We start from the raw sequence: 56098 nt of genomic DNA, 5'->3' as shown, positions 1-56098 counted from the left end.
TCCCTGGTCTGTTCCCGCGTCACCGACACCGGCGGCCGGGTCACCCTCGGCGGGCGCACCCTGACGACGACGGTGGACGGCGAGCGGCGGACGGCGGAGCTCACCACGGAGGCGGAGGTGCTCGCGGCGTACGACCGGCATTTCGGCATCGTGCTGGACCGCGAGCCGCAGCTGAGAAAGGCGATGTGACCGGCGGGGACGATCCGGTCGCCGTATGGCGATGAGTTCCGGGCGGTACGACAGTCCATAGAGGCAGACAGCGAAAGCGGACAGGGAAACCGGACAGGACCGCCGCGTACGCGACAGGAGAGCGCCATGCCCAGGATCACGCCCAGCCTCTGGTTCGACCAGCAGAGCGAGGAAGCAGCGAAGTTCTACGTGTCGGTCTTCCCGAACTCCAGGATCAGCAACATCTCGTACTACGGAGAGGCGGGTCCGCGCCCCGCCGGGACCGTCCTGACCGTGGAGTTCTCGCTCGACGGCCAGCCCTACACGGCGATCAACGGCGGGCCGGAGTTCACCTTCGACGAGGCCGTCTCCTTCCAGATCGACTGCGCCGACCAGGAAGAGGTCGACTACTACTGGACGAAGCTCTCCGCGGGCGGCGACGAGGGGCCCTGCGGGTGGCTCAAGGACAAGTTCGGGCTGTCCTGGCAGGTCGTGCCCACCGCGCTCGGCGAGCTCCTCGCCGACCCGGACGCGGAGCGGGCGCAGCGCGCCATGCGGGCGATGCTCGGCATGGGGAAGCTCGATGTGGCGGCGCTCCGCGCGGCGGCAGACGGCAAGGCGTAGCGGGTCGCGCGGCTACGCCCTCCTCGCCACCACGAGGCGCCAGTGCGGGCTGCCGTCGGGGCGCCGCCCGAACTCCTCCAGAGGCCGGAGCCGCACGTCGAAGCCCGCGTCGACGAGGTCCTCGCGCACTCCGCCGAGCGGGAAGGTCCGGTAGTACATGACGAACGGCGGACGCCACAGGAGGTTTCGCGCGCGCATCACTCCGTCGAAGCCGAGGAGCGCCCAGTACCAGGGGGAGGTGAGGGGCTGCGGGGCTCCGATCGGGAACGCGAAGAGGCCGCCGGGGCGCAGCGCCCGATGGACGCCGGCGAACAGGGCGGGCCGCTCGGAGGGCAGGAAGTGGCCGAACGCCCCGAAGCTGACGGCGAGGTCGAAGCCCCCGGAGAACGGCAGGGCGCGGGCGTCGGCCCGCACCCACTCGACCGCGGGCCCATCAAGCCCCGGTCCCGACCCCCTCCCCGGCCCCGGTCCCCGCCCCGACCCCGGGACCGCTTCCGCGGCGGCCGCCAGCATCCCCGCGCTGAAGTCCACGCCGGTGACCCGCGCGCGGCACAGGGGCAGCAGTGTCCGGACGCCGGCGCCGGTTCCGCAGCACACGTCGAGGCCCGCGTCGAAGGGGCCGAAGGGGCTCAGCGCATCGGCTGTCGCCCTCAGGAATCGGCCAGGCGTGCGGAAGGGCGTGTGGTCGAATTTCGGGGCGAGGAGGTCGTACCCGTGCTGGGTGGACGAGAACGCCTGAACGGCGAGTTCACGCAGCGTGGGACCCTGGGAGGAGAACATCGGCTCCAGGGTAGTCAGCGGGGTGGCCGCACGGGTCCATGGAGGGGCGGTGCCGTGGCCGGATACCGCCACGAGGTCTATCGGGGGGTGGCGAGGGTCCGGTAGAGGTGCACGTCTGCCCCAGACCCGTTCCCCGCTCCCGGAGGTACCTCATGGCCACAGACCGGCACAGGACAAGGACCGCATCGGGCAAGACCCGGTTCGACGACATCTACGACCAGCCGGACCCGCGTGCCTACTTCCGGACGCTGGCGCCCTACGAGTACGAGATCCCGCAGCACGCCCAGGCGGTCTTCCGCCGCACCCGTGACCTGCGCGCGCGGCTCGCCGGCGGCGAGGGCCCCGTGACGGTGCTCGACCTGTGCTGCTCGTACGGCATCAACGCGGCCCTGCTCAACCACGACCTCACGCTCGCGGACCTGTACGCGCACTACACCTCGGCGGAGGCCGCCGCGCTCACGCCGGAGGAACTCGTCGAGCGCGACAAGGAGTTCTACGCCTCGCGGCGGCGCTCCGACGCCACCCCGGTGATCGGTCTCGACCTGGCGGAGAACGCCACCCGCTACGCGCTGGACGCGGGTCTGCTCGACGAGGCGTATGCCGAGAACCTGGAGCGGCATCCGCCCAGCAGGCTGCTGAGCCAGGCGGTCGCCCGCACCGGTCTGATCACGGTCACCGGGGGCATCGGCTACATCTCGCACCGCACCTTCGACGCGCTGCTCGACTGTGCGCGGCTGCCGGTCTGGGTGAGCGCGTTCGTGCTGCGGACGGTGCCCTACGGCCGCATCGTCGAGACCCTGTCCGCGCACGGCCTCGACACCGTGACGGACTCGTCGCGCACCTACACGCAGCGGCTCTTCACCAGCCCCGAGGAGCGCAGGGACGCCGTCCGTCAAGTGATCCTCGCGGGCGAGGACCCCACCGGTCACGAGTCGGAGGGCCGCTATCACACGCGGTTGCACGAGTCGCGGCCGCGCACGGACTGACCTGTCGCCGACCCGGCCGCCGCGGTCGTGGAGGCGGAGGACCGGTGACCGGTTCCTCCGCCTCCCGGAGCGGGCCTCAGAGCGTCAGGGCGTAGCTGGTCCCCGGTCGGCCGTCGAGTCGGATGTCCGCGACAGGCACGAATCCGGTGCGGGTGAGCACGGCTCGCGAGCCGGGGTTGTCGAGCGTCGTCGCGGCTCGCAGCGCGGTCAGGCCGTACGCGGTGACGGCGAGGGTGCGGATCCGCCGGACGGCCCACGTGGCAAGGCCCTGGCCCGCGGCCTTCTCCGCGATGCGGTAGCCGAGTTCGGCGCTGCCGTCCGCGACGTCGACGAGATTGGCCCGCCCGAGGATCGCGCCCCCTCCGTCCACCAGCACGTGGAAGAAACAGTCCCCCGTGGCCTGTTCGGCCAGACGAGCCCCGAGCAGCGCGTCGAAGTCGCGGAAGAAGGCGTCCCCGCGGTCGGGAACCGTCGCGGCGAAGTAGGCGCGGTTCGCCTCCTCGAAGGCGAGCAGCGTGGAGGCGTGATCGGCGCGAAGGAGCTGCAGTTCGGGGGCGGTTGTGGGGGTGGACATGCGAGAACTTTACGCAGGGCGGTCGACGCCCGCACGACACGCAGGAGTGGCCGATGCCCCACGACACGCAGGGCGGTCGATACCGCACGACGGCGGTTCTCCGAGCGGAGGGCCGTCACGGTCGGTCGGCGTCCGGCCGCACCTGCTCGTACAGCGCCACCAGCACGCCGTGCACCGGCTGCCCGTCCGCGTCCTCCTCGGCCTCGTCGACCAACCGGGCGAGCGTCTCGGCGAGTTCCCGCGCCTTGTCGGGGCTGAGCCGCACATGGCGCAGGGACAGGGTGGTCTGCGGGGAGCGCCCCAGCTCCTGGGCCACGGCGCCGAGCATCGCGGCGGTCCCCTCGGTCCGCGGCTCGGCGACGGCCATGCGTTCGGCCACCCGCTGGTAGTACTGCTCGGTGCCGCCCCTGACCTTGCGGGTCTCGGCGACACGGACCAGCCCGGCGGTGCGCAGCACCTTCAGGTGGTGGGCCACGTTTCCCTTGGCCGTGCCGAGGCGCACCGCCAACCCGCTGATGGTGGCGGGTTCGTGCCCCAGCGAGAAGAGCAGGCGCTGCCGCAGGGGGTGTGCCAGCGCGGCGTGCTGTTCGGGCGACTCGATCTCGACGACCTGGCGCGGCGGGGGCTGTCCGGGCGATGGGCTTTGTGAGGACGGCGGGCTCTGTGAGGACGGCGGGCTCTGTGGGGGGTGCTCGGGCATGCGCCAAGTGTCTAATGTTCTTGACGCTTTAGGAAGAGGGCTGCTCTACTCGCCTGCCATGACCACCATCACGCAGCATCTCAGCGTCGCCCCCGTCGTCGAGGCGACCGCCCAACTCGTCGATGACCACTACGTGTTCCCTGATCTGGCCGGGCGTCTCGCCGCCCTGCTGCGCCTGCGCCTCGCCGACGGCGCGTACGACGTCGAGGACCCCGCCGACCTGGCCCGCCTGGTCACCACGGACCTCCAGTCCCTCAACGGTGACCTTCATCTGCGCCTGAAGCACCACGACCGGCCGGTGCCCGCCGAGCAGGGCGCGGCCGCCCTGGCCGCCATGCGTGAGAAGTTCGACGCCTCGCTGGGCGGCGCGCCCCGGGTGGAGCTGCTGGCGGGCGGGGTCGCACTTCTCGAACTGGCGCCGGCGCTGTTCCCGCTGCCGTGGTGCGCCGAGCCCCTGGGGGCCGCGCTCACTCTGGCCGCCCCGGCCGACGCCCTGATCCTCGATCTGCGCGCCAACACGGGCGGCGATCCGGACACGGTCGCGTTCGTATGCGGGCACCTCCTGGACCGGCGCACCCATCTGAACTCCATGTACTGGCGCGACGGTGAGCGCCTCGAACAGTCGTGGAGTCCCGCCCATGTGCCGGGCGCCCGCTTCGGCGGCGACAAGCCGCTCTACATACTGACGAGCGGGCGTACCTTCTCCGCCGGTGAGGAACTCGCCTACGACCTGCAGCAGTTGGGGCGGGCGGTCGTCGTCGGCGAGACGACCAGTGGTGGGGCGCATCCGCGCGAGGGCTGGACGGTGCACACACACCTGGAGGCGACCATCCCGGTGGGCAGGGCGGTCAACCCCGTGTCGGGCACCAACTGGGAGGGCACGGGCGTTCGCCCCGACGTGCCCTGCGCCGCCTCCGAGGCTCTCGACCGGGCGCACGCACTGGCGCTGGCGCGGCTCGACGGAGGGACCGCTGAGCCGCACACGGGCGCGGCCAACCCGGCGGGCGTACCGTTGAGTTGACCGCGTTCCGCGCTACGAGGCGTCGCGCACCGTTCCGGTGACCGTCGGGCCCGGCTGCGGCTCCCAGTTCTCGTCGTAGACGTAGAGCTGGGCCTTCAGGGACTCCTCCTGCTCCCTCACCCCGTCCTTGACGGTGGGCACCCGCACTTCGGCGCTCTTCTCACCAGCGGGTACGACGACGAACACGCCTTGTCCCTGTTCCTCCGTCACCTTGGACAGCGGCCGCTCCGGGCGGGGCTTCGCGCCGAACTCGCTGTCCAGCCAGCGCGGGTCCACGTCGAGGGTGGACAGTTCCGTGCCGCCGCCGACCGGCTGGAAGGAGAGGACGGCCATCATGTCCACGTCGACGGGCTCCGAGAGCGTCATCCGCCACGTCAGCGGCTTGCCCTCGGTGACCCGGTCCTTGACGGGTTCGAGCGTGATTTTCGGCATCGGGTCGTCGTTCCGCGCCGTCACCCCACCGCGGTAGGAGCCGACCACCGCGCCGTGCACCGCCTTGACCAACGCGTCGTGCCCGACGTCGTAGCCGTAGCGGGTGTCACCGCGCACCTCGACCGGCACGTCGACGCTGGAGCCCGGACGTACCGTCACCGTCCTGTGCGTGATCTCGTCCGTGCCGGTCTTGGGCACGGAGAACCTGACCTTGCCGCTTCCCTCACCCGAGACGCGCACCGGAACGCGGTACGTGCGCACTCCGGAGTCGCCTTCGTCGACGGTCAGCCGGCCGATGTCGACGCGCGGCAGCCGTTGTGCCTCGACCGCCGGGGTGCCGGGGCGCCAGCTCCAGGCGTCCATCAGCCACGCCTTGCCCGAGCGGCTGCGCGGGGTGAGTTCCAGGGTCTTCACGTGCTTGAGGTCCAGGGTGTCCCGGGCCGCCGCCGACAGCGGTACGCGCACCTCACGCCCCCAGTAGGAGGCGGTCCGGTCACTGCCGGGGAGCCCGTCGACGCTGACCCGGCCGAGCTTCGCCCGGTGGCCCGACGCGTCGACGAGGGAGACGTCGAGCCGCGTCCCTGTGGTGTTGGGCGGCACGATCAGGCGCAGCGCCACGTTCTTGGCGCCCGCCAGGGAGACGGGCCGCGCGGGGCTGACCCGCACCGGGTCCCCCGCCCTCGACCAGCGCATCGCCACCGCGTTCCGGCCGGGTTCCGGTGAGATCTCCCAGCGCGCGAAGTGCGGTGAGTTCCCAGCCGTCGCCGACGGCAGGCAGGCACTGGCCTCGTCGGCAGCGACCTGGTCGCACAGCCGCCCGCCCTTGACGGTGGTCGAGGCGCCGGGCAGCAGGGCCTGGGTGCGGTGCGCGCCGACGGCGTGGGTCAGCACCCGCGCGGGGTCCGCGGAGGGAGCGCGCCGGCCGGAACCGTCGAGGAGGGGGCGCACCCGGTCGTCGCCCGCGAGGAACAGCCGGGCCGAGGCGGCTATGTACGTGGCTCCGGCGGCCTGCTGCTGCGAGGCGGTCAGCCGGGTGCCGGTGCCCTTCGAGCACACCGGGTCGGATGTCTCGTCGGACGGGAAGTCGTCCTCGGCGGGTGCGGTCGCCTGCCCCGGGGTCCACTCACTGTTGAAGAAGTTGTGGTTGGCGCCGACCATGTACACCGCGCTGTGCAGGGCGGCGCCGCGGCTGACGCCGCGCGTTCCGTCGACGTAGAGCTCGCCCTGGAGGTCGGACACGTCTCCGTCGCAGCCCGGCAGGATCGTCGTGGAAGGCACGTCGGGGGCCGGGTTCTGGCCGAAGACGGTGGGGCCTATGAGCACGTTGCCGCGGATCTTCCAGCGGACCGGGCCGCGGTAGCCGTCCTGGTCGGCGGGCGGGCGGGTGAGGCTGTCCAGCGCGGCGCGGTTGACGCCCTCGCCGCCCCGGGAGTGTCCGACGAGGAGCACGCGGGACAGGTCGGCGGGCGCGACGGCGCGCACCGCGGCCGGGGCGGTGGACCGCTTCTCGGCCCAGTCCGCCCAGCGGGCGAGGTGCAGCCGCACCAACGAGGAGCGGGCCTGGGCGCCGCCGTCCTCGGCGACGTCGTCCTGGCCGTTGATGCCGTTGGCGGCGATGGACACGGTGACGTATCCCTGGGAGGCCAGGAGCTTCTGGGCGCGCTGGTAGCCCTTGTGGCTCGGCACCGGCTTCGTGCCTGACGTGCAGGGCCATCCCATGCCCTGTCCGTCTCCGGCGCCGTAGCAGGTGTAGTGGCGGCCGTGCAGGAACAGGGCCAGCGGCCGCTTGCCGGGGGCGTCGACGGGGCCGGTCACGCTGGCCTTCATCTCCACCGGCGCCGGGAACCCGGGCAGTTGTACCGACTTGAGCGTGTACGCGCCGGTGGCGGTGCGGTAGCGGCCCGGCTTCCCGGGGTCGACGCTGTTCGCGGGCGGGGGTGTCGCGGGCCGTGCGGAGGGGGCGCGGCGCGGGCCGCGCGACTCCGCTCCGGTCCCGGCCTCGTCCAGGCGGCGCCCGGCGGCCAGCACCTTCAGCTGCTTCGCGGGACCGATGCGCGCGCCGTGCAGCGGCAGCCGGAACGAGCGCCGGTCCTGTGCTGCCACGGGATGGCCGAGGAGCTTGTCCCCGGCATAGAACTCGACCCGCGCGTCACCCATGGGGACCGGGTCGGGCGAGGCCCACACCAACTGCTTCCCCGCGCCTTCCCCGGCCAGCCGCCAGCCTTCCGGCAGGCCCTTGCCGTCGTCTCCGGCCGACGCGGGCGCCGGGGGCGGCCCGGGCACTGGCGGGTCGGCGGACGGTGCGGCCTGCGCGGCGCCCGGCGACACCGCCGCCAGGGCGAGCACCGCCAATGCCGCGGTCGCCACTCGTGCGACACGTCTCAACGTGATTCTCCTCGTCATCACTCACTCCGGAGCACGCATCCGAACTCACGTGCCCCGCTTACGCTTTCGATGACGGGAATAAATGGCCAAGAGTTGCCTCGTGGGACGCACGGGCGGCAAGAGGCGGGCCCCCCGCCCGTGCGACCGCGCGCGCCTGCCAGGATGCGGTCATGCACATCTACGAAGAGCGGCTGAGCGTCCCCCGCTCCTGGTGGGGACTGGTGGTGCTGGGCGGAGTCGGGCTGGCCGTGGCGGCCATTCCCTTCGGCGTGCTCGCCGCGGTGATCGCGGCCACGGTCGGCATGGCGGTCTCCGCCACGCTCGTGCACCTGCACGGCAGCGTGCGCATCCTGGTGACGCCGGGCTCCCTCGTCGTCGGCAAGCGGACCATCCCCATCGAGGCGCTCGGCGCGACGGAGATCCTCGACGAACGGGAGGCCTTCGAGTGGCGCACGGTCAGGGCGAATCCGTACGCGCTGCTGCTCCTGCGGTCCTACGTCCCCACGGCGCTGCGCATCGAACTGCGGAACTCCTGGGGAGGCGCGCCGTACGTCTATGTGTCGACGCGGCAGCCGATGAACCTGGCGGCCGTGCTGGCGTTCTCCCGGGGCTGATCCGCCGGGCCGTCAGTCTCCGGAGGCGACGGCGTGCCCGCGCCCGCGCAGAGTCGTGGTGGCGATGTCCAGGAAGTCCCGCACGACACCGGTGCGGTCGGCCTCCGGTACCGCATGGCAGGTCTCGACGGGCAGCGCGTCGGTCACGCGCGGGTAGACGAGATTCGCAGGCGGTCGCGTAGTGCGGAGATCTGCTCCGGGTCGGTCATCTCCAGCGACTCGACGGGCACGGACACTGCTGCTCATGGACCCCGGCTGGGTGCGCACCGAACTCGGGGCCCCGACTCCGATCTCAGCGTGGAGGAGAGCATTCCGGGCGGGGCGGAGACAATCGAGCGCCACCGGATCGAGCGCGGCCTCCACTTCGTCGACCACCAGGGGAAGCCCGTGCCCTCGTAGGCGTATTGCGCTGGCCCCGTGAAGGCATGGGGCCGCAGGCTGGTCGTGTGATGGATCAAGAGACTGACTCCGTGCCCGGCTCGCCCACCCCGCTCACCTGGTACGCGCGGCCCGCCGCCCGCACGTGGACCTGCGCCCCTCCGACGCCGGACGCCCGCGCCTTCCACGCCTCCCTGCCCGGATACGCGCCGACCCCACTGCACGAACTCCCCGCGCTGGCCACGGCGTTCGGCGTGTCGAGGGTCTTCGTGAAGGACGAGTCGTCGCGACTCGGACTGCCCGCCTTCAAGGCGCTCGGCGCGTCCTGGGCGATCGACCGCATTCTGGCGCGCCACGCGAACAGCACACCCCAAGCCACCGGCGCGCGGCCTTTGCGGCTCGTCACGGCCACCGACGGCAATCACGGCCGGGCCGTGGCCCGTACGGCCGGACAACTCGGCCTGCGGGCGCACGTCTTCGTGCCCGACGGCGTGCACTGCGCGGCGGCCGCCGCCATCGAGGCCGAGGGCGCCGAGGTCACGGTGGTGGCCGGGTCGTACGACGTGGCCGTGCGCGCGGCGAAGGCGGCGGCCGGGGCGCCGGACACGGTGCTCGTCCAGGACATGGCGTGGGACGGGTACGAGGAGATTCCGTCACTGATCGTCGGGGGCTACGAGACCTTGTTCGCCGAGGTCGACGACCAACTGGACGCCGCAGGCGTGCGGTCGCCCTCCATGGTCGCCGTCCCCGTGGGGGTCGGGTCGCTCGCCCAGGCCGCCGTCACGCACTACCGCGGCGGACCGCCCGCGCAGTCCTCCCCCGACCCCACCCCTCCCGCCCCTCCCGCCCTGCTCTCCGTGGAGCCCGTCGGGGCCGCCTGCGTCCTGGAGAGCCTTCTCGCGGGACGACTCACCAGCGTGCCGACCGGCGTCACGGCCATGGCCGGGCTGAACTGCGGCACACCCTCCGCCCTGGCCTGGCCCGTACTGCGCGACGGCCTGGACGCGGCGGTCGCCGTCACGGACGCCGACGCCCTGTCGGCCATGCGCGGCCTGACAGACCTGGGCGTTCCGTCCGGTCCGTGCGGCGCCGCGTCATCGGCAGGTGTGCGCGCCGCCCTCACCGGCGCCGGAAGCGGAGAGCGCCGCGCCGCCCTGGGGATCGGACCCGAGGCCACGGTCGCCCTCATCAGCACCGAGGGAGCGGCCGCCAATCCGTGGCTTTAGACACCTAAATGCCATCGATTCGAAAGGTAATGCCGCCGTTCAACGACGATTTCCGGACGATGCAGATCGTCTAACACAGAACCAATTTTACATTTCCGCAGGTCAGACGGTGGTTCTCGGTTACACCAACACCATCCGTCCACATACTGGACACGTGAAACGGAACCGCTCCCACGCCCCCTGAGCTGCCCGAACGATCGTACGGTCACCGCTCACCGGAACGCCACATCCGGAAATCGACCATCCGGATGGCACTCACTCTCCGCACCGGCAAGACTCCTCAACGCAGTCACCAACCGCATCGATCGAAGGAGAGTCCACCATGCGTCGCACCCTCAAGGCCGTAGGATCAGCCGCCGCGGCGGCCGCCTGCGTCCTCGCCGCGACAGCAGGCACCGCGCACGCCGAGGCCCCGAAGACCCAGAGCCTCTACGCGCCGTCCGCCCTGGTGTTGACGGTCGGCCAGGGCGAGGACGCCGGCTCCGCCGCGGTGGAGCGCGCCGTGACACTCACCTGTGCGCCGCGTCCCGCGGGCACCCACCCCGCGGCGGCCGCCGCGTGCGCCGAACTCACCAAGGTGAACGGCCAGTTCGCCGCGCTCGTCACCACCGCTCCGGACGCCATCTGCACCAAGGAGTGGCGTCCGATGACCGTCAGCGTCAGCGGGGTCTGGAACGGCAAGCACGTCAACTGGTCCAGCACCTTCGCGAACCAGTGTGAGATGAAGGCTGGTCTCGGGGAGAGCGCCGCGCTTTCCTTCTGACGGGACCAGTCCCTGAACCACACTCAAGGGAGTCCCGGTGACCTTTCGTGGGGGAAGGCTGCCGGGACGCGGGGCGGCCCCCGGTGTCGGGTGACACCGGGGGCCGTAGTGTTTTCGTTTTCACCCGCGCGTCGCGAGGAGTACACGGTGAACCAGCCCGTCCCGTACGAAGGACTTCCCGGCGGCATCGGAGTCTCGCGGCTGCGCGTGTACGACTGGCCGGCCGCCGACCGTCTGCGCGGGGGAACTCCCCACCTCCACCTGACCTGTTCGGAGGGTTACGCGGTGACCGGCGGCACCGGCGCCGTGCAGACCCTGACCGCCGACGGCTTCCTGCGGACCCCGCTCGCACCCGGCGCCCTGGTGTGGTTCACGCCCGGCACCATCCACCGGCTGGTCAACGAGGGCGACTTGACCATCAACGTCCTCATGCAGAACTGCGGCCTGCCCGAGGCGGGGGACGCCGTCCTCACGCTGCCGCCGCCGCTGCTCGCCGACCCCGACACCTACCGTGCCGCCGTCGCCCTGCCCGCCGACGGGAGCGAGGCGGAGCTGGCAGCCGCGGCCCGGCGCCGCCGCGACCTTGCCGTCGAGGGGTTCACCGCGCTCCGGGAGGCCACGGAGGCCGGGGACCCGGAGCCGCTGGCCGCGTTCCACCGGGCAGCGGCCGCGCTGGTGCGGCCGCTGGCGGCACAGTGGCGGGAGCGCTGGCGGGCCGGGGCGGCCGCCGCGGCGGAGGCGACCGGGGCGCACCTCGACCGCCTGGAGCACGGTGACGCCGGATACCTGGCGCGCGCTGCCGTGCGGGCCGAACAGCCTTCGGTGCGCGGCAGGTTCGGGATGTGCGGGCGGCTCGACGTCTACGACGTGGCGTGAGCGCGCGCCGCCTCCCTCTCTTGGGCCAGCTCTTCCAGTCTCCGCAGGACTCTGGAGCGCAGCAGAGCGTACTCCTCGCGGCAGCGGCGGATCTCGGGTGGCCGCACGACGACGGCACCGGCCGTCACGATCTCCTCCGGTGCGAACTGTTCGCGCGTCAGGTCGATCTCGACGCCCTGGCCCAGACGGTTCCACCAGTGGTAGTCCGTGCGCACCCCGTCGACGCGCACCTCACCGCATATGAGCTCACCGCCCAGGAGATCGTGCAGCACCAACGCGGTGACGCCGCACTGGCCCCGGGCGGGGTTGTCCGGCGGCCAACTGTTCTTCGAGTCGGGCGGATACGTGTCCGCACCCCAACTCTCCCGCAGAGCCGCCTCGATGTCGCTGAGTCGCAGTGATGTCATGCGGTCACCCTCGCACCCGCCACTGACAGTCACCCCTCCTCTGACAATCACCCCTCCTCGTCGACCCCGTGGGCCGCCAGCACCTCGTGCGTGTCCGCGCCCGCGGCCCGCACCACGCCCCGGACCCGCGCCGGTGTGCGGGACAGGGACACGGGCGAGGCGAGCCCGCGGTAGTCGCCGTCCTCCACGACCAGGCCGCGGTGGCGCACCTGGGGTGCGGTCAGCGCCTCGGCGACGTCGTGCACGGGCGAGGCCGGGATGCCCCGTGCCGTGAGCAGCTCGGTGAGCTCCGCGCGGGGGCGGGCAGCGATGGCCTTCTCCAGGGCGGCGCGCAGCTCCTGCTGGTGGCGTACGCGGTCCGGGTTGGTGCGAAAGCGCGGGTCCTCAGCCAGGGCCGGGAGTTCCAGTACGTCCGCGAGGGCGGCGAACTGCCGGTCGTTGCCGACCGCGACGAACAGCGGCCCGTCGACTGCGGTAAAGGCGTCGTAGGGGGCGATGCTGGGGTGGGCGGAGCCGGTGCGGCGCGGCACGGTGCCGTCGGCGAGCCAGGACGCCGAGTGCGGGTGGAGCAGGCTGACCGCGGTGTCCAGGAGGGTGCAGTCGACGAGCTGGCCGAGCCCGGAGCAGTGACGTTCGTGGAGGGCCAGCAGGATGCCGGAGAAGGCCAGGATTCCGGTGACCTGGTCGACGACAGGGACACCGACGCGCAGCGGTGGCCCGTCCGCCTCGCCGTTGACGCTCATGAGGCCGCCGTAGGCCTGCAGCACCGCGTCGTAGCCGGGCTGTCCGCCGAGCGGCCCGTCGGTGCCGAAGCCGGTGACGCGGCAGTGGACGAGGGCGGGGAAGCGGCGCCGCAGCTCGTCGTCGGGGTAGCCCCACTTGGCGAGGGTGCCCGCCTTGAAGTTCTCGACCAGGACGTCGGTGCCGCGCAGCAGCGTGTCGAGGATCTCGCGTCCCCGGGGCCCGGACAGGTCGACGACGATGTTCTTCTTGCCGCGGTTGAGGTTCTGGTAGTAGGCGGAGGTGTCCGGTGCGACGAACGGCGGGCCCCAGCCGCGGGTCTCGTCGCCGGCCGGGGGTTCGACCTTGATGACGTCGGCCCCGTGGTCGGCGAGCATCTGTGCGCAGTAGGGCCCGGCGAGGACCCGGGACAGGTCGAGCACCTTGAGTCCGGCGAGGGCACCGTCGGAGGTGGCGGCCGCGGTGGGCGTGCCGGGCGACGGGTCCTGCTCCTCGGTCGGCGCGAAGTCCATGGATGCCTGCCTCAGTTCGTACCTGCGATGTCCGAGCCGGATACGCGTGAGGCTAGGAGTTGCAAGATCGGCCGGTCAAGAGCCGCTGGGCGGCCGGGGGGGGGCCGGGCCCTGAGCGCGTACAGGTGAGCTGGTGTATGCGTCAGCTCGTGGTGCGGCCGTGGTTCCGCAGGACGTTCCGGGCCCTGTCGAAGGCCGAGTCCCTCTTCTTGTCGAACTCCTCCTTCGTGAAGACCGGCACGGTGTAGTGCGGCGGAATGCCCGTGCCGTCGAAGGTGCTGCCCGCCCGGGTCAGGAACTCCTCGTTCGGCAGCCAGGCGGCCATGCCGTTGGGGAGCTTGCGCCGCATGACGTCCGAGAAGACGCCCTGTGTGGGCTGCCCGATCCGGACCGTCTTGCCGGGCCGGCCCATGAGGGCCTGGGTGAACGTCTCGCCCGCGCTGACGGTCGAGCCGCCGGTCAGTACGGCGACCGGTCCGGTGTAACGGGGCCCTTGGGAGGGCGTGACATACGCGGGCTGAGGGCGAGTGTGCCGGGTGGGGTCGGCGGGGTCGTTGCGGGCCCGCTTGGAGTAGGCGAGGTAGGGGGTGTCGGTGAGGCGCTCGGCGATGTGGATTCCCAGGGCGTCGGAGCCGCCGCCATTGATCCGCAGGTCGATGATCAGGCCCTTCAGGCGCCGGGTGCGCTCCCGGCTGAGGACCGTGTCCAATGCCCTGTCGAGCTCGGCCAGCTGGGCGGCGTAGGGGGCGCCGTCGCCCGCGTACCCGCCGAAGCCGGAGATCCGCACATAACCCTGCCCGCCGGGGAGGTCGGCGTAGGTGATCCGCCCGTTGGCGAAGTCCTGGAGGTTCCGGGCGTCGTCGAGGTCGCGCGCCACGATGAACTTCTTGACCTTGGTGTCCAGCTTTTCGGTGGGCAGGACGGTGCCGGGGCGAACCTTTGCGAAGACGCGGTCGCCGTCCTGCACGGCGACGTGGGCGTCACGGAGCGGCTTGACCATCTCGCTGAAGACGGCGTAGAGCTCGTCCCTGGTCGTCTTCGCATGCACCTGGGGCCGGTACTGGTCGCGCAGGGCGTGCCAGTCGACGCCCTTGGCGGAGAAGAAGGGGTAGTTCTCCTCGAAGGACTGCCAGAAGACGTCGAAGGCAGCGAGCGGGCCCTTGACGCCAGGACGCGTGCAGGCGTCGGGCAACTCCGGGATACGGTGCAGGTTCCGGTCGCCGACGGAGCCGTCCGCCCGCATGGACCCGCGGTCGCCGCCGCCTTGGGTGCGCACGGTGAGGACCGTGCCGTCGGGCATGGTGTAGGTGCCGGGGCCGGTCCGCCGTGCGGAGTCGCCCTCGACGCAGCTGACGGCGGTGGTCTGGTACTCCTGGAGGGTTCCGTTCCGGATGGACAGCACTGTGCCGTAGCCGTCCATGCGCCAGATTCCGTCGGTGGTCGGCTGGTGGGCGGTGGCGGCCGGCGCGGCTTGGCCGGCGAGGGCCAGTGCGACGGCGGTGGCCGTGACGATGCGCACGTTCTCGTCTTCTCTGTAGGGGACTTGCTCCGGGCAGGCCCACGGTCGCCGACACGGCGTACTCCCGGCCATCCGGCTGCCCGGTCGATCGAAGGTGGGGCCAGCCCCCCACTACCGGGGCGGACGTCTTCCGCGTCGGACCAGGCACAATGCACCCATGATCGCCTCGGAGTTCCGCACGGCCCGGCTCGGCTGGGTGCCGCTGCGTGTCGGGCACGCCGACGAGATGGCCGCCGTGCTCGGCGACCCGGCACTGCACCGGTTCATCGGCGGCGCCCCCGACGACGTCGACGCGCTGCGCGCCCGCTACCGGCGCATGCTCGCCGGCTCCCCCGATCCCGGCGTCTCCTGGTGCAACTGGGTGTTGCGGCTCCGTGAGGGGGACCGTCCGGGTCTGGTCGGGACGGTGCAGGCGACCGTCGCCTCGGACGGTCCTGCGGAGATCGCCTGGGTGGTCGGGACGCCTTGGCAGGGGCGTGGCTTCGCGTCGGAGGCCGCCCGTGGCCTGGTGGACTGGCTGGCGGGGCAGGGGGTGCGTACGGTCGTCGCGCATGTCCACCCCTCTCACGCGGCGTCCGCGGCCGTCGCGAGAGCGGCAGGACTCGCCGCCACGGACGAGGTCCAGGACGGCGAGATCCGCTGGGAGTTGAGACTGCGGGCCTGAGGCGGCCCGGTCAGTACGGCCGGTCGCCCGCGATCGCGACGCGCTCCGCGACCCGCCGGTGCGGGGCGTAGTCGTCGACGGCGTAGTGCTGGGTGGCGCGGTTGTCCCAGAAGGCGACGTCGCCCGCCTGCCAGTGGAACCGCACCTGGTACTCCGGCACGTGGGCCTGCCGCACGAGGTGGCCGAGCAGCCGGTCGCTCTCCTCGCGCTCCATGCCGACGATGTGCGTGGTGAAGGAGGTGTTGACGAAGAGCATCCGCCGCCCGGTCTCCGGGTGCGTGCGCACCACGGGGTGGGTGACGGGCGGGAACTCCTCCTGGAGCGGGGCGAGCTTCTCGGGGCCGTAGAAGCGGGCGAAGCCGGGGATGAAGTCGTGCACGGCGTGCGCGCCGTCGATGCGCGCCTTCACGGTGTCGGGCAGGTTGTCGTACGCGGCCGCCATGTCCGCCCACATCGTGTCGCCGCCGAACGGCGGCACCTCGCGCAGCTGCAACACCGCGCCAAGGGCCGGGCGTTCGCGGAAGGTGACGTCGGCGTGCCAGACGTTCTCGTACGTGGGTGTGGCGCTGCCGCCCTTGTCGAAGCGGACGACGTCGTCGGCGGAGCCGCGCGCGAGCAGCGGGTTGGTCTCCAGTTCGCCCCAGTTGAGGGCGAAGGCGCGCTGCTGCTCGGAGGTGATGCCCGCGCCGCGGAAGAAGAGCACCTTCCACTCCAGCAGAGCGCGGTTCAGCTCCTCGCGCAGGGCGGGTGTCAGCGGTCGCGCGAGGTCGACGCCGCGGATCTCGGCGCCGATGACGCGGCCCAGGGGCACGACGTCGAAGAGTTCGTAGGGGCGCTCCTGCCAGTCGTCGGGCAGGCGGCGCAGGGTGCGGCGGCCCTCGTACATGCCGTCGGCGGGAACACGTGCTTCGCGCAGGGCGGCGGTCACGGGGGTCTGCGGTGAGGCGGACGAGACAGTCATGGGGCTGATCCTTCGATGCGGAATCGGGCGGGCGTGCGGAGCGGACTCCGTACAGCTAGCGGCCCGATCGCTCGCACCCGCGCCGCCACGGGACGTTGAACGTCCGGGTGGCGGCGGTCAGGTGCTGGATCATGGTGGTCATTGTGGGACGCGGATCTCTCCAGGTCAACCGTTCCGTTACGGCTTGCGCAGCACTCCCCCGTACTCGTAGATCCCCTTGTTGGCGTCGGTGACGCCGAGGTAGGGCACGAGGTCGGGGTCGACCGGTGCAAGGTCCGGCTGGTCGGGGTCGGGGCGCCAGTCGACGAGGTTGACCACGCCGGGCGCCACGGGCTCGAGACCTTCGAGCAGCACGTCGACCTCGGCGGGCGTGCGGGTCTGCCAGGGGACACCGCCGCCGGCGATGTGTTCGGTCATCCGCGCGCCGCGCTCGGGGTCGTCGCAGACGACCTGCGAGAAGCTGACGAAGCTGCCGGGGGCCGCGCGGTCGATGATCGTGCGCAGGATGCGGTGCGGGTCGTCCGCGTCGACGAGGTGGTGCCCCACGGAGAGGAAGAGGACGGCGACCGGCTCGTCGAAGTCGATGAGGCGCACCACGTCCGGGTGGTCCAGGATGGCGTCCTGGTCCCGCATGTCCCCCATGATGACCGTGGTGGAGGAGTCGTCGGCGAGCAGCGCGCGGCCGTGCGCGAGGACGATCGGGTCGACGTCCACATAGACGACACGGGCATCGGGTGCGAAGCGCTGGGCGACCTGGTGGACGTTGTTGTCGGTGGGCAACCCGCAGCCCATGTCGATGAACTGGCGGACGCCCTCCTCGCGCGTCAGATGGCGCACCGCGCGGTAGAGGAACTGGCGGTTCTGCCGGCAGATGTCGACGACCTCGGGGAACGAGGGCACGGTGGAGAGGATGAACTTCCGGTCGATCTCATAGTTGTCCTTGCCGCCCAGCATCCAGCCGTAGCCGCGGGCCGACGTCGGGACGTCGTAGGGAATGGACGGCCCTGACACCGTCTCGGACTGGTTGTCACTCGCCACAGCGCGCTCTCCACCTCTCCCGCGGGATTCACGGAACGTGTTCCTGAGTCGCGACACTAGCCGTTGGTCCACGTTCGAGTGAACGAACTTCACAAACTTCAACGGCCTTGCGGGGAACGGTGGTTGCTGGGCCCTCCGGGGTGCACCCGCACAGTGGGACGGCCGTGGGAGCTGTGGTGTGTCTCACCCACTGACCCCCCGGGCCTCCGCATGCCGGATGATCGTGGCAGAGAGCCATCCGCACCACCGGATCCGTACCACCCAGAGAGGACCTCCCCATGGAAGACCGCTTCGACGTCGTCGTGCTCGGAGCAGGACCCGGCGGCTATGTGGCCGCCATCCGCGCCGCCCAGCTGGGCAAGCGGGTAGCGGTCGTCGAGGAGAAGTACTGGGGTGGTGTCTGCCTCAACGTCGGCTGCATCCCGACGAAGGCCCTGCTGCGCAACGCCGAGCTGGCCCACCTCTTCACGCACGAGCAGAAGACGTACGGCATCAAGGTCGACGGGCAGGTGTCCTTCGACTACGGCGAGGCGTTCAGCCGCAGCCGCACGGTCGCGGACGGCCGGGTCAAGGGCGTCCACTTCCTGATGAAGAAGAACGGCATCACCGAGTTCGACGGCCGGGGCACGTTCCTGGACGCCAACACGCTTCAGGTGGCGAAGTCCGACGGCACGACCGCCACGATCGGCTTCGACAACTGCATCATCGCCACCGGCGCCACGCCCCGGCTGCTGCCCGGCACGAGCCGCAGCGAGCGCGTGGTGACGTACGAGGAGCAGATCCTCGCCGACTCGCTGCCGGAGTCCATCGTGATCGCGGGCGCGGGTGCCATCGGCATCGAGTTCGCGTACGTCCTGCACAACTACGGCGTGAAGGTCACGATCGTCGAGTTCCTGGACCGCGTCGCGCCGCTGGAGGACGCCGACGTCTCCAAGGAGCTGGCGAAGCAGTACCGCAAGCTCGGCATCGACGTGCTGACCTCGACGCGTGTCGAGTCGATCGACGAGTCCGGCGAGAAGGTGCGGGTGACGGTCACCGGCAAGGACGGCAAGGAGCAGGTCCTGGAGGCCGACAAGGTCCTCCAGGCCATCGGTTTCGCGCCGAACGTCTCCGGCTTCGGCCTGGAGGCGACGGGGGTGGCGCTCACCGAGCGCGGTGCGATCGACGTCGACGGCCGCTGCCGCACGAACGTCCCGCACATCTACGCCATCGGTGACGTCACCGCGAAGCTGATGCTGGCGCACACGGCCGAGGCCATGGGTGTCGTGGCGGCGGAGACCCTTGCGGACGCCGAGACGATGGAACTCGACTACCCGATGATCCCGCGCGCCACGTACTCGCAGCCGCAGATCGCCAGCTTCGGCTGGACGGAGGCGCAGGCCAAGGAGAAGGGCTTCGACGTCAAGGTCGCGAAGTTCCCGTTCCAGGCCAACGGCAAGGCGCACGGCCTCGGCGACACCGTCGGCTTCGTGAAGATCATCAGCGACGCGAAGTACGGCGAGATCATCGGCGCCCACCTGATCGGCCCGGACGTCACCGAGCTGCTGCCCGAGCTCACCCTGGCCCAGCAGTGGGACCTCACCGTCCACGAGGTCGCGCGCAACGTCCACGCGCACCCGACCCTGGGCGAGGCCGTCAAGGAAGCGGTGCACGGCCTGGCCGGGCACATGATCAACTTCTGACGGGCCCGTCGGCGCCCCGGGCGCCCCGCCGCGACGCGAGTGACCGAAAGTGAGTCGTTCGAGTGGCGGGGCCGCCCGGTCCGGCCGATCCTGGGCGGAACACGACTGTTATGCCTCGGGGGCGAGGAGAGGCAGTAGCCGATGTTCTCTGGCCTGGGCCGATTCGTGGTGCGCCGCCCGTGGTGGATCATCCTGGCGTGGGTGGTGGCGGCCGGCGCCGTGATCTCGCTGGCGCCGAAGCTCACCTCCAGCAGCGACGAGGCGAGTTTCCTTCCCGATCACTACGAGTCCATTCGGGCCTCCGATGTGCAGGAGAAGGAATTCCCCAAGCAGCAGAACATCGGCGCCATCATCGTCTTCCAGCGCTCCGACGGCGAGAAGCTGACGGCCGCCGACTCCGCCGACGTGGTCCGCGTCTCCAAGGAGCTGCAGAGCCGGAAGATTCCGGAGGTGCAGGCCGTCGTGCCCGGCGAGGTCTCGCCCAACAAACAGGTGCAGACGTCCGTCGTCGCGATGCCGAAGATCACCGACCCCGAGGACACCTCGCAGCAGGACGCCGTGAAGGAGCTCCGGGACGACCTGAAGCCGGAGTTGAAGGGCACGGACCTCTCCGCCGGGATCACCGGCTCGGCGGCACAGGCGCTCGACGAGAGCGACGCGTCCGAGCGGGCGGGCCTGCTCGTCGGCGTCGGCACGATCGTGATCATCATCGTGCTGCTGCTTGTGATCTTCCGCAGCCCCATCATCGCGCTGCTGCCCGTCGTCCTCATCGGTCTGATCTCGCCGATGGCGACCGGCCTGATCGCCTCCGCCAACAAGGCCTTCGACATGAAGGCGGACTCCTCCATCCAGGAGCTCCTGACCGTCGTCCTGTTCGGCGTCGGCACGGACTACATCCTGTTCCTGCTCTTCCGCTACCGGGAGGCCCTGCGCGCGGGCGAGGACCCCAAGAGCGGCATGGTGCACGCCGTCGAGCGGGTCGGCGAGGCCATCACGTCGGCTGCGGGCGCCGTCATCGTCGCCTTCGCCGCGCTGACGCTCTCCTCGCTCGGCATGCTGCAGTCGATGGGCCCGGCGCTCGCCATCGCGGTGTTCGTGACCCTGCTCGCCGGTCTCACGCTCGTCCCCGCGGTGGTGTCCCTCCTCGGCACGAAGGTGTTCTGGCCGTCGAAGTCCTGGCAGAAGGAACCGCAGGGCACGGGGTTCGCCAGGCTCGGTGTGTCCATCGCCCGCAAGCCGGCCGTGTGGGCGCTGGTCTCCGCGCTGTTCATGGGGGCGCTCACGCTCGGCGCGCTCGGCTACAAGGCCAACTTCGACCTGGCCGGGTCGTCGCTGCCCAAGGACAAGGAGTCGATGGTCGCGCTGGACGACCTCCAGAAGGGGTTCCCCGCCGGCACCACCGACCCGACGTCCGTGTACCTCACCTCCACGACCGACGAGCCGGTGACGCAGGCGCAGGCAGGTGCCTTCCGCAAGCAGATCTCCGGCACCGAGGGCGTCGGCGAGGTCGCGGCGCCGCGCCTGAGCCCGGACCGTACGACGGCCTCGTACTCCGTGATCCTCGCGGACCCGCCGGCCTCCGACAAGGCGCTGGAGACCGTCAAGGACCGGCTGCGGCCCGCCGCCCACGAGTCCGCGCCGACCGGCACGAAGGCGCTCGTCGGCGGCATCACCGCGGTGTACGTCGACATCAACAGGGCGGTGGACCGCGACTATTCGGTGGTCTTCCCCGTGGCGGCGCTCGCCATCATGGTGATCCTCGGTCTGCTGCTGCGCAGCCTGGTGGCGCCCTGGTACCTGATGCTGTCCGTCGCGCTCGGCTTCGGCGCGACGCTCGGCGCGACTTCCTTGCTCTTCCAGCAGATCGGCAGCCAGCCAGGGCTGATGTTCATGCTGCCGGTGATCATGTACTTGTTCGTGGTCGCGCTCGGCACGGACTACAACATCCTCATGGTGTCGCGGCTGCGCGAGGAGGCCCGGGAGGGCCGCAGCCCGCACGACGCCGCGGGCACGGCGGTGCGCCACTCCGGGCCGACGATCGGCTCGGCGGGCGTCATCCTGGCGGGTACGTTCGCGACGCTCATGCTCGCGGGCAACTCGACGCTCTCCCAGATGGGCTTCTCGCTCTCCTTCGGCATCCTCATCGCCGCGTTCGTCATGGCTTTGATCTTCACTCCGGCGCTGACAGCGCTCATCGGGCACGCGGCCTGGTGGCCCGGCCACGGCGACGAGAAGCGGAACGGGCGCGGCGGGTCCGCGCCGCCGGATTCGGACGAGGAGCGCCTGGGGGGCGCGACGCGCAGCCGGTGAGACCGCCCGGGCGTCACGCGGCCGCCTCGGCCCGCACGATCCCGGTCAGCATCCCGCTCAGAGCCACGCACACCACGCCCGCACCGACGACGAGGCACATCCGGGCTACGCCGAATCCGGCGGCTCCCGCGGTGACGGCGGCGGCTCCGAGCGGGCCGAGCGAGTAGTGCGTCGTCCAGAACGCGGCCGTGACCCGCCCCAGCAGATGACCGGGGGTCACCTCCTGGCGCAGGGACATGGAGCAGATACCGGCGACACCCGTGGCGAGCAGCATGCCCGCCGAGAGTGCGCCGATCACCGGCACGCTGTCGGTGAGGCCGAGACAGGCGAGGGCGACTCCGCCGAGCGCGGTGGCTCCGATCCAACTGCGCCCGAACCCGAGGCCCTTGCGCACCTGGGTGACCACGAACGAGGCGAGGAAGGTGCCGACGGTACCCGCGCTCAGCACATAGCCCACCATGTCGTCCCCGTACCCGAGGTCCTTCTTGACGCGGAAGATGATGACGTCGGTCATGCCGTGCGTGAGGAAGATGACCAGGGACAGCAGTACGGTCAGCGGGCGCAGGACGGGGTGCGCCCACAGGAAGCGGATACCGGCGAGGAACTCCCCGCGCACGTCCCCGCCGGACGCCTTCTCCTCGTCGCCGCCGGGTGGCGGCGTCGGCCGCAGCTTGACGAGGAGGAGTCCGGCCGCGGACACGGCGAAAGTGGCGGCGTCGATCCCGATGGCGGCCACGGGCCCGAACGCCGCCGCGACGAAGCCCGCGAGGGTGGGCCCGCCGACCGTCGCCACGGCGTAGGAGCCGAAGAGGTGGGCGTTGGCCCGGATGATCTGGTCGGGCTCGACGATGGCGGGCACCACGGTCACGTACGTCACCTGGAAGAGCATCGCGAAGCCGCCGGTGAGCGGAACGACCGTGTAGATCAGCCACATCGGCGTCGCGAAGAGCCAGACCAGCGGGATCAGCGCGTACAGCAGACAGCGCGCCACGTCGGCGAGCATCAGGAGCGCGCGCCGGTCGAACCGGTCCGCGATCACACCGGCGAAGAGGCCCGTGACGATGGACGCGACGCCCGTCGCTCCCGTGACCAGGCCCATCTGGACGACGGAGCCGGTGCTGTGCAGCACGAGCAGCGGAATCGCCACGAACGAGAACGAGTCGCCGAGGGCGGAGAAGGTCTGGATGAGCAGGAAGACGCGGTAGTTGCGGTTGCTCCACAGGGAGGCCGGCGGGGTGCGGTCGGTCACCGCCGCTCACCGGCGCGTGCCGCGGCCAGTGCCGCGGCGGCCGCATCCCGGCCCGCCCGGTGGAACACCCGCTCGTTCGCGTCGACCGCGTGCACCCAGGCACGGTGCACCCGCACCGTCCGGGCCTCCCCCGCCAGCCCTTCGCGCACGCCCGCCTCCAGGGCGTCGGCGAGTCCGGCGTCGAGGATGTCCGTGCCGATGGGATTGTCGAAGGCGTACGTTCCCGGCTCGCGCCCCACGTCGAGGGTGACCCGCGCCCAGCCGCCGCAGCTGGTCTGGTTCCCGGCGGTGGCCGTCCGCCGGTACGGGAGGGCGCTCCACGCCGACTCGGCGGCCCGCGCGGCCAGTTCGTACTGTGTGCGCCAGTCGGAGTCGGGGAAGCTGAGGACGATCCTGTCGGCGCCTGCCCGCGCGAACTCGACGATCTTCTCGGCGGCCTGCTCCGGTGTCCCGTCGACCGCCATCGCGCCGGCGCGCCCGGCGCCGATGCCGTAGCGGCGCAGCACGGTCGCGGACGGCGGGTCGCGTCGCTCGCGGGTGCCGGCGGGGTCGAGCGTGGCCGGGACGGCGACGCTCACCATGGGGCTGACCTGGCGGCCCGCCTCGGCGCCGAGTTCGGCCAGGCGCGGCAGCGTCCGGGCGAGGTACGCGGGAGAGGCGAGGTTGGGGAACCAGTTGCCGTGCCGGACGGCGCGCCGCAGGTCCGCGTCCGACTCGCCGCCGATGAGGAAGGGCGGCCAGTTCACGCGCGGCCGCAGGGTCAGCTCGGTGCCGCCGACCTCCGTCGGATGGGCCACGAGCAGCTTTCTCAGTTGCTCCAGCGCACGGTCGGTGCGCTCGTCGCGCTCTTCGTACGGCACGCCGGTCGCCTCCCACACGGGTGAGTCGGCCAGGCCGCCGCGCCACTGCGCCCAGGCGCCTCCCCCCGTGTCGGCGCCCACCAACAGGCGCCCCTCGGAGAGGAATTGGAGGCTCTTGAGCTGCTGGGCGAGGTGGGCGACCTGGTGGACGGGGACCGTCAGGACTCCGTAGCCGACCTTGACGCGGGTGGTGACCGCGGCGGCCGTGGCGAGAGTGACCGTGGCGTCCAGTGTCGGGACACGCCCCGTCAGATGTCCGCTCGCCCACACGGACTCGAAGCCGAGCTCCTCCGCCCGGCGCGCCGCCGCGGCGAACTCCCCGGCCTGCCCCCGCGCTTCCGCGTCCAGCACCGGCAGGAACACCCCGATGTCGATGGCCACTGCCACTCCCCTCCCACGACCCGGCCATGAACGTTAGTGCAAGTTGCCTTTTCGTGGAAAGTGTGAGCACAGCCCGATCCCCTCCACGACCCTCATTGCTCACAGCTCGAACGAAAATGCAAGTGAAATCAATAAAGCCCGCAAAAGTCGGTAGCCTAGGAAAGGAAGAGAAATGTCAAGTCCGCCGCAGACCGTACTTGAATTTCTCTTACGCGTCCTCTACCAGCGCTTTCGGAGTGTTAGGGTTTCTTCTTGTCCCGAGCCGGGCCGCATTTGAACCGGCGCACCGCTCGGATTGCGCTGCGGCGTTCCGCCCCTTTGCAGGGGGTCACCGCCGCCCCTCACGCCGGAATGGATGAAGACCTTCCACGTCTGATTCCCGTTCCGGCGGAATGTGTCCACGCCTCGTTCTGGAGCTCTTTCATGTCTGCTGACAGCACGGCTGTCACCACTCCCTCACCGGCGGACACGGCCGGTGCCCCACCCGGCGGCCGGCATCTCGGCCTGGCCCTGTTCGTGATCGCCGCGGCCCAGCTGATGGTGGTGCTCGACGGCACCATCACCAACATCGCGCTGCCCAGCATCCAGACCGCGCTGGAGGTGTCCGACGCGAACCTGGCCTGGGTCGTCAACTCCTACGCGCTGGCCTTCGGCGGGCTGTTGCTGCTCGGCGGCCGGGCCGGTGACCTCTTCGGGCGACGGCGGATGTTCCAGGTGGGCATCGCCGTGTTCACCCTGGCATCGCTGCTCGGCGGGCTCGCCCCGAACGAGGGCCTGCTCATCGGCGCCCGCATACTCCAGGGCGTCGGCGCGGCGATCGCGGCGCCCAGTGCCCTCTCGCTGATCGCCACGACGTTCCCCGAGGGCAAGCCGCGCAACAAGGCGATGGGGGTCTACGCCGCGATGGCCGGCATCGGCGCCACCGTCGGCCTGCTGCTCGGCGGCGTCCTCACCGACGCCCTGGACTGGCGGTGGGTGTTCTTCGTGAACATTCCCATCGGCCTGGCCGTGCTCGCAGGGACCAGGACGCTCGTCGAGGCCGAACGCCACCCGGGCCGCCTCGACCTGCCGGGCACCGTCACCGGCACGGGCGGTCTGATCTCCCTCGTCTACGGCATCACGCGCGGCGGCGAGCACGGCTGGACCGACAGCCTGACGCTGTCCTGCTTCGCCGTCGCCGCCGTCCTGCTCAGCGCCTTCCTGCTCATCCAGAGCCGGAGCTCGCACCCGATGATGCCGCTGCGGCTCTTCAGGGACCGCAACCGGTCCGGGTCCTTCGCCACGATGCTGTTCATCGGCGCCGGCATGATGGCCACCTTCTACTTCCTCACCCTGTACATGCAGCTGATCCTCGGCTACAGCGCGGTCAAGACCGGCTTCGCCAACCTGCCGTTCAGCCTCGGCATGGGCATCGCGGCGGCCCTGAGCGCCAAGCTGGTCACGCGCCTGGCTCCCCGGGTGATCGCCGGGCCCGGCCTGCTGGTGGCGGCCTGTGGCATGTTCTGGTTCGCCACGCTCACCCCCGACTCGTCGTACACCGGGCATCTGATGCCGGCGATGTTCGTGACCGCGCTGGGTCTCGGGATGGGCTTCGTGCCGATGACGCTGGGCGCGGTCAGCGGCGTCGACCACCACGAGACGGGTATCGCGTCCGCGCTCCTGAACACCGCGCAGCAGATCGGCGGCGCCCTGGGCCTCGCCGTCCTGGCGACCATCTCCACCTCGGCGGCCGACGACCGGCTGCCCGAAGCGGCCGCCTCGTTCTACCGGGGCGTGGCCACGAAGGACCACGGCCTGGTGGCCGAGGCGGCCGACGCGCTGACCCACGGCTACACCATGGCCTTCGTGGGTGCGGGCGTCATGTTCCTGGCGGGCCTGGTCGTGACCGCTCTGGCCATCACCGCCCGGAAGCAGGAGACGGCCGAGGGCGCGGCGCCCGTGCACATGGGCTGAATCCGCGCCCGTAGGCGCTCAGTCGAGGGCTAGGGCTTCCAGTCGCCGAGCCAGTCGGCGGTCTCCTGGCTCGCCGCCTGGGCGTCCGTCAGGTGCGGGCGGTCTCCGCCGGGGCCGCCCGCACCCGGGCCGCTGTTCCTGTACTCGGCGAAACGGTCGTCCTTCCAGGAGAAGCCGCCCATGTCGGTCCAGGGGGCCGGCTTGATCGCGGCGCCGAGAGTGGTGTCGCGGACGGTGGTCTGCGGGTCGAGGGTCGCGTCACCGCCCGCGTGCCACGGCCGGCCGAGGTGGAAGCTCTTGGCGGACACGTCACCGTTCACCGTCGAGCGGGTGATGAGGAGGCCCTTGCGCCCGGCGGCGGTGCTGGGCGCGGTGACGTACCCGGCCGAGGTGCCGTTCCACCGCTTCTTCAAGGTGAGGACGGACTTGTCGATCACCGCGGTGGCGCGGCCGAAGACGAAGTCGGTGTTGCCGACGACGTAGGAATTGGTCATGTACACCCGGCCCGCCCTGTCCTTGGCGGCCGTGTCGAGGAGCAGGGTGTCCTGGTCGCCGCCGACGATGAGGGAGACGAGCCGGACCCGGTCGGCCGCGGTGCGCAGCGCCACCGCCTGATGTCCGTCCAGGCCCTGGTTGCCCGCCTCGTCAAAGTCGTTGGAGATGGTGAGGTTGCGGGCCGTGAAGTCGTCGGCCTCGGCTGCGAAGGTCGCGCTGCCGCTCGTGCCGTACTTCCCCGAGCCGTCCGGCTTCGGCGTCCCGGCTGCGTTGTTGAAGACGATGACAGTGTCCTTGCGGCCGGCGCCGGTGCCTTCGACCGTGACGTGCGGCTTGTTCGCGGGGACCTTGACCGTCTCGCGGTACGTGCCGGGGGCGATCCGGATCACGACGCGCGAGGAGTTGCCCGCGGGGACCGCGTCGACGGCCTTCTGCACGCTCGTGTACTGGCCGCTGCCGTCCTTGGCGACGGTGAGGGTGCGGTCGGCGCGCGGCCCGGCCGTCGTACCGATGGAACTCCGCGGCCCCGCCCCGGACTTGAGGAGCGCGGGCACGTCGGCCGCCTTGTCGAGCTTGTACTTGTAGTACGCCTTCGGGTCGAAGGCCGTGCCGCCGCTCTCGTTGCGGCCGCTGGTCTTGGAGAAGACGTTGCCGCGCTGGACGAGAGCGGCGGTGGCGTCCTTGATGACGGGGTTGTTGATGCCCTGGAAATAGCTGTTCTCCAGGACCATTTTCGTCCTGCCGCGCGAGTAATTGCCGTACGACGACGTGATGTCGGTGCCCGGGTCGTCCTGCAAGTAGTTGTTGTAGAGGTGGGCGTGGGCGACGTTGTCGGTCGAAGGGTTGCGCTGCTCGGTCTCGCGGAACCAGTTGTGGTGGATCGTGAGGTCGGCGGTGGCGTTCTCGGTCCAGCCGATGCCGAAGGTCTTGTTGTTGTCGCTGAGCCTGTTCCAGGACACGGTCACATTGGTGGTGTCCTTGCGGCTGTCGATCAGGCCGTCGGCCATGTGCCGCAGATCGTTGTGGTCGATCCACACGTGGTGCGCGCCGTCCATCTGGATCGCGTCCCAGTCGTGCTCCTTGTCGTTCCAGGTGCCGTGGTACGAGTCCCGGATCGTCAGGTTCCGGATGATCACGTTGTGGACGCCCTGGCCCAGGAAGAAGCCGCCGCCGACGATCTGACCCGAGGCGCCCGCGCCCACGATCGTCTTGTCGGAGGCGACCTTGATCTCCTTGCCCTTGGGGTCCATGGTGATCGCCGCCGCCACGACGATGACGTACGGCTCCGCGGCGGTCGCGTACTTCTCCAGGTCGGCGAGGGTCCGCACCGTGACGGTCCTGCCGCCCCGGCCGCCGTACGTCCCCTTCTGCCCCAGCGCGTGGACCGACGCGAAGCCGTCGGCGGTGTCGTCGGCCCAAGCGGGCACCGCGGCGGGCGCGGCCGCGGCCCGGGGCGCGGCCTCCTCGCCGAACGCCCCGAAAGCCGTGCCGTAGGCCATCACACCCGCGGCGGCGACGGCCAGCGGGACACCTGTCAGGAGGACCGTCTTCTTTCTGCGGTGCCGCGCCTTGCCGTGGAGCTCACTCATGCGTCGCTTCCCATCTGTACGTACGTGGGGGGACGCCCGTGTCCGGTGGAACGGGCCGCTGAGCAGTCGCCGCCGGGGGCGGAGAAGGTTGCCCGTCGATAGAATTTTTTCCGCGAGGTGTCGAGAACGCGCCGTCCGCTCCGACGTCCCCTGTGAAAGTCGCCCGCGAGGGGTGACGGCGCAGTCGAGGAGCGAAGTCATGAAGTATCTGGTGATGGTCCAGGGATCGCAGGCCGACTACGAAGCGATGGCGGGCAAGGCGTCCGCGAGCAGCCCGGCCTGGAGCGAGAAGGAACTGCAGGCGATGTTCGCCTTCATGAGCGAGGTCACCAACGACCTCGCCGAGTCCGGCGAGCTCATCGACGGACAGGGACTCACCGAGCCCGCGCAGACCCGCCTCGTGAGCCGGGACAAGGACGGCCGCCCGGTGATCACGGACGGCCCCTACGGCGAGACGAAGGAGGTGCTCGCCGGGTACTGGCTGCTCGAGTGCGCGAGCCTGGAGCGGGTCACCGAGATCGCGCAGCGCATCACCGAGTGCCCCGGGCCGGAGGGCGTCGTCGACCCGCCCGTCGTGATCCGTCCCGTCCAGGATTCCTCGGGGGGCGAGTGTTGAGACGTACGACCGAGGTCGAGGGCCTGCTGCGCCTGCACGCGCCGCAGGTCCTCGGCGCGCTCGTACGCCGGTACGGGCACTTCGGCGCCGCCGAGGACGCCGTGCAGGAGGCGCTGCTGGCGGCGGCGCGGCAGTGGCCGGACACCGGCGTGCCGGACAACCCGCGCGGCTGGCTGATCAAGGTCGCCGCACGCCGCCTGACGGACCAGCTCCGCGCCGACGAGGCACGGCGGCGGCGCGAGGAGGACGCGGCCCGCCTCACGCCCCGGGACGCCTTCACCGCTCCCCCACCGGGCGACAGCCGCGCCCCGGCGGACGACGACACGCTCACGCTGCTGTTCCTGTGCTGCCACCCCGAGCTGAGCCCGGCCGCGCAGGTCGCCCTGACCCTGCGCGCCGTCGGCGGTCTGACCACAGCCGAGATCGCCCGCGCGCACCTGGTGCCCGAGGCGACGATGGCGCAGCGCATCAGCCGGGCGAAGGCGAGGATCAAGGGGGTGCCGTTCCGGCAGCCGGGGCCCGAGGACCGCGACGCGCGGCTCGCCGCGGTCCTCCAGGTCCTCTATCTCATCTTCAACGAGGGCTACACCGCGACCTCCGGCGACGCCCTGCACCGCGCGGACCTCGCCCGCGAGGCGATCCGTCTGACGCGTGCGGTACGCCGCCTGCTGCCCCGGGAGGGGGCGGTGACGGGCCTGCTGGCGCTGATGCTGCTCACCGAGGCCCGCAGCGCGGCACGGACGGGGCCGCACGGCGAGCTGATCCCGCTCGACGAGCAGGACCGCACCCGCTGGGACCGGCGGGCGATCGCCGAGGGCACGGCGCTCGTCGAGGAGGCGCTGCCCCAAGGGCCGCCCGGCGCCTACCAGTTGCAGGCGGCGATCGCGGCGCTGCACGACGAGGCGGAGCACACGGACGCCACCGACTGGCCGCAGATCCTCGCCCTGTACGACGTTCTCGTACGCCTCACTCCCGAGCCCATGGCCGAACTCGGGCGGGCCGTGGCCTTCGCGATGGTGCACGGGCCCCGCGCCGGGCTCGGTGAACTGGACGCGCTGGAAGACCGGTTGAAGGGGCACTACCGGCTCGAAGCCGTCCGCGCCCACCTGCTGGAGAGGGCGGGCGACACCGAAGGCGCCCGCACCGCCTACCGGTCGGCGGCCCAGGGCACCCTCAGCCGCCCCGAGGCCCACTACCTTCAGACGCGCGCCGCCAGACTGGCGCCCTGAGCGGGGGCCGCGCCAAGCGGCGCGCAGTGTTCGGCGACGGTGTCGGCGAAGGCGCGGGCCAGCGGGCTCAGCGCGTCCCAGCGGCGCACCGCCCAGCCCACCGAAAGCGGCGGCAGCTCCGGGACCGGGACGAGACGGAGCCCCGCGGGACCGCTCTCGCGCCAGCCGGGCAGCGCGGGCACGACGGCCTGGCCGAGCCCCAGCTCCGCGAGGAGGACGGCCGTGTCCCAGTCGGCGACACTGGTCACGGTCGGCAGCGCCACGCCCAACTCTCCCAGATGCACGTCGAGTTGCCCGCGCGAGGTGGACCCCTCCGGGGGCGTGATGAGCTGCCCCGCGGCCAGTTCGGCGGGCTCGACGTGCGTCCGGCCGGACAGGGGGTCGTCGGCGCGGACGGCGAGGACCCAGGGCAGTTCGACGACAGGCCGCTGCTCGATGCCGCGCACGGGCTCCCCGAGAGTGATCCAGGCGAGGTCCAGGTCGTCGGCGGCGAGCGCGTCGAAGCAGCTGCGGCTGGAGCTCATGGTCTGAAACTCCAGGCTGACGCGCGGGTAGCAGTCCCGGAATCCGACGACGGCCTCGGCCATGAAGTGCCGTACGGAGGTGGCCCCTGTGGTGATCCGCACCGCCCCGCCGTCACCGCGCGCCTGTTCCCGCAGCCGGCGCACGGCCAAGTCGATGCCGCCGATCCCGTCGGCGGCGGCTGACTGGAGGATCCGCCCGGCCGAGGTGGGCACGACACCCCGCGCGTGCCGCTCCAGGAGACTCACGCCGAGCTCCCGCTCCAGGCGTTTGACGTGCTGGCTCACCGCCGACTGCGTACAGGAGAGGTCGCGGGCCACCGCGCTGAGGCTGCCGGCGCGGCACACGGCGATGAAGATTCGAAGGTCGTCGAGGGTCACGTGAGTGAAGTTATCCCTTGGGGGGATGCAAGAAAACCAGAGGATTGACTTGGGTTTTCGTCGTGCACCAAGATCGCTCATGGCCCGGGCGGCGACCCGGCGACGGGCGTCGACCCGGGGTTCACGGACCAGGTGTCCCGGGGCACGGGCCATCGACTCGGAAAAGGTGACGTGTGGAAGCACTTGAGATGGTGGCCGTCGGAGCCGCCGGTGTCGCGGCCGGCGGGCTCAACGCGGTGGTCGGGTCCGGCACCCTCATCACCTTTCCCACGCTGCTGGCCTTCGGCCTTCCGCCGGTGACCGCCAACGTGTCGAACAACCTCGGCCTGGTGCCGGGCACGCTGAGCGCCGCGTACGGCTACCGCCGGGAGATGAAGGGGCAGTTCAGACGCCTTGTGCGGTTCGGCACGGCCTCGCTCGTCGGCGGCCTGGTCGGCGCGCTGCTCCTCCTGCGCCTGCCCGCCGACGCCTTCCAGGCGGTGGTCCCCGCACTCATCCTCACCGCGTGCCTCCTGGTGCTCCTGCAACCGTGGCTGTCCCGCAGGCTCAAGAGCCGCCAGGGCACCGGGAAGACCGACGGCGGCGTGCCGATGTGGTGCGGAGTCCTCGTTACGGGCGTCTACGGCGGATACTTCGGCGCGGCCCAAGGGGTGCTGCTCATGGCCCTGTTCGGCACGTTCCTGCCCGACGACCTCCAGCGCCTGAACGCCGCGAAGAACGTGCTCGCCTCCCTCGTGAACGGTGTCGCGGCCGTCGTCTTCATCGCCGTCGCGGACATCGACTGGACGGCGGCCGGGCTGATCGCCGCCGGTTCGACGGCAGGCGGCCTCGTCGGCGCCCGCTTCGGCCGCAAGCTCCCGCCGCTGGCGATGCGCACGTTCATCGCCGTGGTGGGGACGACGGCTTCAGTGATCATGATCGTTCAGTAGCGGCCGCCCTCAGGGCGCCCCCCGGCGTAACGCGGGTCACAGGCAGACCCCCCGCGTCCAGGAACCTCGACCCATGGTTTATCGTTGAACATGATGTGACCCCGACCGAGATTCCCCCGTCCGGTCGGGGTCGCATTCCATTTATGTGGGTGTCTTGGGTGTCTTCGATTTCTTCGGTGGCTTCCCCTGTTTTCACGCCTTCGAGGGCGAATATGCCAACCGCACCGCGTCACCCGGGCCCGGGCGGCATCATGCGTCCATGGACGGTGCCAAGCCTGTGCAGGTCTTGTTCACGCCCGAGGAGTACGCCGCGATCCTGCTTCACGCGGAACGCCTCGGGATGCCGTTAGCCGAGTTCATCCGCCGCGCCGTGACCGTCCGGACCGAGGAGCGGCCCGGCCCGTGCCGGCCGTCCGACACCCGGCGCGGAGCGACCGTTCCGCCGGTCCAGCGTGGCCTCGGCAGAGACGGGACGCCCGCGCTCAAGCGGTTCCTCGACACCCTCGCCGCCTCCGCCGAGCCGAAGAGCCTGGGACGGGAGCGGGACCGGTGAGACTCAGGTGAGGACAATCTCCGGCTGGTAGAGGTCCAGCCAGAGCGCCAGGTCGAGCGTCCGCTCCAGATCCCGCCGCGAGGCCTGCGTGATCTGCGGCGCCTCCCGCTCGGCGGCCCGCGCCGCCCGCTCCCGGTCCACCAGGTCGAAGACGGGGTGCCCGGGCCGCGCGAGCAGGTCCTTGACGTGCCCCTGGAGCGCGACCCCGTACTTGGGGTCCTGCGTGGAGGGGTACGGGCTCTTCACCCGGTCGTAGACCGAGCGCGGCAGCACATCGGCCGTCGCCTCGCGCAGCAGGCTCTTCTCCCTGCCGTCGAAGGACTTCAGCGCCCAGGGCGTGTTGTACACGTACTCGACCAGACGGTGGTCGCAGAACGGGACGCGCACCTCCAGGCCGACGGCCATGCTCGCGCGGTCCTTGCGGTCCAGCAGGACGCGCACGAATCGCGTCAGGTGCAGATGGCAGATCTTCCGCATCCGGAACTCGAAGTCGCTCTCGCCGTCGAGGCGCCGGATGCCGGAGACGGCCGTCGCGTAGCTCTCCTTGATGTACGCGGGGAGGTCGAGCGCGGCGGTCAGGTCGGGGCGCAGGACCCCGGCGTCGTCGCCGAAGTGGTCGGCGAACCGCACCAGCCAGGGGAAGGTGTCGGCCGTCCGCGCCGTCTCGTCGAAGAACTGCAGATAGCCACCGAAGACCTCGTCCGCGGACTCCCCGGACAGCGCCACCGTGGAGTGCTCGCGGATGGCGCGGAAGAGGAGGTAGAGGGAGGCGTCCATGTCGCCGAAGCCCATCGGTATGTCCCGCGCGCGGATCATCTTGGCGCGCACGTCCGGGTCGGCCAGGGCGTTCGAGTCCAGAACGATGTCGCGGTGCTCGGTGCCCGCCGACTTCGCCACGTCGTGCACGAAGGGCGTGTCGGGCGTGGAGCGCAGCTCGTCGGCGACGAAGTTGTCGGCCTGGCCGACGAAGTCCACGGCGAAACTGCGTACCGTCTCGCCCGCCTCGGCGAGCTGCCGTGCCGCGATCGCCGTCATCGCCGAGGAGTCGAGGCCGCCGGAGAGCAGTGTGCAGCGCGGCACGTCGGAGACGAGCTGGCGGCGCACGATGTCGTCGAGGAGCTCCCGCACCTTGGCGACGGACGCGTCGCGGCCGTCGGTGTGCGGGCGCGTCTCCAGGGACCAGTAGACGTGCCGGCGCAGACCGGAGCGGTCCACCGTCACGACGGTGCCGGGCTCGACCTCGCGCATGCCGTCCCACACGGCGTGGCCGGGCGTCTTGACGACGGTGAACACCTCTCGCAGGCCGTCCAGGGTGACGCGGCGCCTGGCCAGCGGGTTGGCGAGGATCGCCTTGGGCTCGGAGCCGAACAGGACGCCGTCGGACGTCTCGTAGTAGTAGAAGGGCTTGATGCCCATGCGGTCCCGGATCATGACGAGCTTGTCGTGGCGCGCGTCCCAAATGGCGAAGGCGTACATGCCGTTCAGCCGCTCGGCGAGGGCCTCGCCCCATTCGAGGTAGCCGCGCAGCACGACCTCGGTGTCGGACTCGGTGGTGAACCGGTGGCCGCGGCCCGCCAGCTCGCGGCGGAGCTCGGTGAAGTTGTACGTCTCCCCGGAGTAGACCAGGGCGACGGTGCCCTGCGGTGTCCCGACGGTCATGGGCTGGCGGCCGCCGGGCAGGTCGATGATCGCGAGCCGGCGGTGCCCGAGCGCGGCGGGTCCGCCGGTCCACGTGCCGCGGTCGTCGGGACCGCGGCAGGACATCGTCTCCGTCATGGCGTCCAGGGTGGTGGACTCGGCCGCCAGATCACGGTCGAAGGAGACCCAGCCGGTGATGCCGCACATGCGCTTTCCTTCCGCTCGCCGAACTAGGTGTAACTAGCACCTATGTCGGCAGCGTGCGCCTTCGATTGCGTACGGTCAACGCGCCCGAGGCGCGGCCGCCGCGCCGAACCCGACGATTCCGGCCGCTCTTTGCCAAGGCCAGAGCCGGGGCTGGCGACAGCCTCGCCCGTCCGACCCGGCCGCACAGGGAGCGGCCCACGCGGCGGAACGAAACATTCCGGCCATGGGCAAAGACTTGTCAACGATCCTCCGCGGCGGCACCCAACAGCGCCGCCGCGTCCTCGCGCGCCTGGTCGACAGCGGCAGGGAACACATGCAGGCCGTGCGCCACGAGCGCACCCTCGTGCAGCAGCATCAGCGTCCGCCCCAGGCGCGCCGCCCCGCGCGGCGCGATCTCCTCGGCGAGACCGGTGAAGAGCGCGAGCATCCAGGCCTTCTGGCCGGTGATGATCGGGTACGCGGGATGGGCGGGGTCACTGATCTCCGCGTGCGCGTTGACCATGCTGCACCCCTTGCCCGAGTGCTCGTCGGCCCAGTCGCGCGAGGCCTCGAAGACGGCGAGGACCCGGGCGCGCGGCGACGGCGCGGCCTCCAGGTACGGGGCGAGGAACGCCCGCCAGCGCTCGTCCCGGTCGGCGAGGTACTCGACGACGATCTGCTCCTTGGACCCGAACCGGTCATAGAGGGTCTTCTTCGTCACCCGGGCCTCGGCGGCGATCAGGTCCACGCCGACGGCGTGGATGCCCCGCTCGTAGAAGAGCCGCCCCGCGGCGTCGAGCGCGCGGCGCGCACCCGGCGTCATGACGATGCGCCGCGGCGGCGCCGCCCCGTCGTCCGTTCCGTCGTCCGTTCCGTCCACGTCGCCTCCGTACACGTCGTCGCTCATGGAACCCATAGTAGACCGATCTGTATACTCGGCCACAGGTATACAGATCGGTCTACTCATCCGTTCGCTCATCGGTTGACTCAACCGGGCCTGACCACAGGGAGGGATTCATGAACATCCTGCTGTCGGCCGCATTCGTTCTGACCTGGAGCTCCGGGTTCATCGGCGCCAAGCTGGGCGCGGGCAGCGCGTCCGCGGTGACGGTTCTCATGTGGCGCTTCCTGCCGCTGGCCGTCGTGCTCGGGCTCGTCGCCCTGCTCCTGGCGCGGGCCTCGTGGCGGGGTCTGACGGCACGTGACATCGGGCGGCAGGCGGCCGTCGGGGCGCTGTCGCAGAGCGGCTATCTCCTCACCGTGTACTACGCCATCCAGCTCGGCGTCTCCAGCGGTACGACCGCGCTGATCGACGGGACCCAGCCGCTGGTCGCGGGCGCCCTCGCCGGGCCGCTGCTCGGCCAGTACGTCTCCCGCACGCAGTGGATCGGGCTGGGTCTCGGCGTGAGCGGAGTCGTCATCGTCACCGCTGCCGACTTCGCGGGCGGCGGCGACGCCCCGTGGTGGGCCTATCTCGTGCCGTTCCTCGGCATGTTCTCGCTGGTGGCGGCGACGTTCCTGGACCGGCGCACGTCCCGTCCGATCGGCCCTTCGGTGTCGATGACCGTCCACTGCGTGACCAGTGCCGTGATCTTCACGGGACTCGCGCTGGCGGCGGGAGCCGCGACACCGCCGGCCGAAGCATCGTTCTGGACGGCCATCGGATGGCTGGTGGCGCTCTCCACCTTCGGCGGGTACGGCCTGTACTGGCTGATCCTGCGGCGCTCCGGGGTCACCCAGGTCAACACGCTGATGTTCCTCATGGCGCCGGTGACCGCCCTGTGGGGTGCCGTGATGTTCGGTGAGCCCTTCGGCCCGCAGACGGCGACGGGTCTGGCCGTCGGACTCGCGGCAGTGGTCGTCGTGCGGCATGGCGCGGGCCGGCCCGCCGCCTCCGCACCCAATGCCTCGGTCAGCGCGGAGTCAGGAACGCCTGCACCGCGGGCGCGTACCGGTCGGTGATCTCGGCGATCTCCGCGGCGCGCAGGTGCGGGCCGCGGGCGATGCCGTACATCACGCCCAGGCCGAGCAGCATGCCCACGGCGAGCTCGGCCCGCAGGCCCGCGTCCGGGCCCGGCAGCCGCTCGCTCAGCCGCTGGGCCACCTGGGCACGGAAGTTGGCGCGCAGTATGTCGCCCTGCTCCCCGTGGAGCGGGGCGAAGACGATGCGCAGGATCGGGTCGGCGCCCCGCTCCGCCTGCCCGGTGAGCAGGTGCCGGACCATGTGGCGGCCGAGGTCGGCCACGGGTGCGTCGAGGAAGTCCTCGGCATCGGCGTCGAACGACATGACCCGGGAGAACAGCGCGTCCTTGTTGCCGAAGTACTTGAGGATCAACGGCGCGCTCACACCGGCGCGTTCGGCGACGGCCTTGAGGGTGATGTCCCCGTGCGCGTGCCGGGCGAGGAGATGGCGGGCGGCGCGGACAATGGCCCCTTTGGTCGCCTCGGCGTCCCTGCGGCCCGCGGGCGGCGGGGCCGGGTCCGAGGCCGTCGTGCCTGCCGCGTCCGTCGTCGTCACGTTCCTCACCGCCATAGTCACCTTCCGTCCAGGGCGGTCTCCTGGGCGGGCCCGCCGCGCCCGGCTGTCGTGCGCGCACCCTCCGGGGCCGGTTCCGAGGGTATGGCCAGGGCAGCCGCGCAGGCGACGAGCGCGACCGTTCCCGCAAGGATGAACGCGAGCCGGTAGCCGCCGAGGGTGGGGACCTGGACGCCCTCGACCAGTGAGGTGTGCCGGACGAGCACGGCGGCGACGGCCGCGCTGGAGAGGCTCTGACCGACCGTCCGCATCAGCACGTTCACGCCGTTCGCCGACGCGGTCTGCTCGACCGGCACCGCCCGCAGGATCAGCGTGGGCAGTGCCGAGTACGCGAAGGTCGTCCCGGTCGCCACGACCGCGGCGCCCGCCACGATCACCCACAATTCCCTGCTGTCCACGATGCGTACGACGTAGCCGAGCGCCATGAGCGCGGCGCCGACGGCAAGGGTCACCCTGGGGCCGCGTGCCGTCGAGACCCGGGCCGACACCGGCGAGAGGACCAGCATGATCACCCCGTTGGGCAGCAGGCACAGGCCGGTCGCCACGATCGAGAGCTCCAGGCCGTAACCGCTCGCGAGGGGTGCCTGCACCAGTTGCGCGGTGACCAACGAGTTGGCGTAGAAGGCGAATCCGGCGAGCAGCGCGGCCACGTGCGGCAGCGCCACGCGCCGCCCGGACGCCAGCCGCAGGTCCACCAGTGGCTGCTTCGCCCGCAGTTGCATGCGCCACCACAGGGGGAGGATGACGCAGGCGCCCGCGAACAGACCGAGGACCGGGCCGCTCCCCCACCCCCACTGGCCGCCCTGCGACACCGCGAGCAGCAGACAGACCAGTCCTGCCGCGAGACCGAGCGCGCCCCAGGTGTCGAACCGCCCCGGCGAGCGCACCGGCGACTCCCGCACGGCCCACCGGGCGAGCAGGAGTCCGAGCGTGCTCAGGGCCGCCGTGGCCCAGAACATGGCGTGCCAGTCCGCGTACTGCACGATGAGCGCGGCCAGCGGCAGACCGAGCGCGGCCCCGATCCCGACGGTCGAGCTCATCAGGGCGACCGCGGACGCGGTGCGCCGGGGCGGGAGTTCGTCGCGCAGGATGCTGATGGACAGCGGCACCACCGCGGCGGACGCGCCTTGCAGGGCACGGGCCGCGATCAGCACCCGGATGTCGGACGTGAGCGCGCAGAGCACGGAGCCCCCGGCCATCAGTCCGAGGGCGAGCAGCAGGACGCGGCGCTTGCCGTACATGTCGCCGGCCCGGCCGAGGACCGGGGTGAGGACCGCTCCGGACAGCAGGGTCGCGGTGACCAGCCAGGACACGGTTCCGGCCGAGCTGCCGGTCAGCCGGGGCAGATCGGGCAGCAGCGGCACGACGACCGTCTGTGTGACAGCCATGAGGATGCCGCCGAAGGCCAGGACGGGAACGGTCAGCCGGGCGCGCGGACCCCTCGCGTCACCCGGCGGCGGAACGGGCCCCATGACGTCTCCCCCGTCCGCATGAGGTGAATTCCAATTCACCATAGGGGTGAATGGCGATTCACCGCCAGCAAGTCGACGGGTGGTCCGGTGGAAGGGGAGACTCCGCGGCTCTCCCTCGTGAGACGTCCGGGGCGCCCGCGTCAGGGCCGTGAACCGGCCGCGACGGACGTGGGGCCGCTGCCGCGGGAGGTTCCCGTCGGGCGGCTTCGGTCATACTGCGGCCCATGAATCGACTCCGTATAGGCCTGGTGGGCACGGGTCCCTGGGCCTCCTCCACACATGCCCCCGCGCTGGCCCGGCACCCGGGTGTCGACCTCGTCGGCATCTGGGGCCGCAGGCCCGAGGCGGCGGCCCCGCTCGCCGCCGCGCACAGGACGACGGCGTACGCGGACGTGGACGAGCTGTTCGCCGCCAGTGACGCCGTGGCGTTCGCCGTACCGCCCGACGTACAGGCGCCCCTCGCGGCGCGGGCCGCGGCGGCGGGCTGTCATCTGCTGCTCGACAAGCCGGTGGCCACGACCGTGGAGGGGGCTCGGGACCTCGCCTCGGCGGCCGAGCGCGCCGGGGTGGCGTCCGTGGTCTTCTTCACGCTGCGCTTCGCCGCCGACACATCGGCGTGGCTGTCCGAGCAGATGACCACGGGCGGCTGGTTCACCGGCCGCGCCGACTGGTACGGCTCGTTCTACGCTCCCGACGGCACCGCGCCGTTCTCGTCACCGTGGCGTGCGAGCCGGGGCGGACTGTGGGACGTGGGCCCGCACGCCCTGTCGATGCTGATCCCCGTGCTCGGCGAGGTGAGCAACGTGACCGCCGCGCCCGGCCCCGGGGACACGGTCCATCTGATCCTGCGGCACACCGGCGGCGCGTCCAGTACGGCGACGCTGAGTCTGACGGCGCCGCCGAAGTGTGCGGGGCTGACGGTGGAGCTGCGCGGCGAGAGCGGCACGGTCGTGCTGCCGTCGTGGGAGGAGCCCGGCGAGGCGTTCCGGACGGCGGTCGACGGACTCGTCGAGGCCGCGGGCAGCGGAACGGCGCATCCGTGCGATGTCCGGTTCGGGCTGCGGGTCACGGAGATTCTGGCGCAGGTGGAGGAGCAGATCACGGCCACGTGATACGCCCGGGGTCAACCACGGGCGGTCGGTACCGTGGCCGCTACGTAATGGCGAGTGACGGCACCGACCGCAGCCGGTGGTCCTACGGAACCAGCGCGGGAAGAACAGCGGTGCGGTCCTGCGCTGCTCCGATTCCGACCACTCCGAAGACTCAGGTCAGAATACGAACAGTTGTCCCACACGCTTCCCGCATCGGCCCAGTAGGCCTAGGGGGTACCCAATGCCGGGGAATTTCAGCCATTCTCAAGCTCCCCGGACAAGATGCCCCGCTGTTGCGCACGAGCGCCATCCGACGATCAAACTCGCAGGTCGGTGACCCCGCACGCTCCATGATGCCCCAGCGACTGATCGTTTTCTTCGGGCAATGTTTACTACCAAAGCCGATGTGAATATTTAGACTGATCACGCTCCAACTCGGCGTGCACCAAGAGGGATTACCCACCATGAACAAGACGGCGCTCCGCGCTCTGCTCCGCGAACGACGCGCCCTCATAGCCCCCGAATCGCACGGCTTCGCCCGCCCGACAGGTCAGGGCCGGCGCGCGCCCGGCCTGTCGCAGCACCAGGTCGATCAGTTGCTCCACCGCACGTTCGGGACGTATCACCGTCTTGAATCCGGCAATTACCCCAATCCGCCGACCTCGCTGCTCCGGGACGTGGCCCGCCTCTTCGGGCTCAACGAGCAGGAATGGGTGTCCCTCTGCCGCTACGCACTGCTTCAGGACCCGCCGGGCCCGCTCCACCTCTCCTCCGGCAAGGAGGTGCCCGGTGTCTGGCAGGAGGCGGTCGACGGAATCGGGCACATGGCGTACGTGACGGACGCGTCCTGGGAGATGCTCGCCTACAACGCGGCGTTCGCCGCCATGTTCCCGAGCGGCAAGGTCCCCGGCAACACCCTGCGCTGGATGCTCCTGGACCCGCACGGCCGCGAGACATTGATGAACTGGCACACCGCCTGGGCCCCCATGGTGCTGCCGCAGCTGCGGGCCGCGCTCGCCACCAGGCCGGACGACGACATCCTGCGGCAGATGGAGAAGGAGGTCCTCGCCGACCCCGAGACCGCCGATCTCTACGCCGCGGGCAACTCCCATCCGCATCCCGACGGCGACGAGCGCCCCCTGCTGCACGCGCTGGAGGGCCCCGGCTGGGTCACCATGTGCGCCGCGCAGCCCCTGACGGCGCCCGGCTCCCGGCTGATGATCCTGGTGTTCCACCGCGGCTCGCAGCGCATCCACTCGCGTGCACCCATTCTCCGCTCGGACTGACGCGGCCGCCCCTTCGCGCGAGGCGCACCTTCGCGAGTGCTCGCGGCTCGCTGCTCAACAGGGCACTCCCAGCACAGTGCAGTACTTTGGCCACACCCCCACCCGCTCCGCAGACTCTGGGGAGTCGCCTCGTGACTGCTCACGTACTGAGACCCCACACCGTCGTCGGCGACCACAAGGTCACCACCGCCGAGATAGCCGACGACGTGCGTACGCGCCACTCCGACCACCCCCGCCTGCGCGCGATACTCCGCGTCATCGGCAACAGCGGTGTACAGACCCGCTACTTCACGCGCCCCCTCGGCTCCCCCACCGTCTCCGGAACGGCCGACGTCGACGAGCGCATCCGTACAGCCTTCGCCGACGCCCTCGACATGGCGGAGCGGGCCGCGGCCACGGCCCTGGACAGCGCCGGTCTCACCGCCCGGGACATCGACGCGATCATCACCACGCACACCACCAGCTGGGCCGTCCCCAACCTCGACATCCATCTCGTCTCGCGGCTCGGACTCCGCCCCGACCTGCGTCGCGTCGCACTCACCACGGTGGCCTGCCCCGGCGGCACCCAGGCCCTCACCCGCGCCGCCGACCTCGTCGCCGCTCGGCCGGACAGCAAGGTCCTCGTGGTGGCCTCCGAGGTGCTGTCCAGCATCTACCACCACAGCGACACCACCATCGAATCGATGATCTACAAGGCCCTGTTCGGGGACGCGGCCGCCGCGACGATCGTCACCGGCACACCGCTGGGGCCGGGCCTGGCCATCGAGGACACCTTCGAGTACGTCCTGCCGGACAGCCTCGAACGGCAGCGCGGCCGGATCGCCACGGACGGCATCCACTTCGACTCCACGAAGCAGGTCCTGGCCGCCGTCACCGACGTGCTGCCCCGCCTCCTGGAGTGGCTGGGGCCGCGGCAGTTGGATTTCGCCGTCATCCACCCGGGCAGCCCCCGCATCATCGGCGACACGGCCGATGCCCTGCACCTGGACGAGCACGCCGCGCGGCACTCCACGGACACCCTCCGCCACGAGGGGAACCTCGGCGGCGTGAGCATCCTGCGCGTCCTGGAACGCACCCACGCCGACCCGCCCGGCGACGGCACGCACGGCGCGGCCATCGCCTTCGGCCCGGGTTTCGCCACGGCGGCCGTGCGCTGCCGGTGGCAGGACCGGGGCCGGTAATTCGTTTGCCGCCACCACGCCTCCCTGCTGAGGTGACCCCATGGATCACGCAGCGGTACTGGCCGCGTACGACCGGCAGATGCGGCACGACGCCCGGAGCGCGGGCGCGGGTTCGCAGGTGGAGCGGGGCCGTGACGTCGTCCGGGTGACCGGCTCGGCGCACGACTGGAACGGCGTCCTGTGGGCCGACATCGACGAGCCGACAGCGGACGCGGTGATAGCGGAGCAGGTGCGCCACTACACCGGCGCCGGGCGCGAGTTCGAATGGAAGCTGCACTCCTACGACCGCCCCGCCGACCTCGCGGAGCGTCTCCTCGCGGCCGGGTTCGAGGCCGAACCGACGGAGACCGTGATGGTCGCCGAGGCCGGCTCCCTGCCCGCCGGCCCCGAGCTGCCCGACGGCGTCCGGCTGCTCCCGGTGACGGACAAGACGGGCGTGCGGCTCATGTCCGAAGCCCACCTCGCGGCCTTCGGCGAGGGCGACGCGGCACTCAGTGAGCACCTCGCCCGGCGCGTGCTCGACCAGCTCACCGACGCGCCCGACGACATCGTCGCGGTCGTCGCCATGGCCGGCGACCGGCCGGTGTGCGGTGCGCGCATGGAGTTCTGTCCGGGCACCGACTTCGCCGGGCTCTGGGGCGGCGGCACGGACCCGCAGTGGCGTGGCAAGGGCATCTACCGCGCGACGGTGGACTACCGCGCCCGGATCGCCGTCGAGCGCGGCTACCGGTACCTGCAGGTCGACGCCTCCGACGACAGCCGCCCGATCCTGGACCGCCTCGGTTTCGCCACGCTCTGCACGACGACGCCGTACGTGTACCAGCCATAGGTGTACGTACAGCCATACGCAGCGTCGCCCAGCCGATCGCGGGCGATCACCAACACCTGCCGAGGCGCAGCGCCGTCACAAGCGTCCCCGGCTGCCCTGGACCCGAATGAAAGCGTGTTGCCGGGGAATACGAACGCCGCTCGAGAAACTGGAAGGGACGTCTGGAAGGGACGTGTGGTCGTGTCGAAGCCTGAGCCGCGCCAAGTGAGGACTCTGCTCGCCCGTTACGCGAACGCACGCATCGCGCTGGCGGAGAAGCCCGGGCCGGCGTGGCAGCGTGAGCTGGCGGACGTGACCCGCACGCTGTGTACCGTGACCGGGACCCGCTCGATCACCCGTGCGATCGCGGCCGCTGACGAGGTCCTGGCGGCGGCGAAGGGGGCCCGGGCGACCCGCCGGACGTCCCTGACCGCGGACACGACCGTCGCCGCCTGAGGCCACCGCCTCACCGGCCGACGGAGTCAGGGCAATCATCGCGGGTGGCGGTGGAGACCCCGATGGGACATGGCTGTTGTCAGCCGGGGCAAGAGGGAACCGGTACCGCGCCGACGGCAGGACGCGGTAGGTGAGCCGAGACCGGGGAGGCCGAGTGTTCGAGGGGTTCGAGACAGCGCAGATCGATGTCGGTGAGGCCCGCACCTTCGTCCGCTTCGGTGGGAACGGCCCGCCCGTGGTCCTGCTGCACGGGCATCCCCGCACGTCGGCGACATGGCACCGGGTCGCTCCGCTGCTTGTCCGCGCCGGCCACACGGTGGTCTGCCCGGACCTGCGGGGCTACGGGCGCTCCAGGGGACCGCGCTTCACGGCGGATCACGCGGGCTATTCCAAGCGTGCGGTTGCCGGGGACGTGGTGGCCGTGATGCGCCACCTCGGGCATCGCCGGTTCGCGCTCGTCGGGCACGACCGCGGAGGGAGCGTGGCGCTGCGCCTCACCCTCGACCACCCCGAGACCGTCTCCAAGGTGGCCTTCGCGGACTGCCTGCCGTTGACGGAACATTTGTCCCGGATCACCGCCGAGTTCGCCACTCAGTGGTGGCACTGGTTCTTCTTCGCGCAGCCGGGCATCCCCGAGCGAGTCATCAACGCCGATCCCGACCGTTGGTACCGCGGTGACCCAGAGGTGATGGGACAGGAGAACTATGACGAGTGGCGGCAGGCCACCCGCGACCCCGACGTGGTGCGGGCGATGCTCGAGGACTATCGCGCCGGCCTCACCGTCGACCGACAGCATGAGGAAGCGGATCGGGCCGCCGGTGCGCGCATCGGCTGCCCGACGCTGGTCCTCTGGTCTCTCCAGGACGACTTGGAGGATCTCTACGGTGATCCCCGCGTGGTCTGGCGCCGGTGGGCCGACAACGTCCGCGGCCACGGCATCGAGGCCGGGCATCATGTCGCCGAACAGGCGCCCGAAGCCCTGGCCTCTGCACTTACCGACTTCCTTCAGCAGGACTCGGACCTCGAGTAGCGACTGTCGTTTGTCCAAGCGCCGCCTGCAAGCGCCGCCTGCTGCCGCATCGCGCTAGCGGATCGGCATCCCCGACAGCGTGCGCGCGATGACGAGGCGCTGGATCTCGCTCGTGCCCTCGAAGATCGTGTAGATCGCGGCGTCGCGGTGCATGCGCTCCACCGGGTACTCGCGGGTGAAGCCGTTGCCGCCGAGGATCTGCACGGCCTGCGCGGTGACCTTCTTGGCGACCTCGCTCGCGTACAGCTTCGACATGGAGCCCTCGGCCGACTCGAACTTCTTGCCCGTGGTGGCCATCCAGGAGGCGCGCCACACGAGGAGGCGGGCCGCGTCGATCTGGGTGCGCATGTCGGCGAGCTGGAAGGCGATGCCCTGGTTGTCGATGATCGGGCGGCCGAACTGGGTGCGCGTCTTGGCGTACTCCAGGGCCTCCTCGTACGCGGCACGCGCCGTGCCCACCGCCATCGCGCCGACCGCCGGACGGGACGCCTCGAACGTGGCCATCGCCGCGTTCTTGACGCGCTCGCCGCCGGACTTGGCGCGCTCCCGGGCGCGGGCCATGCGCTCGTCCAGCTTGTCCTTGCCGCCGAGGAGGCAGTGGCCGGGGACGCGGACGTCCTCCAGGACGACCTCGGCGGTGTGCGAGGCGCGGATGCCGTGCTTCTTGAACTTCTGGCCCTGGGAGAGGCCGGGGGTGTTCGGCGGGACGATGAAGGAGGCGTGGCCCTTCGAGCCGAGTTCGGGGTCGACGACCGCGACGACGACGTGGACGTTGGCGATGCCGCCGTTGGTCGCCCAGGTCTTCGTGCCGTTGAGGACCCACTCGTCCTTGGCCTCGTCGTAGACCGCGCGGGTCCGCATGGCCGCCACGTCGGAGCCGGCGTCCGGTTCGGAGGAGCAGAAGGCGGCGACCTTGACGTCGTTCACGTCGCCGTACATCTGCGGGATCCAGGTGCCGATCTGCTCCTCGGTGCCGTTGGCCAGCACGCCGACGGCGGCGAGACCCGTGCCCATGATGGACAGGCCGATGCCGGCGTCGCCCCAGAAGATCTCCTCGGTCGACATCGGGATGCCGAGGCCCGAGGGGTCGAAGAACTGCTGGGCATAGAAATCGAGCGAGTAGATCCCTATCTTCGCCGCTTCCTGGATGATGGGCCACGGGGTCTCTTCGCGCTCGTCCCACTCGGCGGCCGCGGGGCGGATCACGTCGGCGGCGAAGCCGTGGAGCCAGTCCCGGACTTCCTTCTGTTCGTCGTTGAGCTCCATGGTGAACTCGGCCATGACCCCTCCAGGACCTGCGATCAGCTGCGGCGTGCGAACAACCGCGATGTTACTTGCGGTAACCGCAGTCTGTTACCGGCCAGTAGTCCATGTCAACTCCCGGCGGCCGGTTCGGTGGGCCCCGGCCGCCGGGTGTTACGTTGCGCGTGCGTCACCGATTCAGCATGGGCGGGGAGAAACGATGGAGACCACGCAGCGGACCGAACAGCAACGGTCCGCGGATCATCAGCGGCGACGGCGAGAGCTGCTCGAGGCCGCGGACCGGGTCGTGCTCCGCGACGGCCCCGGCGCCTCGATGAACGCCATCGCCGCCGAGGCGGGGATCACCAAGCCGATCCTCTACCGCCACTTCGGCGACAAGGGCGGCCTCTACGCCGCGCTCGCCAAGCGGCACACCGACGCACTCCTCGAAGCCCTGCGCGCCGCGCTCGACGCGCCCGCCGAGCGCAGGGAGCGGGTCGAGGCGACGCTCGACACCTACCTCTCGGCGATCGAGGCACGCCCCCAGGTCTACCGCTTCCTCATGCATCCGTCGGAGGCCCCCTCCCCCGGCGAGCCGGGCTTCGACGTCGGCCTGCACTCGGCCCCGCTGCTGCGCCGCCTCGGCGAGGAGCTCGCCGAGGTCATCGAGGAGCGTGTCGACCTCGGCCCGGAGAGCGCCCAGCTCGCCCGGGTGTGGGGGCACGGCATCGTCGGCATGATGCACGCGGCCGGCGACTGGTGGCTCGGCGAACGGCCGTGCTCCCGCGCCCAGTTGGTGCGCAGCCTCGCCGACCTGCTCTGGGGGCGGCTCGCGGCGGCGGGCAACCGCGTCGGCGGTCCCGGGTTCTGAGACCCTCAGGAGTTCCAAGAGGCCCTGGCGGCGGCCCGCAGCACCCTGCGGCGCCGCCAGCCCGTGACCCGGTCGGTGTAGACACCGCCGTCCAAGTGGTCGCACTCGTGCTGGAGACAGCGCGCGAACCAGCCCGTCCCGTGCACCCGCACGGGCTCCCCCCGCACATCGACGCCCTCGACCACGGCGTGGTCGAAGCGCGGCGTGCCCGCTTCGAGCCCCGGCAGCGAAAGACAGCCCTCCGGCCCGCGCACCGTCACCCCGTCCACCTCGACGAGCCTCGGATTGACCACGTGCCCGAGGTGACGGACGTCCTCGTCGTCGGGACAGTCGTAGACGAACACCCGCCGGCCCACGCCGATCTGGTTCGCGGCGAGTCCCACGCCGCGCGCGGCGTACATCGTCGCGAACATGTCCTCGACGAGGCGCGCCAGTTCGGGGCCGAAGTCGGTGACCTCCTCGCAGGCCGTGTGCAGCACGGGGTCACCGAGCAGGGTCAGAGGTCGTACGCGCCCCGAGGCGCCCGGGATCGTGCCGTGTCGCATGGCGGCAAGAGTACGGTCCTAGGCATGGAGCGGCACCGCCGAGGTGCCGAGGTGGTGCCGTGATTCGGGCTTGCAGATGGATCTCGATAGGCTGAGCAGCGAAACGATGCCGGGGGCAGGCGCGGCGCCGTACGCAAGGAGGATCTCGACAGATGTCAGGCAACACGGACCCGCTGTCGCCGCGGGCCAAGCTGGCCGTGACGGCGGGCAAGGCGGCCGCGGCGGTGTCGCGGGCTGCCGGCCGCGGCAGCGGATCGGTGATCGGCGGCAAGGTCGCGCTCAGGCTCGACCCCGAGCTGCTCGGACGGCTCGCCACGCACCTGGACGTGGTCCTCGTGTCGGCCACCAACGGCAAGACGACCACCACGCGTCTGATCGCCGAGGCGCTGCGGGCCAGCGGCCCGGTCGTCTCGAACGCGCTCGGCGCGAACATGCCCGCCGGAATCACCTCGGCGCTCGCCGGCGGCTCCGACGCCAGGTTCGGTGTGATCGAGGTCGACGAGAAGTACCTCGCGGGCGTCGCCCGTGACGTCGACCCGAAGGCGATCGCCCTGCTCAATCTCTCGCGCGACCAGCTGGACCGCGCCGCGGAGACCCGCATGCTCGCCGAGAGGTGGCGCGAGGGCCTGGCCGGTTCCAAGGCCGTCGTCATCGCCAACGCCGACGACCCGCTGGTCGTCTGGGCGGCCTCCTCCTCGCCGAACGTGGTGTGGGTGGCCGCGGGCCAGGAGTGGAAGGACGACGCCTGGTCGTGCCCGTCCTGCGGTGGCGTCATGCAGCGCCCCGGGGACGACTGGTTCTGCGGCGAGTGCGGCTTCCGCCGCCCGGCGCCCAGCTGGGTGCTCTCCGGCGACCACGTCCTGGACCCGCACGGCTCGGCCTGGCCGATCCACCTCCAGCTGCCCGGCCGCGCGAACAAGGCGAACGCCGCCACCTCGGCAGCCGTCGCCGCCGTCTTCGGAGTGCCGCCCCAGGTCGCCCTGGAGCGGATGTATCAGGTGCAGGCCGTCGCCGGACGTTACGACGTCGTGCAGTTCCAGGGCCGCGACCTGCGGCTGCTCCTCGCGAAGAACCCGGCGGGCTGGCTCGAAACGTTTTCGCTGATCGACCCGCCGCCGACCCCGGTGATCCTCTCGGTGAACGCGCGCGGCGCGGACGGCACGGACACCTCCTGGCTCTGGGACGTCGACTACACCCGCCTCGCCGGTCACCCGATCTTCGTGCTCGGCGACCGCAAGCTGGACCTGGCCGTCCGCCTGGAGGTCGCGAACCTGGACTTCCGCGTCTGCGAGAGCGTCGACGAGGCGGTGCAGCTCGCCCCGCCGGGACGCATCGAGACGATCGCGAACTACACCGCGTTCCAGGACCTGCGCCGCCGCGTCGGCAACTGACCCGCCCGGCCCCTCTAGATCTTCGTAGGGACAAATGAGCATGAGCGACAACAGCCTGCGGCTGGTGTGGGTCTACCCCGACCTGCTGAGCACGTACGGAGACCAGGGCAACGCCCTGGTCGTGGAGCGCCGCGCCCACCAGCGCGGCCTCCAGGTCGAGCGCTACGACGTACGCAGCGACCAGCCGGTGCCCACCTCCGGCGACATCTACCTGATCGGTGGCGGCGAGGACCGCCCGCAGCGCCTCGCCGCCGAGCGGCTGCGCCGCGACGGCGGCCTGCAGCGGGCGGTGGGCAACGGCGCGATCGTCTTCTCGGTCTGCGCCGGGTACCAGATCCTCGGCAACGAGTTCATCAACGACCTCGGCCAGCGCGAGCCGGGCCTCGGTCTGCTCGACGTGGTCTCCACCCGCGGTGAGGGCGACCGGTGCGTCGGCGACGTCCTCGGCGACATCGACCCGCAGCTGGGACTGCCCCCGCTGACCGGCTTCGAGAACCACCAGGGCATCACGCACATCGGCCCGGCCGCGCGGCCCTTCGCCCGCGTGACGCTCGGCCGCGGCAACGGCACGGGCGACGGGACCGAGGGCGCGTACAACGGGACGGTCTTCGGTACGTACATGCACGGCCCGGTCCTCGCCCGCAACCCGCTCATCGCGGACCTGCTGCTCAAGTTGGCCCTCGATGTGAACGCGCTGCCGCCGACGGACGACCGCTGGTACGAGGCGCTGCGCTCCGAGCGCATCAACGCCGCGCAGCAGCCCGCGTAACACCTGGCGGAACACCCCGGCACGAGAGCCCGCTTGACGCCCCGCACGCACATGTGAGCGGGGCCGTCCAGCCTTCGGACGCAAGGTGCGGCCCCGCCCCCCGGCGCCTATAGGGTGGCGGGGATCCAGCCGGACGACGTGGTCCGGTCATCGACCCACGTTGCAAAGGTATTCCGGGCAATGCGCATTGGTGTCCTGACCTCCGGCGGCGACTGCCCCGGCCTGAACGCCGTCATCCGCTCCGTCGTGCACCGCGCGGTGGTGGACCACGGCGACGAGGTCATCGGCTTCCACGACGGCTGGAAAGGCCTCCTGGAATGCGACTACCGCAAGCTGGACCTCGACGCGGTGGGCGGCATCCTCGCCCGCGGCGGAACGATTCTCGGCTCCTCGCGCGTGCAGCCCGCCCACCTGCGGGACGGCGTGGAGCGCGCCAAGGGCCACGTCGCCGAGCTCGGCCTCGACGCGATCATCCCGATCGGCGGCGAGGGCACGCTCAAGGCGGCCCGGCTCCTCTCCGACGCGGGCCTGCCCATCGTCGGTGTGCCCAAGACCATCGACAACGACATCGCGGTCACGGACGTCACCTTCGGCTTCGACACGGCCGTCGGCGTCGCGACCGAGGCCCTCGACCGCCTCAAGACCACCGCGGAGTCGCACCAGCGCGTGCTCATCGTCGAGGTGATGGGGCGGCACACCGGCTGGATCGCCCTGCACTCGGGCATGGCGGCGGGCGCGCACGCGATCGTCGTCCCGGAGCGCCCCTTCGACATCGAGGAACTGGCCCAGAAGGTCGGCGAACGCTTCTCCGCGGGGAAGAAGTTCGCGATCGTCGTGGCCGCCGAGGGCGCCAAGCCCCGCGAAGGCTCCATGGAGTTCGACGTGGGCGACAAGGACGTCTACGGCCACGAGCGGTTCGCCGGCATCGCCCGGCAGCTCTCCCTCGAACTGGAACAGCGCCTCGGCAAGGAGGCCCGTCCGGTCATCCTCGGCCACGTGCAGCGCGGCGGCACCCCCACCGCGTACGACCGCGTCCTCGCGACCCGCTTCGGCTGGCATGCCGTGGAGGCCGTGCACCGCGGCGAGTTCGGCAACATGACGGCGCTGCGCGGCACGGACATCACGATGGTGCCGCTCGCGGAGGCCGTCGAGACGCTGAAGACGGTGCCCGAGGAGCGGTACGCCGAAGCGGAGTGCGTGCTCTAGCCCGGTTGCCCCGCGTACTACTTGCCCCCGGTCGTGTCAGCGGCCGGGGGCGGTTCTACTCTGGTGCGGACACACGTCGCACAATCCGCACGAATCAGGAGCCACTGGATGGATCACAGCGGGCACGGCATGAACATGGATCTGCCGCCGTTCACGCTGGGGCGAGGCCTCGAACTGTCGGCCGACCCCTTCTTCCTCATCGGCTGCCTGGTGGCGCTCGCCCTGTACGGGTGGGGTGTGGCACGGCTCGTGCGGCGCGGTGACAAGTGGCCGGTGGGCCGCACGATCTCGTTCGTGATCGGCATCCTGACCGTGCTCCTCGTCATGTGCACCAAGCTCAATGACTACGGCATGGTCATGTTCAGCGTGCACATGGTGCAGCACATGGTGATCAGCATGCTGTCGCCGATCCTGCTGCTGCTCGGCGCGCCGATCACGCTGGCGCTGCGCGCCCTGCCGGTCGCCTCCCGCGGCAGCAAGGGACCGCGCGAGTGGCTGCTCTGGCTGCTGCACAGCCGCTACATCAAGATCATCACGCACCCCGCGTTCACGATCCCGCTGTTCATCGCGAGCCTGTACGCGCTCTACTTCACGCCGCTCTTCGACACGCTGATGGGCTCCAAGCCGGGCCACATCGGGATGATGGTGCACTTCCTCGCCGTCGGCCTGGTCTTCTTCTGGCCCATCATGGGCGTCGACCCGGGGCCGCACCGGCCGGGCTACATCATGCGAATGCTGGAGCTGTTCGCGGGCATGCCGTTCCACGCGTTCTTCGGCATCGCCCTGATGATGGCGACCCAGCCGATGATCGGCACGTACATGCATCCGCCCGCCTCGCTCGGCATCGACGCGCTCGAGGACCAGGAGGCGGCCGGCGGCATCGCCTGGGCGTTCAGCGAGATCCCGTCCGTGGTGGTTCTGGTGGCCCTGCTCTTCCAGTGGCGGCGCTCGGAGGACCGTGAGGCGCGGCGCAAGGACCGTGCCGCGGACCGCGACGGTGACAAGGAGCTGGAGGCGTACAACGCCTATCTGGCCTCACTGGCCGCTCGCGGACGCTAGCGCCAGAGGGTCTTCCCGGGTCACGATGGTCTTCGGACCGCGGTTCGGGCGCTACGGCGCCGCGGGCTGCCGGGAGGAGGCTGAGCGATGCCCGGTTCCACGAAGACCATGGGTGGGTTCACCATCGGAGGCCTGGTCATGGTGACGGCCTACACAGCGGCACTCGGAAGCAACGGCTGGTTGTGGTTCGGCTGGGTGGTGCTCGGCCTGATCACGCTGGCGATGGTGCTGTCGCGCGCCACATGAGCGCCGTGCCGCGCGACAGCTGTCCGGACGGCCCACAAGCCGCACCGAAAGCCTCACAAGCGGGAGGCTCCGCAGCGAGAGCCTCTATAGCAGGAGGCTCGGCAGCGAGAGCCTCTACAGCAGGAGGCTCGGCAGCGGGAAGCTCAGAAGCGGAAGACGTGCCCGGTGTCCGCGTCCAGCGTGCACGCGTTCGGGTACGTCTTGCGCCAGCTGACCGATCGGCCCTTGTGCGTCCCGGTCACCCTCGCCGTGACCGGCTCGTACTCCTTCGTGCACACGTGCGGGTCGTCGGGGAGCCTGTTGAAGTCGCCCCGCGCCCGAGCGATGGCCTCGCAGGCATTGGCCGCCTGCGGGTGGTGACCCGCCGGCTCGGGGGCACAGTGCAGCATCACCCCGCGGATCCAGGAGCTGTCCGCGCCCGTGACGGTGAGGAAGAGCCCGCGCTTCGGAGCGGGAGTCGTGTCCGCGGCCTGGGCGGGCGCGATCGCGCCGAGGGAGAGCAGAGCGGCGGCGGCGAGGATGAACGGGCGCATGGGGACCTCCGGGGTGCACGTCGGATATGACGGTGACGGTGACGTTCCGTGGCGTCGGGAACGCCGGATTCTGCGGCGTCGGGGACGCCGGGTCTCGCGGCGGCGGGGACGCCGGGGCGAGGCCAGGGCACCCTTCGCGCGTGCCGTCCGGCGAGCCGCCGCGCCGGTCGTTCCCCCGCCCGGCCGCACGTAAGGGCCCGAACGGGCTCTCGCGTCCGCGCCATCGTTTGGCTACTGTGCGTCGGCACCGGGACCAGGGGGAAGGCTGCCGCCATGTTCTACCTACTGCTGAAGCACGTGATCCTCGGCCCGCTGCTCCGGCTGATGTTCCGGCCCAGAATCGAGGGCCTGGAGCATGTGCCGGACACCGGCGCGGCGATCGTCGCGGGCAATCACCTGTCGTTCTCCGACCACTTCCTGATGCCGGCCATCATCAAGCGCCGCATCACGTTCCTCGCGAAGGCCGAGTACTTCACCGGGCCGGGCATCAGGGGCCGGCTGACGGCCGCGTTCTTCCGCAGCGCGGGGCAGATCCCGGTGGACCGCTCCGGGAAGGAGGCGGGCCAGGCGGCGATCCGTGAGGGCCTCGGCGTGCTCCGCAAGGGCGAGCTGCTCGGCATCTATCCGGAAGGCACCCGCTCGCACGACGGCCGGCTGTACAAGGGCAAGGTGGGCGTCGCCGCGATGGCGCTGAAGGCTCAGGTGCCGGTCGTTCCCTGCGCCATGATCGGCACGTTCGAGGCGCAGCCGCCCGGCCAGAAGGTCCCGAACCTCAAGCGGGTGACCATCCGCTTCGGCGAGCCCCTCGACTTCTCCCGCTATGTGGGCATGGACGGCGAGAAGGCGGTCCTGCGGGCCGTCACCGACGAGATCATGTACGCGATTCTCGGGCTCTCCGGGCAGGAGTACGTCGACAAGTACGCGGCCGTCGTGAAGGCGGAGGAGGCGGCGGAGGCCGAGCGCGCCGCGGCGGGGGCCAAGGAGCGGCGGAAGTTCCCGAAGATGCCCCTGAGCTGAGCTCTCGCTGCCCTACTCCCCCACTCCTCCGCTTAATCCGCTCCCCTGTCTGCTCAGCTCCCCCGTCTACTCAGCTCCCGCTCGGTCCGCTCCTCCGTTTACTCCGCTCCCGCTCGGTCCGCTCCCCCGTCTGCTCCGCTCCCCGCCCGGCGCGTCTGCTGAAAGCAGATCCCCTCCCGGCGCCCGTGCACCCCCGCGTACGGTCCGATCATGATGAAGGCATTGGTGATCGGCGCGACGGGACAGATCGGGCGGGTGGCGGCAAAGGCCCTCGCCGAGGACGGCTGGGCGGTGACGGCGGCGTCGCGGGGCGCGGACCGCGACGAACGATGGCCCGGGGACGTACGGGCGGTGCGGCTCGACCGGGAGGACGACGCGGCGCTCGCCGACGCGCTGGGCGACGGCGTGGATCTCGTGGTCGACATGGTGGCGTTCACCGCGGCGCACGCCCGGCAGTACGCCGGCCTCGCCGACCGGATCGGGTCCGCGGTGGTGCTCTCCAGCGGAGCGGTCTACGCGGACGGGCGGGGCCGCAGCTTCGACACCCAGGACCAGCCCGACGGCTTCCCCGAGTACCCGGTGCCCGTCCCGGAGGGCCAGCCCACGGTCGAGCCCGGCGACTCCACGTACGGCACTCGCAAGATCAAGATCGAGCGGGAACTCCTGGCGCTGGGCGAGACGCTGCCCGTGACGCTGTTGCGGGCCGGGGCGATCTACGGCCCGTACTGCCGTACGCCGCGCGAGCTGTACTTCGTGAAGCGGAACCTGGACGGGCGGCGCACGCGCGTCCTCGCCCACGGCGGGCTCAGCCGCTTCCACCCGGTGAGCGTCCACAACATCGCGGAGCTGATACGGCTCGCCGCGGGGCGGCCCGGCTCGCGGGTGCTCAACGCGGGTGATCCCGAGGCTCTTGCGGTCGCGGAGATCGGCGCGGTGATCGACGCCGTGATGGGGGTCGAGGGCAGGACGGAGACAGTGACGGTGCCGGGTGAGGCACCCGCCGCGAACGTGGGCGTCACGCCCTGGAGCGCGCCGCACCCGGTGGTCTACGACATGTCCGCGGCGGAGCGGGAACTGGGCTACCGCGCGGTGACGACGTACGCCGACGCCGTCACGGAGACCGTCGACTGGCTCACCGAGCGGCTGGGCGGCCGCGACTGGCGCGAGGCGTTCCCGAAGATGGCCGAGAACTACGACCCGTCGGTCGATCTCTTCGACTACGCGGCGGAGGACGAGTGGCTGGAGTCCCGGCGGTCCTGAGGCCACCCGGCAGACGGGCCGCCACCGGGAGTTGTCCCGGTGGCGGCCCGTCCGGTCCGTCTCCGCGTCGTACGCGTTACGGCTTCGGCGTGGCGTGCGGGCCGCAGGTCACGTCGGAGGCGTCCAGCTCGCCGGTCAACAGGTAGTTGTCGACACGGTCGTTGAGGCACGGGTTCGCGATGTTGGTGATGCCGTGCGAACCGGCGTCCTTCTCCGTGACCAGGCGGGAGCCCTTGAGACGCTTGTGCAGTTCGACGGCGCCGGGGTACGGCGTGGCGGCGTCACGGGTGGACTGGACGATCAGCGTCTTCGGCAGGCCCTTGTGGGTGCGGATCTCGAGCGGCCGCTGCTGCTTGCTCGACCAGGTCGCGCACGGCAGATTCATCCAGGCGTTGCCCCAGGTGAAGAAGGGGCTGGTCTTGTGGATGCGGGTGTTGTCGCGGTCCCACTTCTTCCAGCTGCGGGGCCACTTGGCGTCGGCGCACTCGACGGCCGTGTAGACCGCGTTGCCGTTCTCCTGGGCGATGTTGCCCGCGGTGTCGGCCATGTCGGGGCTCGCCGCCTCGACGAGGGGCTTCGGGTCGCCGGCGACGTACTTGCTCCAGTTCGTGGCGATCTCGACCCAGTACGAGTCGTAGTACGGCGCGTTCTGGAAGTAGGAGTGCAGCTCCGCCGGGCCGACGACGCCGTCGAGGGGCTCCTTCTTCGCGGTGGCGCGCAGCTTGTCCCACTGGGCGCGGACCTTGTCGTAGGTGTCGCCGAGGTGGAAGGCGGCGTCGTTCTTCGCGACCCACTCCATCCAGTCGATGAGACGCTTTTCGAAGGCCACGTCCTGGTCGAGGTTGACCTCGTACCAGATCTTGTCCGTACGCGGGTTGACCACGGAGTCGAAGACCATGCGGCGCACGTGCGTCGGGTAGAGGGTGCTGTAGACCGCGCCGAGGTAGGTGCCGTAGGAGACGCCGAGGAAGTTCAGCTTCTTCTCGCCGAGCGCGGCGCGGATGACGTCCAGGTCGCGGGCGGTGTTGAGCGTCGTCATGTGCGGGAGCAGGTCGCCGCTGCGCTCCTGGCAGCCGTCGGCGTACTCGGCGGCGAGCTTGCGCTGGGCGCGCTTGTCGGCCTCGCTGTCGGGGACCGGGTCGAGCTTGGGCGCCTTGACGAACTCCTGCGGGTCGACGCAGGAGACGGGTGCGGAGTGGCCGACGCCGCGCGGCTCGAAGCCCACGAAGTCGTACGCCTTGGCCGTCTTCTCCCAGAGCTTGCTCTTGGTGACGACGCGGCGCGGGAAGCGCAGGCCGGAGGCGCCGGGGCCGCCCGGGTTGTAGACGAGGGCGCCCTGGCGCTCGTCCTTGCTGCCCGTGCTGCCGATGCGGTCGACGGCGAGCTTGATCTTCTTGCCGTTCGGCTTGGCGTAGTCGAGCGGGACGGTGACCCAGCCGCACTGGATGGGCTTCTCCAGGCCCCAGTCGGCGGGGCAGTCCCGCCAGTCGATGCCGGCCTTCGCGGCACGCTGCGCGGCGAGGGCGGCGCCGCGGGCCTCACGGTCCTTGCCGGAGCCGGCCGCGGTGGCGGTCGCGGTCCCCTTCACGTCGGCGTTGGCCGTCGGGGCGGTGACGGCGCCCGCTATCAGCGTCGCCGCGACGAGGGCACCCGCGGATCCGAGCACCGCCGTCCGTCTGGTCCCTGAGGTCCTTCTCAAGTGAAGCCTCCCGCACATCGATTCGATCAAGTTCGATCAGTACGGGGGATCTTTGCGCCTGTCGGGCTGCGGAGGACAGGTGGGACGGGCGTTCTTTACCAATCCGATAAACGGATTGGTACGACCCGGTGAGCGGTCGGCGCATGCCGGAGGCCCGGGCCCCGATGACCTGCAAGACCACTGACGCACGAACCTGCGAGCCCGGGTGCTGGGAAGGGTTGCGACCAGCGTGGTCGTGTCGCCGCCTGGCACGGCGGGAAAAACGGTTAACCCGGTGACAGGTATCCGGCGCTTCCCTGAAACTCCGTCCCCTCGGCGAGCCAATGTCTGTGTTCGCGAAGTGAGGGTTTAACGATCCGGGCAAGGAGGGTTTTTAGCGCAATGAGCAGAGCGGAATTACTTCACCCCCACCGGCCGCCCTGGCGTGCTACTGTCGTCTCAGTTGCAGTTGTGGTTCCC

Annotated in this window: 53 protein-coding genes (1 of these 53 cut by a window edge); 31 read left to right on the top strand and 22 right to left on the bottom strand. The window is 71.1% G+C overall.

The window, feature by feature from the left end:
* Together AB0N81_RS11380 and AB0N81_RS11375 are read left to right on the top strand one after the other, a co-directional pair.
* On the top strand, positions 1 to 189 hold the 3' end of the coding sequence (locus AB0N81_RS11380; protein WP_365357553.1) for an arylamine N-acetyltransferase. The gene continues 597 nt to the left of window position 1, outside the view; the window shows 189 of its 786 coding nt (coding positions 598-786); its start codon lies off the left edge, out of view; its stop codon occupies positions 187 to 189.
* A 126-nt stretch (positions 190 to 315) separates the two neighbouring features.
* Complete coding sequence (locus tag AB0N81_RS11375) at positions 316 to 792, top strand: VOC family protein (protein WP_365357552.1); 477 nt, start codon at positions 316 to 318, stop codon at positions 790 to 792.
* A gap of 12 nt (positions 793 to 804) precedes the next feature.
* Here AB0N81_RS11375 and AB0N81_RS11370 read toward each other — a convergent pair whose 3' ends face one another.
* A complete protein-coding gene (locus tag AB0N81_RS11370; protein ID WP_365357551.1) occupies positions 805 to 1572 on the bottom strand; it encodes a class I SAM-dependent methyltransferase in 768 nt (255 codons plus the stop codon).
* 152 nt (positions 1573 to 1724) lie between these two features.
* Between AB0N81_RS11370 and AB0N81_RS11365 the strand changes: the two genes are divergently transcribed.
* Positions 1725 to 2558, top strand: a complete 834-nt coding sequence (locus AB0N81_RS11365; protein WP_365357550.1) for a hypothetical protein — start codon at positions 1725 to 1727, stop codon at positions 2556 to 2558.
* A gap of 76 nt (positions 2559 to 2634) precedes the next feature.
* Here the strand turns inward: AB0N81_RS11365 and AB0N81_RS11360 are convergent, their stop codons facing one another.
* A complete protein-coding gene (locus AB0N81_RS11360) occupies positions 2635 to 3132 on the bottom strand; it encodes a GNAT family N-acetyltransferase (protein WP_365357549.1) in 498 nt (165 codons plus the stop codon).
* 115 nt (positions 3133 to 3247) lie between these two features.
* A complete protein-coding gene (locus AB0N81_RS11355; RefSeq protein ID WP_365357548.1) occupies positions 3248 to 3832 on the bottom strand; it encodes a winged helix-turn-helix domain-containing protein in 585 nt (194 codons plus the stop codon).
* 58 nt (positions 3833 to 3890) lie between these two features.
* Between AB0N81_RS11355 and AB0N81_RS11350 the strand changes: the two genes are divergently transcribed.
* Positions 3891 to 4853, top strand: coding sequence for a S41 family peptidase (locus tag AB0N81_RS11350; RefSeq protein ID WP_365357547.1), 963 nt, complete (start codon positions 3891 to 3893; stop codon positions 4851 to 4853).
* 12 nt (positions 4854 to 4865) lie between these two features.
* On the opposite strand, the gene AB0N81_RS11345 is transcribed toward AB0N81_RS11350, so the two are convergent.
* Positions 4866 to 7688, bottom strand: a complete 2823-nt coding sequence (locus tag AB0N81_RS11345) for a hypothetical protein (protein ID WP_365357546.1) — start codon at positions 7686 to 7688, stop codon at positions 4866 to 4868.
* Positions 7689 to 7840: 152 nt separating this feature from the next.
* Here AB0N81_RS11345 and AB0N81_RS11340 point away from each other — a divergent pair, with 152 nt between their 5' ends.
* Complete coding sequence (locus tag AB0N81_RS11340) at positions 7841 to 8284, top strand: DUF3093 family protein (protein WP_365357545.1); 444 nt, start codon at positions 7841 to 7843, stop codon at positions 8282 to 8284.
* A gap of 12 nt (positions 8285 to 8296) precedes the next feature.
* Here the strand turns inward: AB0N81_RS11340 and AB0N81_RS11335 are convergent, their stop codons facing one another.
* A complete protein-coding gene (locus AB0N81_RS11335; RefSeq protein ID WP_365357544.1) occupies positions 8297 to 8431 on the bottom strand; it encodes a hypothetical protein in 135 nt (44 codons plus the stop codon).
* 302 nt (positions 8432 to 8733) lie between these two features.
* Between AB0N81_RS11335 and AB0N81_RS11330 the strand changes: the two genes are divergently transcribed.
* The 3 genes from AB0N81_RS11330 (at position 8734) to AB0N81_RS11320 (ending at position 11527) form a co-directional block, all read left to right on the top strand.
* On the top strand, positions 8734 to 9888 hold the full coding sequence (locus AB0N81_RS11330) for a diaminopropionate ammonia-lyase (RefSeq protein WP_365357543.1): 1155 nt from the start codon (positions 8734 to 8736) through the stop codon (positions 9886 to 9888).
* A 322-nt stretch (positions 9889 to 10210) separates the two neighbouring features.
* A complete protein-coding gene (locus AB0N81_RS11325; protein WP_365357542.1) occupies positions 10211 to 10651 on the top strand; it encodes a subtilase-type protease inhibitor in 441 nt (146 codons plus the stop codon).
* 147 nt (positions 10652 to 10798) lie between these two features.
* Positions 10799 to 11527: a cupin gene (locus tag AB0N81_RS11320; RefSeq protein WP_365357541.1), complete on the top strand. Its 729-nt coding sequence runs from the start codon at positions 10799 to 10801 to the stop codon at positions 11525 to 11527.
* Here the strand turns inward: AB0N81_RS11320 and AB0N81_RS11315 are convergent.
* From AB0N81_RS11315 to AB0N81_RS11305, 3 genes are all read right to left on the bottom strand, one after another.
* Complete coding sequence (locus AB0N81_RS11315) at positions 11512 to 11934, bottom strand: hypothetical protein (protein WP_365357540.1); 423 nt, start codon at positions 11932 to 11934, stop codon at positions 11512 to 11514. The two genes, AB0N81_RS11320 and AB0N81_RS11315, sit on opposite strands and share 16 nt — an antisense overlap.
* Positions 11935 to 11981: 47 nt before the next feature.
* Positions 11982 to 13187: a CoA transferase gene (locus AB0N81_RS11310; protein WP_365357539.1), complete on the bottom strand. Its 1206-nt coding sequence runs from the start codon at positions 13185 to 13187 to the stop codon at positions 11982 to 11984.
* Between the two features lie 142 nt (positions 13188 to 13329).
* Positions 13330 to 14706, bottom strand: a complete 1377-nt coding sequence (locus AB0N81_RS11305; RefSeq protein ID WP_365357538.1) for a S41 family peptidase — start codon at positions 14704 to 14706, stop codon at positions 13330 to 13332.
* Positions 14707 to 14863: 157 nt separating this feature from the next.
* Between AB0N81_RS11305 and AB0N81_RS11300 the strand changes: the two genes are divergently transcribed.
* Positions 14864 to 15370, top strand: a complete 507-nt coding sequence (locus tag AB0N81_RS11300; RefSeq protein ID WP_365357537.1) for a GNAT family N-acetyltransferase — start codon at positions 14864 to 14866, stop codon at positions 15368 to 15370.
* Positions 15371 to 15380: 10 nt separating this feature from the next.
* Here AB0N81_RS11300 and AB0N81_RS11295 read toward each other — a convergent pair whose 3' ends face one another.
* Both AB0N81_RS11295 and AB0N81_RS11290 read right to left on the bottom strand, forming a co-directional pair.
* Positions 15381 to 16331, bottom strand: a complete 951-nt coding sequence (locus AB0N81_RS11295) for a TauD/TfdA family dioxygenase (RefSeq protein WP_365357536.1) — start codon at positions 16329 to 16331, stop codon at positions 15381 to 15383.
* 177 nt (positions 16332 to 16508) lie between these two features.
* A complete protein-coding gene (locus AB0N81_RS11290; RefSeq protein WP_365357535.1) occupies positions 16509 to 17369 on the bottom strand; it encodes an SAM-dependent methyltransferase in 861 nt (286 codons plus the stop codon).
* Between the two features lie 278 nt (positions 17370 to 17647).
* Here AB0N81_RS11290 and lpdA point away from each other — a divergent pair, with 278 nt between their 5' ends.
* Both lpdA and AB0N81_RS11280 read left to right on the top strand, forming a co-directional pair.
* Positions 17648 to 19051: a dihydrolipoyl dehydrogenase gene (gene lpdA / locus AB0N81_RS11285; protein WP_365357534.1), complete on the top strand. Its 1404-nt coding sequence runs from the start codon at positions 17648 to 17650 to the stop codon at positions 19049 to 19051.
* A 141-nt stretch (positions 19052 to 19192) separates the two neighbouring features.
* Entirely contained in the window at positions 19193 to 21361 is a 2169-nt protein-coding gene (locus AB0N81_RS11280; protein ID WP_365357533.1) for an MMPL family transporter, read from the top strand.
* A 13-nt stretch (positions 21362 to 21374) separates the two neighbouring features.
* On the opposite strand, the gene AB0N81_RS11275 is transcribed toward AB0N81_RS11280, so the two are convergent.
* Both AB0N81_RS11275 and AB0N81_RS11270 read right to left on the bottom strand, forming a co-directional pair.
* Entirely contained in the window at positions 21375 to 22610 is a 1236-nt protein-coding gene (locus AB0N81_RS11275; protein WP_365357532.1) for an MFS transporter, read from the bottom strand.
* Positions 22607 to 23851 carry an LLM class flavin-dependent oxidoreductase gene (locus tag AB0N81_RS11270; protein WP_365357531.1) on the bottom strand — a complete coding sequence of 415 codons (1245 nt, stop codon included), beginning with the start codon at positions 23849 to 23851 and terminating at the stop codon, positions 22607 to 22609. Before AB0N81_RS11270 ends, AB0N81_RS11275 begins: the two co-directional genes overlap by 4 nt.
* A gap of 423 nt (positions 23852 to 24274) precedes the next feature.
* On the opposite strand from AB0N81_RS11270, the gene AB0N81_RS11265 reads away from it, so the two are divergent.
* Positions 24275 to 25804, top strand: coding sequence for an MFS transporter (locus AB0N81_RS11265; RefSeq protein WP_365357530.1), 1530 nt, complete (start codon positions 24275 to 24277; stop codon positions 25802 to 25804).
* A gap of 29 nt (positions 25805 to 25833) precedes the next feature.
* Here AB0N81_RS11265 and AB0N81_RS11260 read toward each other — a convergent pair whose 3' ends face one another.
* Positions 25834 to 27888, bottom strand: a complete 2055-nt coding sequence (locus tag AB0N81_RS11260; RefSeq protein ID WP_365357529.1) for a pectinesterase family protein — start codon at positions 27886 to 27888, stop codon at positions 25834 to 25836.
* 199 nt (positions 27889 to 28087) lie between these two features.
* Here AB0N81_RS11260 and AB0N81_RS11255 point away from each other — a divergent pair, with 199 nt between their 5' ends.
* Together AB0N81_RS11255 and AB0N81_RS11250 are read left to right on the top strand one after the other, a co-directional pair.
* Positions 28088 to 28504, top strand: a complete 417-nt coding sequence (locus AB0N81_RS11255) for a YciI family protein (protein ID WP_365357528.1) — start codon at positions 28088 to 28090, stop codon at positions 28502 to 28504.
* Positions 28498 to 29733 (top strand): sigma-70 family RNA polymerase sigma factor, encoded by a 1236-nt coding sequence (locus tag AB0N81_RS11250; RefSeq protein WP_365357527.1) that lies wholly within the window; start codon positions 28498 to 28500, stop codon positions 29731 to 29733. The genes AB0N81_RS11255 and AB0N81_RS11250 overlap by 7 nt, the downstream gene beginning before the upstream one ends.
* Here AB0N81_RS11250 and AB0N81_RS11245 read toward each other — a convergent pair.
* Positions 29703 to 30635 (bottom strand): LysR family transcriptional regulator, encoded by a 933-nt coding sequence (locus tag AB0N81_RS11245; RefSeq protein ID WP_365357526.1) that lies wholly within the window; start codon positions 30633 to 30635, stop codon positions 29703 to 29705. The two genes, AB0N81_RS11250 and AB0N81_RS11245, sit on opposite strands and share 31 nt — an antisense overlap.
* A gap of 173 nt (positions 30636 to 30808) precedes the next feature.
* Here AB0N81_RS11245 and AB0N81_RS11240 point away from each other — a divergent pair, with 173 nt between their 5' ends.
* Positions 30809 to 31564, top strand: coding sequence for a sulfite exporter TauE/SafE family protein (locus AB0N81_RS11240; protein WP_365357525.1), 756 nt, complete (start codon positions 30809 to 30811; stop codon positions 31562 to 31564).
* 259 nt (positions 31565 to 31823) lie between these two features.
* Positions 31824 to 32117 carry a hypothetical protein gene (locus tag AB0N81_RS11235; RefSeq protein WP_365357524.1) on the top strand — a complete coding sequence of 98 codons (294 nt, stop codon included), beginning with the start codon at positions 31824 to 31826 and terminating at the stop codon, positions 32115 to 32117.
* Between the two features lie 3 nt (positions 32118 to 32120).
* On the opposite strand, the gene asnB is transcribed toward AB0N81_RS11235, so the two are convergent.
* Entirely contained in the window at positions 32121 to 33962 is a 1842-nt protein-coding gene (asnB, locus tag AB0N81_RS11230) for an asparagine synthase (glutamine-hydrolyzing) (RefSeq protein WP_365357523.1), read from the bottom strand.
* Between the two features lie 238 nt (positions 33963 to 34200).
* Positions 34201 to 34764: a helix-turn-helix domain-containing protein gene (locus tag AB0N81_RS11225; RefSeq protein WP_365357819.1), complete on the bottom strand. Its 564-nt coding sequence runs from the start codon at positions 34762 to 34764 to the stop codon at positions 34201 to 34203.
* A gap of 194 nt (positions 34765 to 34958) precedes the next feature.
* On the opposite strand from AB0N81_RS11225, the gene AB0N81_RS11220 reads away from it, so the two are divergent.
* On the top strand, positions 34959 to 35903 hold the full coding sequence (locus AB0N81_RS11220; RefSeq protein ID WP_365357522.1) for a DMT family transporter: 945 nt from the start codon (positions 34959 to 34961) through the stop codon (positions 35901 to 35903).
* Here the strand turns inward: AB0N81_RS11220 and AB0N81_RS11215 are convergent.
* Together AB0N81_RS11215 and AB0N81_RS11210 are read right to left on the bottom strand one after the other, a co-directional pair.
* Complete coding sequence (locus AB0N81_RS11215) at positions 35854 to 36459, bottom strand: TetR family transcriptional regulator (RefSeq protein ID WP_365357818.1); 606 nt, start codon at positions 36457 to 36459, stop codon at positions 35854 to 35856. The genes AB0N81_RS11220 and AB0N81_RS11215 overlap by 50 nt on opposite strands.
* Positions 36460 to 36476: 17 nt before the next feature.
* Positions 36477 to 37949, bottom strand: a complete 1473-nt coding sequence (locus tag AB0N81_RS11210) for an MFS transporter (RefSeq protein WP_365357521.1) — start codon at positions 37947 to 37949, stop codon at positions 36477 to 36479.
* A 224-nt stretch (positions 37950 to 38173) separates the two neighbouring features.
* Between AB0N81_RS11210 and AB0N81_RS11205 the strand changes: the two genes are divergently transcribed.
* From AB0N81_RS11205 to AB0N81_RS11180, 6 genes are all read left to right on the top strand, one after another.
* On the top strand, positions 38174 to 39061 hold the full coding sequence (locus AB0N81_RS11205) for a Gfo/Idh/MocA family oxidoreductase (protein WP_365357520.1): 888 nt from the start codon (positions 38174 to 38176) through the stop codon (positions 39059 to 39061).
* Positions 39062 to 39504: 443 nt separating this feature from the next.
* Entirely contained in the window at positions 39505 to 40326 is an 822-nt protein-coding gene (locus AB0N81_RS11200) for a helix-turn-helix domain-containing protein (RefSeq protein ID WP_365357519.1), read from the top strand.
* Between the two features lie 131 nt (positions 40327 to 40457).
* Entirely contained in the window at positions 40458 to 41507 is a 1050-nt protein-coding gene (locus AB0N81_RS11195) for a PhlD (protein WP_365357518.1), read from the top strand.
* Positions 41508 to 41547: 40 nt separating this feature from the next.
* Positions 41548 to 42336: a GNAT family N-acetyltransferase gene (locus AB0N81_RS11190; RefSeq protein WP_365357517.1), complete on the top strand. Its 789-nt coding sequence runs from the start codon at positions 41548 to 41550 to the stop codon at positions 42334 to 42336.
* Positions 42337 to 42516: 180 nt separating this feature from the next.
* Complete coding sequence (locus AB0N81_RS11185; protein WP_365357516.1) at positions 42517 to 42771, top strand: DUF5133 domain-containing protein; 255 nt, start codon at positions 42517 to 42519, stop codon at positions 42769 to 42771.
* Between the two features lie 154 nt (positions 42772 to 42925).
* Positions 42926 to 43801, top strand: coding sequence for an alpha/beta hydrolase (locus tag AB0N81_RS11180; protein ID WP_365357515.1), 876 nt, complete (start codon positions 42926 to 42928; stop codon positions 43799 to 43801).
* Positions 43802 to 43855: 54 nt separating this feature from the next.
* Here the strand turns inward: AB0N81_RS11180 and AB0N81_RS11175 are convergent, their stop codons facing one another.
* Positions 43856 to 45082 (bottom strand): acyl-CoA dehydrogenase family protein, encoded by a 1227-nt coding sequence (locus AB0N81_RS11175; protein WP_365357514.1) that lies wholly within the window; start codon positions 45080 to 45082, stop codon positions 43856 to 43858.
* Positions 45083 to 45263: 181 nt separating this feature from the next.
* Between AB0N81_RS11175 and AB0N81_RS11170 the strand changes: the two genes are divergently transcribed.
* A complete protein-coding gene (locus tag AB0N81_RS11170; RefSeq protein ID WP_365357513.1) occupies positions 45264 to 45914 on the top strand; it encodes a TetR family transcriptional regulator in 651 nt (216 codons plus the stop codon).
* A 5-nt stretch (positions 45915 to 45919) separates the two neighbouring features.
* Here AB0N81_RS11170 and def read toward each other — a convergent pair whose 3' ends face one another.
* A complete protein-coding gene (gene def / locus AB0N81_RS11165) occupies positions 45920 to 46459 on the bottom strand; it encodes a peptide deformylase (protein WP_365357512.1) in 540 nt (179 codons plus the stop codon).
* 152 nt (positions 46460 to 46611) lie between these two features.
* Between def and AB0N81_RS11160 the strand changes: the two genes are divergently transcribed.
* From AB0N81_RS11160 to AB0N81_RS11140, 5 genes are all read left to right on the top strand, one after another.
* A complete protein-coding gene (locus AB0N81_RS11160; protein ID WP_365357511.1) occupies positions 46612 to 47850 on the top strand; it encodes a MurT ligase domain-containing protein in 1239 nt (412 codons plus the stop codon).
* Between the two features lie 40 nt (positions 47851 to 47890).
* Positions 47891 to 48619 carry a glutamine amidotransferase gene (locus tag AB0N81_RS11155; protein ID WP_365357510.1) on the top strand — a complete coding sequence of 243 codons (729 nt, stop codon included), beginning with the start codon at positions 47891 to 47893 and terminating at the stop codon, positions 48617 to 48619.
* Positions 48620 to 48799: 180 nt separating this feature from the next.
* A complete protein-coding gene (locus AB0N81_RS11150) occupies positions 48800 to 49825 on the top strand; it encodes a 6-phosphofructokinase (RefSeq protein ID WP_365357509.1) in 1026 nt (341 codons plus the stop codon).
* Between the two features lie 108 nt (positions 49826 to 49933).
* A complete protein-coding gene (locus tag AB0N81_RS11145) occupies positions 49934 to 50884 on the top strand; it encodes a cytochrome c oxidase assembly protein (RefSeq protein ID WP_365357508.1) in 951 nt (316 codons plus the stop codon).
* A gap of 87 nt (positions 50885 to 50971) precedes the next feature.
* A complete protein-coding gene (locus tag AB0N81_RS11140; protein WP_362990474.1) occupies positions 50972 to 51130 on the top strand; it encodes a hypothetical protein in 159 nt (52 codons plus the stop codon).
* Between the two features lie 143 nt (positions 51131 to 51273).
* On the opposite strand, the gene AB0N81_RS11135 is transcribed toward AB0N81_RS11140, so the two are convergent.
* Positions 51274 to 51663 (bottom strand): SSI family serine proteinase inhibitor, encoded by a 390-nt coding sequence (locus tag AB0N81_RS11135; protein WP_365357507.1) that lies wholly within the window; start codon positions 51661 to 51663, stop codon positions 51274 to 51276.
* A gap of 273 nt (positions 51664 to 51936) precedes the next feature.
* On the opposite strand from AB0N81_RS11135, the gene AB0N81_RS11130 reads away from it, so the two are divergent.
* Both AB0N81_RS11130 and AB0N81_RS11125 read left to right on the top strand, forming a co-directional pair.
* Positions 51937 to 52680 (top strand): lysophospholipid acyltransferase family protein, encoded by a 744-nt coding sequence (locus tag AB0N81_RS11130; RefSeq protein ID WP_365357506.1) that lies wholly within the window; start codon positions 51937 to 51939, stop codon positions 52678 to 52680.
* A gap of 210 nt (positions 52681 to 52890) precedes the next feature.
* On the top strand, positions 52891 to 53940 hold the full coding sequence (locus AB0N81_RS11125; RefSeq protein ID WP_365357505.1) for an NAD-dependent epimerase/dehydratase family protein: 1050 nt from the start codon (positions 52891 to 52893) through the stop codon (positions 53938 to 53940).
* A 76-nt stretch (positions 53941 to 54016) separates the two neighbouring features.
* On the opposite strand, the gene AB0N81_RS11120 is transcribed toward AB0N81_RS11125, so the two are convergent.
* Positions 54017 to 55657: an alpha/beta hydrolase gene (locus AB0N81_RS11120; RefSeq protein ID WP_365357817.1), complete on the bottom strand. Its 1641-nt coding sequence runs from the start codon at positions 55655 to 55657 to the stop codon at positions 54017 to 54019.
* Positions 55658 to 56098 lie beyond the last annotated feature (441 nt).

The organism is Streptomyces sp. NPDC093510, assembly GCF_040683555.1.
Lineage (GTDB): Bacteria > Actinomycetota > Actinomycetes > Streptomycetales > Streptomycetaceae > Streptomyces.
Note: the sequence above shows the minus strand (reverse complement) of the source record. Positions and strands in the feature narration are given on the sequence as shown.

Coding starts and splice junctions, on each gene's coding strand:
- AB0N81_RS11375 (WP_365357552.1), top strand. CDS start 316: ATGCCCAGGATCACGCCCAGCCTCTGGTTCGACCAGCAGAGCGAGGAA.
- AB0N81_RS11370 (WP_365357551.1), bottom strand. CDS start 1,572: ATGTTCTCCTCCCAGGGTCCCACGCTGCGTGAACTCGCCGTTCAGGCG.
- AB0N81_RS11365 (WP_365357550.1), top strand. CDS start 1,725: ATGGCCACAGACCGGCACAGGACAAGGACCGCATCGGGCAAGACCCGG.
- AB0N81_RS11360 (WP_365357549.1), bottom strand. CDS start 3,132: ATGTCCACCCCCACAACCGCCCCCGAACTGCAGCTCCTTCGCGCCGAT.
- AB0N81_RS11355 (WP_365357548.1), bottom strand. CDS start 3,832: ATGCCCGAGCACCCCCCACAGAGCCCGCCGTCCTCACAGAGCCCGCCG.
- AB0N81_RS11350 (WP_365357547.1), top strand. CDS start 3,891: ATGACCACCATCACGCAGCATCTCAGCGTCGCCCCCGTCGTCGAGGCG.
- AB0N81_RS11345 (WP_365357546.1), bottom strand. CDS start 7,688: ATGACGAGGAGAATCACGTTGAGACGTGTCGCACGAGTGGCGACCGCG.
- AB0N81_RS11340 (WP_365357545.1), top strand. CDS start 7,841: ATGCACATCTACGAAGAGCGGCTGAGCGTCCCCCGCTCCTGGTGGGGA.
- AB0N81_RS11330 (WP_365357543.1), top strand. CDS start 8,734: ATGGATCAAGAGACTGACTCCGTGCCCGGCTCGCCCACCCCGCTCACC.
- AB0N81_RS11325 (WP_365357542.1), top strand. CDS start 10,211: ATGCGTCGCACCCTCAAGGCCGTAGGATCAGCCGCCGCGGCGGCCGCC.
- AB0N81_RS11315 (WP_365357540.1), bottom strand. CDS start 11,934: ATGACATCACTGCGACTCAGCGACATCGAGGCGGCTCTGCGGGAGAGT.
- AB0N81_RS11310 (WP_365357539.1), bottom strand. CDS start 13,187: ATGGACTTCGCGCCGACCGAGGAGCAGGACCCGTCGCCCGGCACGCCC.
- AB0N81_RS11300 (WP_365357537.1), top strand. CDS start 14,864: ATGATCGCCTCGGAGTTCCGCACGGCCCGGCTCGGCTGGGTGCCGCTG.
- AB0N81_RS11295 (WP_365357536.1), bottom strand. CDS start 16,331: ATGACTGTCTCGTCCGCCTCACCGCAGACCCCCGTGACCGCCGCCCTG.
- lpdA (WP_365357534.1), top strand. CDS start 17,648: ATGGAAGACCGCTTCGACGTCGTCGTGCTCGGAGCAGGACCCGGCGGC.
- AB0N81_RS11280 (WP_365357533.1), top strand. CDS start 19,193: ATGTTCTCTGGCCTGGGCCGATTCGTGGTGCGCCGCCCGTGGTGGATC.
- AB0N81_RS11265 (WP_365357530.1), top strand. CDS start 24,275: ATGTCTGCTGACAGCACGGCTGTCACCACTCCCTCACCGGCGGACACG.
- AB0N81_RS11260 (WP_365357529.1), bottom strand. CDS start 27,888: ATGAGTGAGCTCCACGGCAAGGCGCGGCACCGCAGAAAGAAGACGGTC.
- AB0N81_RS11255 (WP_365357528.1), top strand. CDS start 28,088: ATGAAGTATCTGGTGATGGTCCAGGGATCGCAGGCCGACTACGAAGCG.
- AB0N81_RS11235 (WP_365357524.1), top strand. CDS start 31,824: ATGGACGGTGCCAAGCCTGTGCAGGTCTTGTTCACGCCCGAGGAGTAC.
- asnB (WP_365357523.1), bottom strand. CDS start 33,962: ATGTGCGGCATCACCGGCTGGGTCTCCTTCGACCGTGATCTGGCGGCC.
- AB0N81_RS11225 (WP_365357819.1), bottom strand. CDS start 34,764: ATGACGCCGGGTGCGCGCCGCGCGCTCGACGCCGCGGGGCGGCTCTTC.
- AB0N81_RS11220 (WP_365357522.1), top strand. CDS start 34,959: ATGAACATCCTGCTGTCGGCCGCATTCGTTCTGACCTGGAGCTCCGGG.
- AB0N81_RS11210 (WP_365357521.1), bottom strand. CDS start 37,949: ATGGGGCCCGTTCCGCCGCCGGGTGACGCGAGGGGTCCGCGCGCCCGG.
- AB0N81_RS11205 (WP_365357520.1), top strand. CDS start 38,174: ATGAATCGACTCCGTATAGGCCTGGTGGGCACGGGTCCCTGGGCCTCC.
- AB0N81_RS11200 (WP_365357519.1), top strand. CDS start 39,505: ATGAACAAGACGGCGCTCCGCGCTCTGCTCCGCGAACGACGCGCCCTC.
- AB0N81_RS11190 (WP_365357517.1), top strand. CDS start 41,548: ATGGATCACGCAGCGGTACTGGCCGCGTACGACCGGCAGATGCGGCAC.
- AB0N81_RS11175 (WP_365357514.1), bottom strand. CDS start 45,082: ATGGCCGAGTTCACCATGGAGCTCAACGACGAACAGAAGGAAGTCCGG.
- AB0N81_RS11170 (WP_365357513.1), top strand. CDS start 45,264: ATGGAGACCACGCAGCGGACCGAACAGCAACGGTCCGCGGATCATCAG.
- def (WP_365357512.1), bottom strand. CDS start 46,459: ATGCGACACGGCACGATCCCGGGCGCCTCGGGGCGCGTACGACCTCTG.
- AB0N81_RS11160 (WP_365357511.1), top strand. CDS start 46,612: ATGTCAGGCAACACGGACCCGCTGTCGCCGCGGGCCAAGCTGGCCGTG.
- AB0N81_RS11155 (WP_365357510.1), top strand. CDS start 47,891: ATGAGCGACAACAGCCTGCGGCTGGTGTGGGTCTACCCCGACCTGCTG.
- AB0N81_RS11150 (WP_365357509.1), top strand. CDS start 48,800: ATGCGCATTGGTGTCCTGACCTCCGGCGGCGACTGCCCCGGCCTGAAC.
- AB0N81_RS11145 (WP_365357508.1), top strand. CDS start 49,934: ATGGATCACAGCGGGCACGGCATGAACATGGATCTGCCGCCGTTCACG.
- AB0N81_RS11140 (WP_362990474.1), top strand. CDS start 50,972: ATGCCCGGTTCCACGAAGACCATGGGTGGGTTCACCATCGGAGGCCTG.
- AB0N81_RS11135 (WP_365357507.1), bottom strand. CDS start 51,663: ATGCGCCCGTTCATCCTCGCCGCCGCCGCTCTGCTCTCCCTCGGCGCG.
- AB0N81_RS11130 (WP_365357506.1), top strand. CDS start 51,937: ATGTTCTACCTACTGCTGAAGCACGTGATCCTCGGCCCGCTGCTCCGG.
- AB0N81_RS11125 (WP_365357505.1), top strand. CDS start 52,891: ATGATGAAGGCATTGGTGATCGGCGCGACGGGACAGATCGGGCGGGTG.
- AB0N81_RS11120 (WP_365357817.1), bottom strand. CDS start 55,657: ATGTGCGGGAGGCTTCACTTGAGAAGGACCTCAGGGACCAGACGGACG.